At 41.9% G+C, this 57,671-nt stretch carries 42 protein-coding genes and 3 pseudogenes (2 of these 45 running past the window's edge); 23 read left to right on the top strand and 22 right to left on the bottom strand.

The window, feature by feature from the left end; all coding sequences use genetic code 11:
• The 6 genes from AC5FX4_RS19245 to AC5FX4_RS19220 all read right to left on the bottom strand — a co-directional run.
• On the bottom strand, positions 1 to 538 hold the 5' end (the start) of the coding sequence (locus AC5FX4_RS19245; RefSeq protein WP_493608034.1) for a carbohydrate-binding protein. The gene continues 1,640 nt to the left of window position 1, outside the view; the window shows 538 of its 2,178 coding nt (coding positions 1-538); the start codon lies at positions 536 to 538; its stop codon lies beyond the left edge, outside the window.
• Between the two features lie 547 nt (positions 539 to 1,085).
• On the bottom strand, positions 1,086 to 3,662 hold the full coding sequence (locus AC5FX4_RS19240) for a TonB-dependent receptor (protein WP_493608033.1): 2,577 nt from the start codon (positions 3,660 to 3,662) through the stop codon (positions 1,086 to 1,088).
• Positions 3,663 to 3,799: 137 nt separating this feature from the next.
• Entirely contained in the window at positions 3,800 to 5,398 is a 1,599-nt protein-coding gene (locus AC5FX4_RS19235; protein ID WP_493608032.1) for a glycoside hydrolase family 3 protein, read from the bottom strand.
• Between the two features lie 76 nt (positions 5,399 to 5,474).
• Positions 5,475 to 6,248, bottom strand: coding sequence for an ATP-binding cassette domain-containing protein (locus tag AC5FX4_RS19230; protein WP_493608031.1), 774 nt, complete (start codon positions 6,246 to 6,248; stop codon positions 5,475 to 5,477).
• Positions 6,241 to 7,209 (bottom strand): ABC transporter permease, encoded by a 969-nt coding sequence (locus AC5FX4_RS19225; protein WP_493608030.1) that lies wholly within the window; start codon positions 7,207 to 7,209, stop codon positions 6,241 to 6,243. Before AC5FX4_RS19225 ends, AC5FX4_RS19230 begins: the two co-directional genes overlap by 8 nt.
• An 8-nt stretch (positions 7,210 to 7,217) precedes the next feature.
• A complete protein-coding gene (locus AC5FX4_RS19220; protein ID WP_493608029.1) occupies positions 7,218 to 8,354 on the bottom strand; it encodes a substrate-binding domain-containing protein in 1,137 nt (378 codons plus the stop codon).
• Positions 8,355 to 8,632: 278 nt separating this feature from the next.
• Between AC5FX4_RS19220 and AC5FX4_RS19215 the strand changes: the two genes are divergently transcribed.
• The 5 genes and pseudogenes from AC5FX4_RS19215 (at position 8,633) to AC5FX4_RS19195 (ending at position 18,574) form a co-directional block, all read left to right on the top strand.
• Positions 8,633 to 9,814, top strand: a complete 1,182-nt coding sequence (locus tag AC5FX4_RS19215) for an ROK family transcriptional regulator (RefSeq protein WP_493608028.1) — start codon at positions 8,633 to 8,635, stop codon at positions 9,812 to 9,814.
• Between the two features lie 417 nt (positions 9,815 to 10,231).
• Positions 10,232 to 11,971 carry an alpha/beta hydrolase gene (locus AC5FX4_RS19210; RefSeq protein ID WP_493608027.1) on the top strand — a complete coding sequence of 580 codons (1,740 nt, stop codon included), beginning with the start codon at positions 10,232 to 10,234 and terminating at the stop codon, positions 11,969 to 11,971.
• A 309-nt stretch (positions 11,972 to 12,280) separates the two neighbouring features.
• Positions 12,281 to 12,981: pseudogene (locus tag AC5FX4_RS19205) on the top strand (transposase); the annotation flags it as partial.
• A gap of 1,091 nt (positions 12,982 to 14,072) precedes the next feature.
• Positions 14,073 to 15,476 carry a YfcC family protein gene (locus AC5FX4_RS19200; protein WP_493608026.1) on the top strand — a complete coding sequence of 468 codons (1,404 nt, stop codon included), beginning with the start codon at positions 14,073 to 14,075 and terminating at the stop codon, positions 15,474 to 15,476.
• A gap of 182 nt (positions 15,477 to 15,658) precedes the next feature.
• On the top strand, positions 15,659 to 18,574 hold the full coding sequence (locus tag AC5FX4_RS19195) for an Ig-like domain-containing protein (RefSeq protein ID WP_493608025.1): 2,916 nt from the start codon (positions 15,659 to 15,661) through the stop codon (positions 18,572 to 18,574).
• Positions 18,575 to 18,793: 219 nt separating this feature from the next.
• Here the strand turns inward: AC5FX4_RS19195 and AC5FX4_RS19190 are convergent, their stop codons facing one another.
• Positions 18,794 to 19,270 (bottom strand): LabA-like NYN domain-containing protein, encoded by a 477-nt coding sequence (locus AC5FX4_RS19190; RefSeq protein ID WP_493608024.1) that lies wholly within the window; start codon positions 19,268 to 19,270, stop codon positions 18,794 to 18,796.
• 197 nt (positions 19,271 to 19,467) lie between these two features.
• Between AC5FX4_RS19190 and AC5FX4_RS19185 the strand changes: the two genes are divergently transcribed.
• Entirely contained in the window at positions 19,468 to 21,162 is a 1,695-nt protein-coding gene (locus tag AC5FX4_RS19185) for a collagenase (RefSeq protein ID WP_493608023.1), read from the top strand.
• A gap of 60 nt (positions 21,163 to 21,222) precedes the next feature.
• Here the strand turns inward: AC5FX4_RS19185 and AC5FX4_RS19180 are convergent, their stop codons facing one another.
• The 4 genes from AC5FX4_RS19180 to zapE form a co-directional block, all read right to left on the bottom strand.
• Entirely contained in the window at positions 21,223 to 21,960 is a 738-nt protein-coding gene (locus AC5FX4_RS19180) for a polysaccharide deacetylase family protein (protein WP_493608022.1), read from the bottom strand.
• Entirely contained in the window at positions 21,957 to 22,862 is a 906-nt protein-coding gene (locus tag AC5FX4_RS19175; protein WP_493608021.1) for a hypothetical protein, read from the bottom strand. The genes AC5FX4_RS19180 and AC5FX4_RS19175 overlap by 4 nt, the downstream gene beginning before the upstream one ends.
• A 319-nt stretch (positions 22,863 to 23,181) precedes the next feature.
• A complete protein-coding gene (locus tag AC5FX4_RS19170) occupies positions 23,182 to 25,116 on the bottom strand; it encodes a S41 family peptidase (protein WP_493608020.1) in 1,935 nt (644 codons plus the stop codon).
• Between the two features lie 331 nt (positions 25,117 to 25,447).
• The gene (zapE, locus tag AC5FX4_RS19165) at positions 25,448 to 26,509 is read right to left on the bottom strand and encodes a cell division protein ZapE (protein WP_493608019.1); all 1,062 of its coding nucleotides are present in this window, start codon (positions 26,507 to 26,509) and stop codon (positions 25,448 to 25,450) included.
• Positions 26,510 to 26,598: 89 nt separating this feature from the next.
• Between zapE and AC5FX4_RS19160 the strand changes: the two genes are divergently transcribed.
• From AC5FX4_RS19160 to AC5FX4_RS19150, 3 genes are all read left to right on the top strand, one after another.
• The gene (locus AC5FX4_RS19160; RefSeq protein WP_493608018.1) at positions 26,599 to 27,189 is read left to right on the top strand and encodes a Crp/Fnr family transcriptional regulator; all 591 of its coding nucleotides are present in this window, start codon (positions 26,599 to 26,601) and stop codon (positions 27,187 to 27,189) included.
• Positions 27,190 to 27,268: 79 nt separating this feature from the next.
• Positions 27,269 to 27,910: an NAD(P)H-dependent oxidoreductase gene (locus tag AC5FX4_RS19155; protein ID WP_493608017.1), complete on the top strand. Its 642-nt coding sequence runs from the start codon at positions 27,269 to 27,271 to the stop codon at positions 27,908 to 27,910.
• A gap of 1 nt (position 27,911) precedes the next feature.
• Positions 27,912 to 28,370 carry a DMT family transporter gene (locus AC5FX4_RS19150; RefSeq protein WP_493608016.1) on the top strand — a complete coding sequence of 153 codons (459 nt, stop codon included), beginning with the start codon at positions 27,912 to 27,914 and terminating at the stop codon, positions 28,368 to 28,370.
• Positions 28,371 to 28,425: 55 nt separating this feature from the next.
• Here the strand turns inward: AC5FX4_RS19150 and AC5FX4_RS19145 are convergent, their stop codons facing one another.
• The 5 genes from AC5FX4_RS19145 to AC5FX4_RS19125 all read right to left on the bottom strand — a co-directional run bounded on the left by AC5FX4_RS19145 (position 28,426) and on the right by AC5FX4_RS19125 (position 33,189).
• A complete protein-coding gene (locus tag AC5FX4_RS19145; RefSeq protein ID WP_493608015.1) occupies positions 28,426 to 29,061 on the bottom strand; it encodes a glutathione S-transferase family protein in 636 nt (211 codons plus the stop codon).
• Between the two features lie 200 nt (positions 29,062 to 29,261).
• Positions 29,262 to 30,866, bottom strand: a complete 1,605-nt coding sequence (locus AC5FX4_RS19140) for an AbgT family transporter (protein ID WP_493608014.1) — start codon at positions 30,864 to 30,866, stop codon at positions 29,262 to 29,264.
• A gap of 274 nt (positions 30,867 to 31,140) precedes the next feature.
• The gene (locus AC5FX4_RS19135; protein WP_493608013.1) at positions 31,141 to 32,607 is read right to left on the bottom strand and encodes an FAD-binding domain-containing protein; all 1,467 of its coding nucleotides are present in this window, start codon (positions 32,605 to 32,607) and stop codon (positions 31,141 to 31,143) included.
• Positions 32,600 to 32,908: a hypothetical protein gene (locus AC5FX4_RS19130; protein WP_493608012.1), complete on the bottom strand. Its 309-nt coding sequence runs from the start codon at positions 32,906 to 32,908 to the stop codon at positions 32,600 to 32,602. Before AC5FX4_RS19130 ends, AC5FX4_RS19135 begins: the two co-directional genes overlap by 8 nt.
• Before the next feature lie 14 nt (positions 32,909 to 32,922).
• Positions 32,923 to 33,189 carry a DUF3081 family protein gene (locus AC5FX4_RS19125; protein ID WP_493608011.1) on the bottom strand — a complete coding sequence of 89 codons (267 nt, stop codon included), beginning with the start codon at positions 33,187 to 33,189 and terminating at the stop codon, positions 32,923 to 32,925.
• A gap of 82 nt (positions 33,190 to 33,271) precedes the next feature.
• Between AC5FX4_RS19125 and AC5FX4_RS19120 the strand changes: the two genes are divergently transcribed.
• A complete protein-coding gene (locus tag AC5FX4_RS19120; RefSeq protein WP_493608010.1) occupies positions 33,272 to 34,210 on the top strand; it encodes a ribonuclease Z in 939 nt (312 codons plus the stop codon).
• Here the strand turns inward: AC5FX4_RS19120 and AC5FX4_RS19115 are convergent.
• Positions 34,181 to 35,497 (bottom strand): DUF2252 family protein, encoded by a 1,317-nt coding sequence (locus tag AC5FX4_RS19115; RefSeq protein WP_493608009.1) that lies wholly within the window; start codon positions 35,495 to 35,497, stop codon positions 34,181 to 34,183. The two genes, AC5FX4_RS19120 and AC5FX4_RS19115, sit on opposite strands and share 30 nt — an antisense overlap.
• A 604-nt stretch (positions 35,498 to 36,101) precedes the next feature.
• Here AC5FX4_RS19115 and AC5FX4_RS19110 point away from each other — a divergent pair.
• Entirely contained in the window at positions 36,102 to 38,960 is a 2,859-nt protein-coding gene (locus AC5FX4_RS19110) for a TonB-dependent receptor plug domain-containing protein (protein ID WP_493608008.1), read from the top strand.
• Between the two features lie 81 nt (positions 38,961 to 39,041).
• Here the strand turns inward: AC5FX4_RS19110 and AC5FX4_RS19105 are convergent, their stop codons facing one another.
• From AC5FX4_RS19105 to AC5FX4_RS19095, 3 genes are all read right to left on the bottom strand, one after another.
• Positions 39,042 to 39,845, bottom strand: coding sequence for a DUF1338 domain-containing protein (locus tag AC5FX4_RS19105; RefSeq protein WP_493608007.1), 804 nt, complete (start codon positions 39,843 to 39,845; stop codon positions 39,042 to 39,044).
• A 66-nt stretch (positions 39,846 to 39,911) separates the two neighbouring features.
• Positions 39,912 to 40,931, bottom strand: coding sequence for an arginine N-succinyltransferase (gene astA, locus AC5FX4_RS19100; RefSeq protein WP_493608006.1), 1,020 nt, complete (start codon positions 40,929 to 40,931; stop codon positions 39,912 to 39,914).
• A gap of 41 nt (positions 40,932 to 40,972) precedes the next feature.
• The gene (locus AC5FX4_RS19095; RefSeq protein ID WP_493608005.1) at positions 40,973 to 42,178 is read right to left on the bottom strand and encodes an aspartate aminotransferase family protein; all 1,206 of its coding nucleotides are present in this window, start codon (positions 42,176 to 42,178) and stop codon (positions 40,973 to 40,975) included.
• A 164-nt stretch (positions 42,179 to 42,342) separates the two neighbouring features.
• On the opposite strand from AC5FX4_RS19095, the gene AC5FX4_RS19090 reads away from it, so the two are divergent.
• The 4 genes and pseudogenes from AC5FX4_RS19090 to AC5FX4_RS19075 all read left to right on the top strand — a co-directional run bounded on the left by AC5FX4_RS19090 (position 42,343) and on the right by AC5FX4_RS19075 (position 46,947).
• Positions 42,343 to 42,771 (top strand): Lrp/AsnC family transcriptional regulator, encoded by a 429-nt coding sequence (locus AC5FX4_RS19090; RefSeq protein WP_493608004.1) that lies wholly within the window; start codon positions 42,343 to 42,345, stop codon positions 42,769 to 42,771.
• Between the two features lie 549 nt (positions 42,772 to 43,320).
• Complete coding sequence (locus tag AC5FX4_RS19085; RefSeq protein ID WP_493608003.1) at positions 43,321 to 44,181, top strand: tyrosine-type recombinase/integrase; 861 nt, start codon at positions 43,321 to 43,323, stop codon at positions 44,179 to 44,181.
• Positions 44,139 to 45,239: pseudogene (locus AC5FX4_RS19080) on the top strand (IS91 family transposase). Before AC5FX4_RS19085 ends, AC5FX4_RS19080 begins: the two are co-directional and overlap by 43 nt.
• 334 nt (positions 45,240 to 45,573) lie before the next feature.
• Positions 45,574 to 46,947, top strand: a complete 1,374-nt coding sequence (locus tag AC5FX4_RS19075; RefSeq protein WP_493608002.1) for a Shedu anti-phage system protein SduA domain-containing protein — start codon at positions 45,574 to 45,576, stop codon at positions 46,945 to 46,947.
• A gap of 317 nt (positions 46,948 to 47,264) precedes the next feature.
• Here AC5FX4_RS19075 and AC5FX4_RS19070 read toward each other — a convergent pair whose 3' ends face one another.
• On the bottom strand, positions 47,265 to 48,236 hold the full coding sequence (locus AC5FX4_RS19070; protein WP_493608001.1) for a transposase: 972 nt from the start codon (positions 48,234 to 48,236) through the stop codon (positions 47,265 to 47,267).
• Between the two features lie 121 nt (positions 48,237 to 48,357).
• On the opposite strand from AC5FX4_RS19070, the pseudogene AC5FX4_RS19065 reads away from it, so the two are divergent.
• The 3 genes and pseudogenes from AC5FX4_RS19065 to AC5FX4_RS19055 form a co-directional block, all read left to right on the top strand.
• Positions 48,358 to 48,540, top strand: a pseudogene (locus AC5FX4_RS19065) (IS3 family transposase); the annotation flags it as partial.
• Positions 48,541 to 48,844: 304 nt separating this feature from the next.
• The gene (locus AC5FX4_RS19060; RefSeq protein WP_493608000.1) at positions 48,845 to 49,222 is read left to right on the top strand and encodes a nuclear transport factor 2 family protein; all 378 of its coding nucleotides are present in this window, start codon (positions 48,845 to 48,847) and stop codon (positions 49,220 to 49,222) included.
• A gap of 203 nt (positions 49,223 to 49,425) precedes the next feature.
• Positions 49,426 to 50,655 (top strand): aspartyl protease family protein, encoded by a 1,230-nt coding sequence (locus AC5FX4_RS19055; protein WP_493607999.1) that lies wholly within the window; start codon positions 49,426 to 49,428, stop codon positions 50,653 to 50,655.
• A gap of 120 nt (positions 50,656 to 50,775) precedes the next feature.
• Here the strand turns inward: AC5FX4_RS19055 and AC5FX4_RS19050 are convergent, their stop codons facing one another.
• On the bottom strand, positions 50,776 to 51,195 hold the full coding sequence (locus tag AC5FX4_RS19050) for a hypothetical protein (RefSeq protein ID WP_493607998.1): 420 nt from the start codon (positions 51,193 to 51,195) through the stop codon (positions 50,776 to 50,778).
• Between the two features lie 102 nt (positions 51,196 to 51,297).
• On the opposite strand from AC5FX4_RS19050, the gene AC5FX4_RS19045 reads away from it, so the two are divergent.
• The 5 genes from AC5FX4_RS19045 to glgX form a co-directional block, all read left to right on the top strand.
• Positions 51,298 to 51,876, top strand: a complete 579-nt coding sequence (locus tag AC5FX4_RS19045; RefSeq protein ID WP_493607997.1) for a TetR/AcrR family transcriptional regulator — start codon at positions 51,298 to 51,300, stop codon at positions 51,874 to 51,876.
• A 674-nt stretch (positions 51,877 to 52,550) separates the two neighbouring features.
• Positions 52,551 to 52,853 (top strand): isoamylase early set domain-containing protein, encoded by a 303-nt coding sequence (locus AC5FX4_RS19040; protein ID WP_493607996.1) that lies wholly within the window; start codon positions 52,551 to 52,553, stop codon positions 52,851 to 52,853.
• Positions 52,854 to 52,862: 9 nt separating this feature from the next.
• Positions 52,863 to 54,854 (top strand): 4-alpha-glucanotransferase, encoded by a 1,992-nt coding sequence (gene malQ, locus AC5FX4_RS19035; RefSeq protein WP_493607995.1) that lies wholly within the window; start codon positions 52,863 to 52,865, stop codon positions 54,852 to 54,854.
• Positions 54,851 to 57,079, top strand: a complete 2,229-nt coding sequence (gene glgB, locus AC5FX4_RS19030; protein ID WP_493607994.1) for a 1,4-alpha-glucan branching protein GlgB — start codon at positions 54,851 to 54,853, stop codon at positions 57,077 to 57,079. Before malQ ends, glgB begins: the two co-directional genes overlap by 4 nt.
• A 3-nt stretch (positions 57,080 to 57,082) precedes the next feature.
• On the top strand, positions 57,083 to 57,671 hold the beginning of the coding sequence (glgX, locus tag AC5FX4_RS19025; RefSeq protein WP_493607993.1) for a glycogen debranching protein GlgX. It continues 1,469 nt past the right edge of the window; 589 of the gene's 2,058 nt are visible here — the first part of the coding sequence; it begins with the start codon at positions 57,083 to 57,085; the stop codon falls past the right edge of the window.

Raw genomic sequence — 57,671 nt, 5'->3', positions numbered from 1 at the left:
CGAGAATTTTGTTGCCACCTGAGCCCACTATTTCTGTTAAAGCTTCTGTCTTACAGCCTATCCAAGTTGAATCTTCAACAAACACGTAAAAACTGTCATATTCTACACCGTCAATTTCAACAACTTTTGGGCTGTAGTAACCAGAGTCAATCAGTACTGCTTCTCCTAGTTGATAACCAACAAAGCCCCATGCGTTCATTGAGTTGTACTGCATTTTCTTGAACATTTCTGGGGCATTTGGCGTTTGTGCATTGTAAAACTTGTCTACGCCTAGCTTGCTAAAAAACTGATTAATAGTGGTGGGTTCTGGGATCATACTCCCGGTTGAGCAATCACGGATCATGCGACCTGGTGACGATACCTTAGCGTAGGTGTATACAGGGTTGTTTAAGTTTTCAAGGTAAAAGTCGGCGAGATTTGGGTTAATGCCAGATTCAAAATCTCTCAAGCTATTGAGAAAATCTTGCACACCTGTACCTGCGTTCGCAGTAAAACTGAACATTACCGCGATAGCACATCCTGTCATTTTTGTTTTCATGTCATATCTTCCTAATTGTTGTTTTATATTAAATAGATACGTACTGGTATTTGTGCTCTTCACGCTATGTAAAACATTCAACTCATTAAGCGTTGGAGCCTTGTAATAATTATTTTGATTAAAAACAATTAGTTATGGAGTTGCTTTTAACCGTGTCATCCGAGTACGCATTCATTGAACAAACTCACCCTCAAAAAACTCCCAATTGAGAATTTTATTTTGTTCAATGAATAATCAAGTTGGCGAGGAAAAAATATTAAGTCAATTAATTTTACTAAATAATTTATTTGTTAATTTTAGGAGATTTTGACAACAGAGATATAAGGCAGGGCGGGCTGCCTGCCTTATGGAGTAGGAGGGGAATGCTCCGTGTTAGCACAGATGGAACTTTGTGCTGTCTTCAAATTAGCAGGCTCAAAGCCTATTAATTGTGAACTAGCAGGGCTGCGAATTACGCCCGTTTTACACAGAATTTGATGAGGCCTAAATTCCTTGGCCATACACCAAAAACCGTTTTAAAAAAGCTAACTAATTAATTACCTTACTTTTAAAAGCGTATGCTTGCTCCTACGAAGTAACGAGTACCGAACTCGTCTACACTGTGAACAATGTTGCCAGCTTTAGGTTGTCGAAGTACCAGTGCTTCATTAAGTAAGTTTACAGCTTCAAAAGAGACATCAATGTTATCGGTGGCATGCCAGACTACAGACGCGTCAAGCTGATCGTAAGCATCATTCATGCTGTCGAGACTACTGCCGTTGTATTGACGAACCCAATCGTCGCGATAGTTATATGCGAGGCGTACGCTAAATGTATCATTTTCATAGTAACCAGATAGGTTATACGAGTTTTTAGATACCTCTTCGATCGGGACTTCTTCACCCGCCGAATTAGTACGGCTACTGTCTGTATAGGTGTAGTTTGCTTGAATACCAAAACCGTTTTCAAAGTCATGTTGATACTGCAGCTCTAGTCCTCTAACATCTGCCGTGCCTACGTTTCTTGAGCGAGTCACTAAGCAGTCGACACCACAGCCTGCGTACGCTTCTTTTGCCGTTGTTTGCTCTATGTAATCGCTGATGTTTTTAACGAAGAAGGTTGCACCAAGTAGTGATGAAGGACTGAAATACCACTCAACGCCCATGTCATATTGATCTGATTTATACGGGTCGAGATCTGGACTACCTACGTTGGCTGTTTTAAAGCTATTTGAAATAATATCAGCGACTTTCATATCATCATAATCAGGACGAGATACTGTTGAACCTGATGCAAAACGGAAGATCATGTCTTCAGTTAGGTCTACTGCTAAGTTAAAACTTGGTAAGTAGTTACTGTAACTTTTTTTGATCTCACCGGGCACGTCATTGATACTGCCTTTGGACAAGATATCGGTATCTACAATACGTAATCCCACGTTACCTCTGTAGCCTTCACCCGAAAAGTTTGCTTTTACATAAGCGGATGTAATGTCTTCCTCTATTGAAAAAGCGTCTTTTACGGTAATTGTGGTGGCCTTATGTTGGTGTGCGTAATTCCACAAAGCGCGACTGCCCACGGGGAAACCAGACATACTGCCTGCACGGCCCTCAGCGCTGTGTAATCCACTGACAAAACCACCATTGAAGTCGGCAAGTGTCAGTCCATCCGCTTGTGCGCCTGCTAAATCTAAATCTTGATAGTCACCACGAGATGAGAACATTTGTTCTTGCAACTTTATCCCCGCCTGAATTGAGGTCACAATACCGAGGTCTACATCAAAGCTAAAGTCAGCTTGCGCATACTCAATTTCATTATCGCGAGCATAGTTCACGTATGTAAATTCTTGAAATAATGCAAAGTTATTATGGCTCTTTAAATAGTCAGGGTTTGTAGGTATTAGTTCAAGTGCACCTGCAACGTCAAAACTAAAGCTTGAATTAGCGCGTTCTGTGATATCACCCCACCAGGTACTTGATTGTAATGTACGTCCTTCTGCTTCAGATTTACCTATCACGACATCAACAGACCAGCCATCAGCCTGATATTCAGCACTGAAATTAAGCGCATCAGTCTGCATTTTGGGTGTACGCATAACTGTATTATTGAATAGTGGCGCAGCACCTGGGCCTGATGCTAAAGAGGTTGCTGCGGTGACAATGCCTTTATCGTTTACCGCCACTGAATCACCTTGCATTTCACCAAAGCCAACGATGGCAAATAGCGCCGAATTCACATGGTCATTGTCTAGTTCAAATAAGTTGTAGTTAAGGTTGAGCGTTAGGTTTTCGCTTGGGGCATATTGCACAGTAAATTGTGAACTACTTCTGTCTCTATCTTCGTCGAATAAGATTGAAGACATCGCGCCATAGGATTGGCGGTCAACGCCATTAGTATCAGTAAATGTAGCATTACCAGCTGGGCCAAAGTTTGATAGTGTCTCACGATAAACTTTTGATTCTTCGTTTGAATAGGCCACTAAGATACCGAAGTTTTCTGCGTCATTTTTCCAGCTAGCTAAGCCTGAATAAGCAGGGGACCAGTCTTCAGCATTTTTGTGATAACCATTCTCAACGGAAGCGAATATGGTGCCAGATTCAAGCTCAAGAGGTTTACGGGTTTTCAAGTTTACGGTACCACCCATTGCCCCTTCATTGATGTCAGCTTCAACTGATTTATACAGGTCCATGCCAGAAATTTGTTCAGCGGCAAGCATCTCAAAGTTAAAGCTACGATTCATACCACCCAGGTCAAACCAACCTACACTTGCCACGTTTTGGCCATTCAGTAACACCATACTATGTTCCGGCGCAGTGCCTCGTATGGTTACACCGGCTACTTCACCAAAGGTACGTACAACCGTTACACCAGGAATACGCTGCATGGCGTCGCCGATGTTTTTGTCTGGAAACTTACCTATGTCTTCTGCAGAAATCGAGTCGACCACGGAATCGGCAAAACGTTTAGTATTCAGTGCTTCTGTCAAACTACGGCGTATGCCGCGAACCTCGATTGTTTCAATCTTACTTTTTGCACCGTCAGTATTTTGCTCATCGGCGTTGGCTGAAAATGCGGTGCCAGCAAGTGCTGCTGTCACACATACAGCCAAATAGCTACTTTTTAAAGCTGAGTTGTGGTTTTTCATGTGGCCTGTCCTTTATTTTCGTTATCTGTGTAGGTAAACAATCATCACAATTTAATAAGTCAAACTGTTGGTCTTTTATTTATTCAATCATTTTGACTTATTGTCAAGCGTTCAAAGTTAATAATTTAAAACAATTTTTAAAGTAAGTTTGCGATGCATTTTGCGCTGACGGCTCGACTCGAATATGCACAAATATAAGTATATAAATCAGTATATTGATGCATTTCATAGTCGGAGCGCATGGCGATGACAATGACTTGTTCTGACCATCTATCTAGTGCTTTTTGAACAAGATTTTGTTGTGCTATTACATCAAAGCGTTCACCGGGGAGAGGGTAGTCCTCGGTGATTAAAACGAGTGGGTTAACGAGCTCAAAGAGTGGGTCTTCAATGGCATTGACTAATTCATTGTATTCAATAAAACGGTGCGCCCGTTCACTTTGTTGTAATTGCTTTAAGATCACATCTTTGGCGGAATTAGGATCGTTTGGGCCGATCCCTCTGCTATTCACGATACTGTCGTAGCCTTTTGAGTTTGCAGCAAAAGCTAGGTTAAATGCACGATTGTGCAACGGCCATAGCAGGCGCTCGTTTTTCAGAACCGTAATGGCTTGTTTGGCTGCTAATGTAGCGATAGCCGTCGCATTACTGGAGATATGGCTTTGGGTTTTATATTCATTCGCAAAATATTGATATTTGAATACAAGTACGTCTTGTAATCGAGCGTTAATTATCGCTTCATCAAGCTTTTTGTCTCGTACCGCATCGATAACACCCTTGATGGTTTGTGCCTGAATTTCTTTATACGGTGTCGTGCTATTTTCATAGTGCTCTTCACTGAGCATAACAATGTGAGCACCGGCTTTTAACGCTTTTATGGCTGCTTCTTCAGGCAGATAGTTTTTGCGCATCGACCACATATTCATGCTATCAGTGATGATTAACCCTTTAAAACCTAACTTTTCTTTCAAAATATCATGGAGAATAATTTTTGATAGCGTTGCAGGGTTTTCACTGTCAATTTGTGGATAGCAAATGTGACTGGTCATGATCAATGGCACGCCCTGTGAGATTGCCGCTTGAAATGGTTTTAAATCTTGCGACATCAGTTCATCTAGTGACTTATCCACCACGGGTAGAGTTTGGTGAGAGTCATCATGGGTGTCACCGTGACCTGGAAAGTGTTTTGCACAGCTTAAATTGCCCGACTTTCTCACTCCTTGAACAGCGGCTGCGACGTGACGAGAAACGAGAGTTGGCGTTTCACCAAATGATCTTAGGCCAATAATGGGGTTATTTGGATCAGCGTTTACATCAGCACACGGAGACAACAAGGTGTTGTAACCTATTTGCTTCATTTGCTCGCCAAACACTTGATACATATCACTGGTAAGCGCAATCTGATCGACTTTACCCAGTGCTAAGTTGCCTGGGCCCAAATCGGTATATTTCGTTAAAATACCCCATGCACCTTCTTGATCGACGGCCAAGAGTAGGGGCACATCGCAGGCTCGAAGTGCGGCTTGTTGTTGCAGTTCTTGCGCCATTTTAGCAGCGGAGTCTGGGTTGGCAGCGTTGTCATCGGTTATATAAAAACCACCAATATGGAAGTTCTTAACTAAAGACTTAGCGTAGTCGTGGTCTTCACCCGCAAAGGCTAATAAAAACAATTGGCCAACCTTTTCGTCAATAGAAAGTGTACTTACAAGCTGCGCCACCTTTCTTTCGATATCCATGAGCTATCCTTTACCTTTTACTTTGTTGTATTTTGCAGTTCTCAAAAGCACATAGCTTGTGCTTTTGGTATGTTGGCTAAGCGGCCGTTTTCGCACCGGTGATCAATGCAACTAGGTCTTCTTTGGTCACATCTTCAACCGCAACATCTGCAACCGACTGGCCTTGATAAAGCACCACTGCGCGATCACATGTTTCTACCACATGTTGCATATTGTGGCTGATCAACAGCACCGCGACGCCTTGAGAACTAATGACATTGATCAGTTCGTTTACTTGGGCACTTTGTTCTACCCCTAACGCTGCGGTTGGCTCATCCATGATCACAATATCGGCACCCCAATTGACTGCACGGGCGATAGCCACTGCTTGACGCTGGCCTCCTGAAAGTCGATGAATTTGTTCCTGATAACTGGGAATACGGCTATTCAATCGGTTTAGCGCTTTCTTCGCGCGCTTTTCCATCGCCTTTTTATCAAGCCAGCCAAGGCGGCGAAGTAGGGGATTTTTATGGTAAATCTCACGGTTTAAAAATAGGTTTTCGGTAATGTCGAATTCAGGCACCATGGCCAAATCTTGAAATACGGTTTCTATACCAGCATCACGAGCATCAAGTGGACTATTGATGCTTACTTGTTTTCCATTCACTAAAATTTGGCCTTCATCCGGTGCATGAATGCCAGAAATACAGCGTACTAGCGTTGATTTGCCAGCGCCATTATCGCCAAGCAGGCCGACTACTTCACCTTTGTTTATGGTAAAATCCACGCCTCTTAGCGCGTGAACGCCGCCAAAGCGTTTGTGAATGTCTCTTACTTCAAGAGCAAGTTGATCCAGCGCAGTTCTAACCATTTTTAAGCTCCTTAACACCAATCGCTACGGCAACGACTAAAATGGCTCCGCGTGCAATCATTTGTTCATTGGTTGAAAACCCAGAAAGAATAAGTCCGTTGTTGATCATGCCCATGAGCCAAGACCCTAAGATAGCGCCAATAATACAGGCTCTACCACCAAATAAACTCGTGCCACCAATAGCGACGGCGGCTATCACGGTCAACAAATCTGCTTCCCCTAGGGTATACCGAGCACCGTGTAAGCGACCGGCATATAACAGGCCTGCAAGTGCTGCTGCCATTGATGAAATGACCAGCGCATAAATACGAATTTTTGTTACTTTAATACCCATAGCTAAAGCCGCTTTTGGACTGCCGCCCACGGCCAATAAATGTCGCCCAAATGCCAGTTTTGTCAGCACCACATAAGCAATCAGGGCAGTGACAAGTGTCCAGATAAATAAAGAAGGCACGCCAAACAATTCACCGGCTCCGAAAAACGCAGTGAACGATTGGTCGATGATAGGGACGGATTCAAGATTCGTAATTTGACGTGCAACACCCGTGATCACACCCATAGTACCCAACGTGATCAGTAAGGATGACACTTGCAGGCGTTCAATCAATAAGCCATTAATCACACCAACAATAAGCCCCACACTGAGTGCACCTAATACGGCCAATGGAATACCGACATGTTGTAGTAATATTGCGCCAACCAGAGCCGACAACGCCACAACGGAGCCTATCGACAAGTCAATATGTCCAACAGCTAATGCGAATGTTAAGCCCACCGCCATAACGGTAATTGGTGCTGTTTGACGTACAATGTTCATAAAATTGGTCAAACTTAAAAAGCCAGTATCGTGAAGCGTAACGGCAAACAGTGCTAAAACGATTAAGAAAATGTAATAGATAAAGTACTCTCGCTTTAGCGCCAAGACTTTTATCTGATCGAGTGATAATTGATTTACGCTCATGATGAACCCTATTGTTTTAATGCTAAATTAAGTAATTTCGGTAATGGCGTGTTGAACGCTTTTTGCCATATGTCGGCAATATTGCTTTTAGTGACAGCGTCGTATTGAACTAGCGTGAAATGTGGGGCTGGTAAACCAAGTGTTGCGCCCGCTCCTAAGCGTGCCATTGTTTGTCCGATATCGAATGGCCTATCCGAAATCGTGCCATAGACGTTACCTTGCATTGCCATATCAAGCAGGTTGTTTACCCCTAAGTCGTGGGTGACCACTTTGATATCTTGGCGCCCTAGTGAACGAAGCGTTTCAACCACACCTTCGGCGGCGGCATCCCATGACACATATAAAGCTTGTATATCTGGGTGTTGTAAGATCATGGCGGCGGCGATATTGCTGGTTTCATGCTCCTTGATAAAACCCTTTTCACTGATCACCGACATACCCGAATGTGCTTTGAGGGCCTTTCTAAATGCGTTGTCTCGATTGTTAGTAATAAAATAGTTCGCATCGTGGTAGATAATGCCAACCTTACCTTTATGATTTAAAGCTTGTGCGACCAAGTTGGCCGCCTCTTCACCCATGCCAAACATGTCATCAGTCACAATACCAACATAGTCTTTGCCCTGTTCAAAATCTGGGATAGGGTTGCTTAGTAGTACGAGCTTTGCACCTTTATCTACCACTTTTTTATAGCTTTGTTTGGTGCTAATCCCATCAACACTAAGCGACAAGACAATATCGGGGTTAAGTGCATTGATATTTTCTAAGTCAGCAACTTGTTTGGCGGGATCAAACTGCGCATCGGTACTTGCGACGACTTTGATACCTAGTTTTTCAAACTCTTGCTCTGCGCCACGCGATACAGCACTTATCCAAGGGCTGGCGCCATGCCAAACTAACGCTGCAGTCAGATTTTTACTGCGGATCTGCGCGACCTGAGCTTGTGATAGGTGAATATCTTGCGCTTTGGCTGCATTGGCCCAGTCAATTTGCTGCTCTGCTAATGCATAAGGCGTCAATAGTAAGGAAAGCAGCAGCCCCCCAACTTTGAATTGATTAAAAGAATTGACTAATAGGGAGTTCACTTTCTCTTTGGCGATTGCTTTTAGCTTGAAAAGCGGGATAAAAAAATGTGTAAGTACTGGCATTATTCACTGTCCTGGTTTGCAATTCCGTAGATTTCGCCAACGCGCCAAGCACAACTTATTGTTATTTAACGTATATGCTTTTCGTCTTTGCAGGTTTATCAAGCGAAAGCGTGGCGGTTACCTGTTGTATTTATATCCATATTTATGCAACTCATTATTTATGTCAAATACTTTTACTAATTATTTTTTGTTCGGTTTTTTGTCTTAATGACATAAGATAGTCAGGTTTTTATGTATAAAGCTTGCCCACAACGGCTGGCAATAAAGGTGAATGAGCATTGAAAGGATCTAACGCAAAACAAAATAAAGCGATAAATTTGCGTCTTGTACTGTCCCAAATTGTAACTTTAGGCCCAATCTCTCGTGTTGAAATTGCGCGTAACACGCAACTCACTAAACAAACCATTACTAACATGGTTGAAGAGTTACTCGAAGCACAACTCGTGGAAGAGATTGGAATTAGAAAGGCGGGCGGTGCTGGAAAGCCTTCTAAAATGCTCAAGCTAAACAAAAAAGCAGCTTATACATTAGCAATTAGGGTGACAGATAGTGAATTAGAAGTTGGCTTGTTTTACTTAAACGGCGAACTACTTAATCGATTACACACTCAAGTTGAGGCCACCGACGCGTTGGAGCGCGCAATATATCTTGTTGATACACTTTTAACGGTTGCGAATTTACCTAAAGCATCTGTACTCGGTGTGGGTTTGTCACTTAACTTGACCGATTCAGGGCAAATGGACAATTATGCTATGAACCAACGGTGGCAGCAGAGCCTAGCTCAACAATTACAGCTACCCGTCGCGATGGAAACAACTGCCTCTGCTTGTGCCGCTTATCAAATGTTGTTTGGTGAAGCACAACAATTACACAGCTTTATCTATGTACATATCGGTAATAAAGTTGAATCAACCGCAGTTTATGATCGACAAATACTACTTGGGCAAAACGGTTTAACCGGAGCGCTCGGGGACACTTTTGTGACGCCGGAAACCGATAAAGATACAGGCGAGCTAGGACGCTTGGATGATTTTGCGTCACTTACTTCGCTGAAAACACAATTAAATATTCAATCCTGCTCTCAAGAAGAGCTTCTATCTCGTTTAGATAGTGGTGAGCATGTGAACGATTGGTTGGAGCAAGCAGCTGAGCCACTGAGAATTGCAATCCATACCCTTGAGTCCATTCTAAACACGCAAACTATTATTTTAGGTGGAGACATCAATGATTGGTTGTTAGACAAATTAATTACGCAGTTACGACCATTCATCCCATCAATAGCGCAATTTGGAGAGCGTCACGTTGTTCGTTTAGTTAAAACCCCTGATGTGAGCAATATTGCCATTAAAGGATTGGCAACGCTGCCGCTGCATGCTGCGTTGAATAGCAAAAATATGCAAACCCTAGAGCTGCCTGTCGAATATGAAAGTTCTCAGTTACAAGCATTGGTTTATAGCTAAGACGTGTTCGTATTTTCATGGAAGTGATAGCAGGGATTATCGGGGGCCTTTCGCGCAAATATGTTTTACTATGTCTCGAATCGCCAAAATGACTTTTTCAAGCTCTAACTCACTTTTGCACCAAAATCAGTTAATGTAAATGATCAAAAGGTCTGCTTTGAGCGAGAAGCGGAAGTTGTTAAAACTACCTCAGAAGCTAATTTAACTTGCGTTACTCGGCTAGTTGCTAGTCATAAGAGCAGAATGAATGTTTTACTTTAATGCAACCTTCAGGCTTTTATTCAACAACTGATTTAAACCTTTCTTGAGTTACTTGCGTCTCAAGGGGCGTAGTTATAAAAAATGGTATTTTTTTATAGCAAGATCGGTTTGCTATACAATACCACGTACTAAATTTTGACATTAGGGACAATTTTGATGCCTATTCGTTTTTCGTACTTTTGTGCCATTCTATCCATAGTTACCACCTCGTTTTCGACATTAGCTTCAGATGTTTTAGATTGTGTTATTGAGAGATATAGTCAGCCAAATAGCCCGTTTACGGGTTTACCTAATCCTGCCGAACAGGGCGAACATAAATACACAGTAATGAACTATGGCGAACGGCCATTTTTATTTGCTATATCAAAACCTGATGTAATTGCTCCAAATGTGAGCTTACCTAGCTTTCTTTCCGACTATTCACGCAACCAAGGATATGAGGGTAATGCTTACCACAAATTTAAAAGTAGTAATTTACCTTTGGAGGCTAAAGTTTGGCTTCCGTTGGGAGCCCAACCACTACCGTTAGTATTATTAGTCCATGGAAATTCTGCTCCAGGATTTGATTATCTAGGTGAATTACTCGCCAGCCGAGGGCACTTTGTTGTGCAAGTAAATCAAACTTATTTGAATGATTTAAGGGGAGAAAATGGTGCCCGTGGTTGGATACTGCTTGAACATATTAAGCTGCTGCAAAAATGGAATGCTGAGCAAGGTCATACTTTTTATAACAAACTAGATTTAGAGAATATCGCTTTAATAGGGATGTCTAGAGGAGGGGAGGCTGTTGCTTTAGCTGCATCATTTAATCAATGGCAGACCTTACCAAATAGTAGCGAATCAACAGAGTTTGGTTTTAACATTAAATCCATTGTCGCATTAGCCCCAATGGACGGGCAATATCAACATGCTGATGGTAGAAACATCCTGAAAAATGTTAACTATTTAGTGTTACAAGGAGGTCATGATGCGGATGTTTATCAGTTTCTTGGTAGCCAACAATGGCATCGAACTCACTTCGATGATGATAAAAACTACTTAAAGCAGTCGATTTATATTTATCGTACTAACCACATAAACTTTAATCAAGATATGTCTGATGATTTCCATTGGGGGCGCAGCAAAGATTTTTATTCTAAGCTATTAACACCCAAACAACAGGAGAATTTAACTAAAGTGTATGTTTCTGCTTTTTTGGAAGCTACATTAGCGAACAAAAAAGAGTATCGAAAAATTTTTAGACAACCTGTGGCTGGTGAGTTTGGTCTTCCTGACGATATTTATGTCAGTCGCCATATGACATCTGATTTCAAAGTTATAGAAGATTTTGAAAATGTAGCCAAGAAGGAAAGTACCGTTAAAGCCCTATCCGATAAAACATTAACAGCAGTGCCAATCAGTATAGACTCAGAGCGTCTAAGAAACGGAACTAAAACTTCTAATAATGTATTAAAGGTTCAGCTTAAGAAACAAGTTGAAACACGGTTGAGCATTAAGCTTTCGGAAGCTGGGCTGTTACATCAAAATCGCAAAGGAAAATCCTACCTAAGTTTCTCACTGGCTCGAGCTGATTCAGGAGAAAGCGAAGGATGTGGATCATACAATTTGTTATCTGATACCAGTGTAGAGCTACTTGATAAGTCTGGTGTAGTATATAAAAAAAGTTTGGGCGCATCTGGTAGTGTCTCCCCTTTATTAATTTCTGACTTCTCTGAATTGGAAAAAGGTGATATGAAATATGCGCCGACAGAACCAGTATTGCAAACCTTTACGCTCCCTATTGAATTGAATAAGCCAATCAGTGCCGAAAGCGAATTAGAGCTTGTCTTGATTTTTGCACCGAAGCGAGATGTATCTATCATCATGGATGATATAGGGATAACTAGTTCTATATAGCTCGTCAGCTTTTTTTAAAGCAGCTAGTCATTAACGCATAAGGAAAGTTAACGCATTAAGTCAGGTTTTCTTACCATTATTGTTGGATGGCGTGGCTTCGCCACTTACCCGACCTACATCAACGTGATAGGTTGGGTAAACCGAAGGTGACACCCAACATGGTTTCAAATGCAGCATTGAAGATCCGCTTTTGGGAGAAGCATGCAAAGGACAGGCACTCGAATTTTTCTCGAATTTGAAACTTTAAGTGACTTTTCTTTACTTTGAGTACTTTAAAACGTAATAAATTCTTAATTCAAGGAGTGAACGATGGGATTAGCAAGGAAGTGTCAAACCAGCCTATCCGATACTAAGTATTATCACTGTGTTTCGCGTTGTGTTTGCCGCGCATTTTTGGGCGCAGAAGATAAATTGATAGGCAGGTCTGATGAGCATTTGTTGTTTTTAGCGCAGGTGTTTTGTATTGATGTCTGTGCTTATGCGGTGATGAGTAATCATACCCATATTGTGCTGTATGTAGATGATAAAAAAAAGTACAAAGACTCAGTGATAGAGCCATTTTACTGCGTTGGCATAAATTGTTTAAAGGTACACTGCTTAGACATAAATACCTCAATGGTGAAGCGTTAGATGAAGGTCAGCGGTTCTTTTTAAGTAAAGATATCAAGGAATACCGAAACAGCTTATCGAGCATAAGTTGGTTTATGCGTATGCTAAACGAGCACATAGCCCACCGTGCCAAAAAAGAAGATAAATGCACAGGCCATTTTTGGGAAGGGCGCTTTAAAAGCCAAGCGCTGTTAGACGAGGCAGCACTGATGGCCTGCATGGCATACGTAGATTTAAACCCAATACGCGCCAAAATGGCACGGACCCCGGAACAATCAGAACATACCAGCATCAAAAAGTGCTGTGAAGCTGCGACATCAGGCAAATAACCTAAACAGCTCGCTCGCTTTGCAGGCAGTCCCAGACAACACATGCTCAAACCCAAAGGAGTGCCCTTTGAATGAAAGCCGTACTTAGAGCTAGTTGAACTCATCGGTCGATGCATGCGAGAAGACAAACGCTGACACATAGAATCAAACCGAGATCTTTTTTAAGTGTCTTTTTCTATTAAGTGTGTGTCCTTTTTAATATGTGCATTTCTTTTGATATAATAACTAACCAAAAGTGCGGGAGTTATTATTATCGCAGAATTTAAAGCATCTTTTTATAGTGCCTGTCCAGTTTTGGTTTTAATTAAAGACATATGGACTCTCCTCGTTTTGGTTTAACTACCACTATGGCACATTGTGGCTAAGTGGTCGGGGAGTCCATATCATACGTTAGAGGTTGCTCATGAAACGGATTTTCTTTTTACTATTTTTAACCATGTTACTTGAAGGTTGTACTAGCCTGTATGATTCAATGTACCCCAGTGCGGCAGCAGTTCGATATGGGTGTAGTTATAACGATGGACATTTTACTAAAAGTGGGCAATACATTTCAGGAAGTTACAGCTGCCCGAGCACTACGCCTAAGTCATTTCTTTCGAGTAACGGTTGCACATGGGTAAATAGTTATTATCGGAAAGATGGTACATTTGTAACAGGACATACTCGTTGTAATATACCTAAATATATTGTAACTCAACCCTCAGGCTCAAATTGTCACTATGTAAGTGGATATTATCGTAAAAATGGTACTTATGTAAAAGGGTATACTAGGTGTAGGTAACCTCTAACAAGGCAATTATGGGAATCAATGGGGTCGAATCAATGGGGTCGAATCAATGGGGTCAGAGTTGTTGATTTAGAGTTGTTGATTTTAATAATACTATTTAACGGCTGCTTCTGGCACGAAGCTGTCCTTAGTCTCTTACGCGTTTCTGTCCAAAAACGTGTTTGAAAGAACTTTTGCTAATCGCTCTAAGTTATCTGTTAGATGAGATATGAACCTATTCATCAACACTATAAGATCAGATATGAGCTAATCATACCAAAGTGTCTAACCAGTTGGCTTACAGGTTATGCAGATCAAAGCAAAGAGGGTGAACTTTGCGCCGAATATCGGTAAGATGCGACAAATTTAACTTTTTATTAAACGGAGCTGTACTTTCATGGCAAAGACATTGAAAGTTCCTCATACCTTAATCTTGCTGTTAGGGATGATGGTCGTCGCTTTGGTGGCGACTTGGATTGTACCGCAAGGGTTCTTTGATACTGCAACCACAGAATCTGGTCGCCAAATGGTACTGGCCGGCACGTATCATGTTGCCCAAAACACTGTTATGTTGACGCCGTGGGATTTGCTTAAAGCGATACCGCGTGCATTTGCCGCCGCACAGGATGTGATCTTTTTTGTCCTCATTGTGGGTGGTGTACTCTCTATTGCTCGAGCAACCGGGACGGTAGATGCGTTAATTGGTCGATTGCTCGAGAAGCATGGCGATAAACCACAAAAGCTTATTTTTATGGTGGTGTTTTGTTTTGCAATGGCATCAAGCTCTATTGGTACCGCTGGCGAGTACATTCCATTTGTACTTATTTTGGTGGCGCTTTGTAAAGCAATGAAACTTGATGCAATGACGGCCGTGGGGATGATCATCGCGGGCTATGGCATTGGCTATGGGGTTTCTGCGTTTAATCCATTCACTGTATTAATCGCACAACAAATCGCTGAAATTCCAGTTTATTCGGGCATTTGGCTGAGATTGGCTATTTTCATACCGTTTGTGTTAATTGGTTTTCATCACGTATGGAGTTACACCAAACGCGTGCAAGCGAACCCTGAACTTTCGGTCATGAAAGGGGTGCCTTGCCCATTATCAGGGCAAGCACAGCCGAGTTACCCGGCATTGAACAAACGCCATCAAACAATTTTGTTTTCATTTCTAGTTACCCTAGTGGTTGCCGTTTGGGGTATCGCCACACAGCATTGGTATCTTTACGAGCTGGGTGGTTTGTTTGTTGCTTGGGGTATTTTGATTTCGATTTTGGGCAAGCTCAGTGCGGATGAAGCTTCTCATAAATTTATAGATGGTGTTGCAGAGCTAGTAACTACGGCCATCTTGATTGGTGTAGCCCGAGGTATTGCTTTGATCTTAGAAGATGGTCAAATTCTTCATACCATAGTGAATGGCCTTTCAACGCCGCTGTCTTATGTTGCCGCTGAAGTATCGGCAATTGGTATGTTGTTCATCCAAACGTTTTTAAACTTATTTATTCCGTCAGGTTCAGGTCAAGCCTATGTGACAATGCCGCTCATGGTGCCGGTTGGTGATTTAGTAGGCGTGCCTCGTCAAGTCGCTGTTTTAGCTTATCAATTTGGTGATGGATTCTCTAATATGATAGTGCCCACAAACGCAGTACTGATGGGGATCATCGGCATGGCGGGGGTGCCTTATACCCATTGGTTTAAGTTTTGTATGCCGTTAATGGCGAAACTCATGGCTGCGGCGAGTGTTGTACTGGTGTTGGCCGTCATGTTTGGTTATGGGCTGGATGTGCAACCAAGTTTATAAAAATTTGCTCTTAGCGTTGATTGGTAGGCGGCTATAGAACGTAGCTGCCTTTTTTATTTTTAAACAAAGCCTTAGTAAGGCTTTCATTTCCCATACAACTTCAGTGAAAAGCTTCATGACATTGATTAATTCAGATACAATGCGCGAGTTAAAGCTTTGTAACAAAAAGGAAGATGAAAAATATGAAGCATATTCACACTTTAATGACAGTTGCTCTTTGCACTGCCATTTCTATTGGCTCGCTTTTATTCCCTGCCCAAAGTCAAGAAAATACGCCGATAACCATTGTAAAAGCTGCCAGTGATATTGGCGCAATAACAGAGGTTATTTATGCTGATGATAAGCAAATGGCTGTGATAGACATGTGGGATGAGCGCCATTTTTTAAGCATTATCGAAAGAGAAAATGATAGCTTTACGGTAAAAAAGCGTTTTTATTTATCTGATCAAGTCACCGCATTTAGTTATTTTACGCAAGCAAACACGGGGCATCTCATTACTGTGCTAGGTATGAATACGGGCCTTGTAAAGCTATTCGATTTAACCACATTCACGCATCTCAAAGACGTTGATATTTCTGAAACTAAAATTGATACCGCACAATTACAAGTGCAAGAAAGCACGATTAATGACAAGTTGTTAGTTTCTTCAAATGACACGTTAAGCATCATTGATTTATCTGATAACTATGACGTTACAAGCTACCCTGTGGGCACAGGCGGTATGGTGCAAGGTAGTTTTACGCAAGCCAATATACCAGAACTACTTTTTGGTGATGGTTCTGTCTATCGCTTTACTGCGTCTGCTGCTTTAAGCAAAGTGGCACAACTTAGCTCAGAGCAATTTAAAGGCGAGCCAATTTACGCTCAAGATTTTGATGAAGATGGTGTTGATGAAGTACTGTTGAAAACAACTCAATCGGATTATGACGGTCATTATGAAGAGAATGGCCTTGCTTTGTTCAGTGTGAAGCATAACCGCAATATTTGGGATGGAAATAATACTGCTTATCCATTTATAAGAGAAAACTTCCGAAGTTTTTTGATGGGAGACATACCTCAGGTCGTTATTACACCAAACAGTATAGGCTCTCTTGAAACGAGGTATATGTCATACTCTTACTGCATAGTCACGATTGAGTTAGAGCTACAAGCGCCTAATTGCTATACACATCCAGAAGCTGGTTATCGCTACGATGAAGTGGTATTTGTACACGATTTCAATCAGGATGGTAAATTAGATATTTTTGAATCTGGCATTTCTCCGCACAATGTTGCCCATAATCTGTATACAAATGTTGAAGGCGAAGGTAGTTGGCTGACAGCTGAGTTTCCAGAGCCAGATGCCCGCTGCGCCAATTCACGTGAAAATAAACTGGTTGATTTTGAGGGGCGGCCAGCTTTGGAATGTACCAGTGAGAATGAATTCCCTTCAGCTATGAGTGGTAATTTTAAAGATACAATTTACACCCGCACGATCGATTTAAAAACAAACAAACAGCTGAAAGAGTCATATCTTGCTGACGTTACTTCATCGTATTTTTGTAGCCGAACGCTTTTTTATGATGATGTTAATTTAGACGGGCTAGACGATGAATTTAATTATTACTATTGCGGTCGTGGCGATCCAAGTGACTATTCGGATTATAACCAAATTAGTGTTTATGATGGCGCATCCGACTACAAAACATTCAATCACGTTGAGCTAAAAGATATTGATAAGCGCAAAGCAAATAAACTTGTGTACAGCAGCAAAGAAGGGGCAGTGTACTTACTTTACCCACCAGCGACTTGGATTGTCGGGGCTGAGGAAGGCCCTAAGCAAATCGATAACGGTGTTCAATTTGTTGATATTGCAAGCGCGTCTTATAAGGGGTTTACATCCGTTTTTGGACTATCTCAAGATGGCGCTTTGTATGTATTGGATGAACCCGGACTTCATAAAAAAATAAACCAGTTATGCGGGGCTAACAATCCCATTTCATTAAATGATGTTGCGGTCAATAAACTGGTGTTTAGCTGCGAGAATGGCTTTGGTGTATATAACACCATTAATGAATCACAAGAATTTTGGTTTGATACACCGCTCAATTATCAGCATGTGTTCTTTCAGTCTTTGGGTGAGCAAGGATACTTTTATACCGATGGGTCTGATCCAGTCGTATTTCAGTATTTAGAGCAAGCACAGGCGAGTGAGGAAGTTGTAGGAAAGTCTCTGTCAGTGCATGTTAGATCTGCTCTTGATATTGATTTGGCCCAGTGGTTTTCTGGCGAGCATTATGTATTTGACCATCAATCGAATAAAGCACAGTTGGCTGCTAAAGATTTAAATCATGGCGTTTATCAATATACACCCAGTCAGATCGGTAAAGATTACTTAAGTTATAAGGTGCTCAGTAATAATAAGCAGGTCGCTCATGGTAGTGTTCGTATCGAAATTTACAATACAGCTCCTGTAGCCAAAGCGATTGAACAGCAAGTCCATTGGCGCGGCGTATCTGAATTACAATTGCTTGGCGAAGATGAAGATCAAGACACTATTTCGTATGAAATTATAGAGCAGCCACAAGAAGGAAGTCTTTTCGACTTAGACTCGAGCACGGGAGTTGTGCATTTTAATCCCGAAGCAAGTATGAGTGAAAGCCTCTCTTTTTCATATCGAGTTGCTGATGCGAATGATACTTCAGAGCCTGCTGTTGTAAAGCTCCAGTTAACTAATTCGGCCCCTGTAGCCCAAGACATGCAATTGTCAGCCAAGCCTTCACAAACGCTAAGCTTTAGTTTGAAAGTATCAGAAACCGATGGTGACCCACTAACCTATCACTTAGCTCAAAATGTCTCGAGCAAACGTATAGTGTTGAATGAGGCTACAGGTAAAGTCACCGTTAGCATCCCATCTGGCGCCAGTGAAGATATGTCCTTTGGTTTTTATGTCAGTGATGGTAGAGACGAATCTGAGGTAAAAACGGTGAATATTAAAATCGCTCCCAGTAACAATAGCCAAAGTGGTTCATCGGGTAGTTTCGACCCAAGGTTAATCGGCATATTATTAGTATTATTTGCGATAGTGAGAAGAGTTAACGCAGTGACTAAAAACTAGTTTATGCTTGAATTTTGGGGATATTTTAAAGTGTAGTTGGATAGCAATAGGGCATACTTGCCTTATTGCTATCTGTAACTTATGACCTGCTTTTGCTGTGTTGTGCTTTAGGCCAATTCCACGGGCTGATTTCAAAAACACGGTCTGAATTAGTGCTTCCATTCTTACATACGTCACCTTTGCTAATAAAGCTAACAGTTTGAGTGTTGGTTTTTCTTGCTATGGAAGCAATAAATTGTCGTTAATGGCGATAAACTTGTCACTACTTTCAATAAGTTGTTGCGATGTGAGTTTTTCTGCGCCGTAGACTCGACTGGATACGCCATAGCGGTTACGCAAATGTGCGAGTAATAGCGCAAAGTCTCCATCTCCGGAAAGCAACACCACTTCATCAACCGTTTTAGCGGTTTCCATCATGTCGATGGTAATGCCCACATCCCAATCGCCTTTTTTTGAGCCATCTTGTCTTTGAATGTAAGGCTTTAATTTGACTTCAAAACCAATCGCACGAAGAATGTTTTGAAACTGAGTTTGTTTATCATCGCCACGGTAAGTTGCGTAAGCGTACGCTTTTTCGATATGACCGAGTTGTTGAATTTCTCGCCAGAACGCATTGTAGTCAAAGTTACGACCAAGTGAATGCCTACAGGTGTAATAAATGTTTTGAACATCAACAAAGATCGCTATTTTTTTCACATTCTTCCCCAACAAAATCAAAGGCGTTACCTTAACTTAGTCAGTATGGTTTAACCATACATTTTGCTTCTCTTACTTTAATAATGAGTGGCTGACGACGAATGTTGATTATAAAGTCATGTTTGTATATTGTATTCAAAAACCAAGTTGAGGATGTGCCTTTTGGCTGAGAGACTATGATAAAAAAAACAATACTAATGCCAATTTTCGTTTTAGGACTTGTTGCCTGCCAGAGCAGTACTGTACACGACAACACGATAACTATGCCCAAGGTAAACAGCTGGTGGCAGCACGGAATCTCACTTGATAACTACAAGGAGGCAGTCGAATACATTGCACATCAAGCTCAAGGCAAAAATACCAACTGGACGCACGTGAATGAATTACTGTACGGGCTGAGAGGCTTTAGTTACTTTGGTGATACATCTGACTTTGCACAAGATGAGTATCAGTCGCTCTCGTCCACTTTGTTAACCTTGGTGGATAAACCTCGACCAGCAGACAAGAATGCGAGATTTATCGAAAACTATTCGGTACTTGTTTATCGCTTTTTGAGTAAAGAGAAGCAGTTAGCCGACTGGCCTGCACACCTTGATCGCATTGCAAGTTTGCTGGCTGAGTTAAAGAACAAACAAGGTGTTGAAAACGACTATGCCCGATGGGAGCTATTTAGAGCGATTGGCTTTGTCGCATTTGCTGCGCGTTCTAATGAGCAATTGCAGTCGGATTTTGTGTTACAAACCAAGCTTATGAATGCGCTAATGAATGAGTTAGATGATATGAGTTGGCGACGAGATCATGCACTTTGGGCACTTGGTTACATTAGTCAGCTTTTAGATGAGAAACAACAATCTAAGCTTGATGACGAGATTTGGCAAAAACTAGAGAGCCTACAAGCAAGCTCTGATCTACAGGCAAAACAGGGGTATTCAAATTTATATTTAGTGAATAGCTTTCGTGGTAAAAGCGAATGCGAGCAGAATACGCCGGAACGCTGTGTGAGTCATGATCTCGACAAGGTATTACCGATTAAGCATGTGTGTTCTGACAGACTTTGGATCCGAGCAACATCGCTCGATAATGAGCAGCTAGCATATAGTTGTAAGCGTTTGATCTCACAAGAAAGTGACTTTCATGATTTGTTTAACACACAAATGAAAAGCGTAGCCAATGATAATAATAAAGCGTTACAGGTGGTTATTTTCGATAACTATAGTGATTACAACCGCTACGGCCAGCTGCTTTTTGATATTAATACAAACAACGGAGGTATGTATATTGAAGGGACGCCCAGCGATCCCAACAATCAGGCATCATTTTTTAGCTTTCAGGCATTTTGGACAGACGATAAGTTTAAGGTTTGGAACTTAAATCATGAATATGTACATTACCTTGATGGCCGTTTTAACAAGTATGGCGGATTTGGGCACTTTCCTGACAAACTTGTTTGGTGGAGTGAAGGCCTCGCTGAGTTGGTGGCCAAAGGTAAAGACAATGCCAAAGCCATGAAAGTACTCAATGAAACCGAGCGCTCGGCACGGCTAAGTTTAAAAGATATATTCGAGACTAAGTACGGACAAAGTTCAAAGCAGATATATCAGTGGTCGTATCTAGCGATACGATTTTTGTCAGAGCAAAAACTTGACGAGCTGCGTGAGTTGCAACATGCGCTGAAATCGGACTTTTTTCCGGGGTATGAGGCAAAGCTACAAGAAATTGCAAAAAACGACGAGCAACAATTTGCGCTGTTCCTAGATGAGTTAATGACGAAGGCTGACACACAAAGCGATACGACGGGACCTAAGATCCGTAAAGAGTACCGCTATTTGTATCGTAGCTATTTGAAACCGCCTCATTTGAAACTAACTGAATCACATCGCCACTATTTTTAGGTCAAGAAGGACTTGTGCTGCGCTGCTGGATTTGTACCAGCAGCGCGAGTTTGCTAATGATTAAGATTTATGCGCTCTTTTATCTTCATAAGCTGTGAAGCTTTTTTGATAAAAGCGCAAAGGCCAAGTGTGATAAGGAATAAAAACACGAGGTAAAGTCAATAAATCAGATTGAGAGTTGTAATTGGCTCGGCCTCTGATTGTGGTTGTTGCCGTTTCGAATCCCGCCATTTTCACCTGCTCAACATTGTTCTGAGTAAAATGACCATATGGGTAGCAAAAATCGTTAACTTGTGTTTGAAATTTGTTTTCAAGGTCTTGTTTGCACCCGACAATTTCTTCATTCGCTTGTTGTTCAGTTAACTCATTTAAATGCACATGGTTTTTCGTATGTGCCCCGATATCTTGGCCCAAACTAAGCCACTGTCTAATATGTGATTCATTCATTAATGGGTTGATGTCGATATTTTTATGCTCATCCCATTTATTATGTTGGCCAATGAGATCACTTACCACATAAAGCGTTGAACTAAAGCCCAGCTTTTGAAGTATGTTTGCGCCATAGGTCAGGTTATTTAAATAGCCATCGTCAAAAGTAAGCCCCACAACCTTGCCTTGTTTTTCCCTTTTTAAGTAAGGGGTCAGGTCTTTCATACTAAGCGCTTTATAACCAAGCAACTTGAGCATTTTCATGTGGTTTTCAAAACGTTTTGGTGGAACATGGATACTACGTAAAACAGTACCTTTCTGTTTTACAGCGAGACTGTGGTACATCAAAATTGGTATTGGTTGCATCATATCGTTTTTACGGTTGAGTTAGGGCGGCCTGGGTGTGTTATCTTGTAAAATTTTTCTTTAACAAAAGCACTGAGCGTTCTTCTTAGGCGCAGTTCAGGGTAACACTGTAATTGTGTATCAAAGCCGTAGTGCGCGTATTTGTTAAAAAAGGTATCAATGTTTATTTGCGCAAATGATTTTCTTCCTCTGTGCGAGTAGTGATGAACCCACTTTTTACCTTCAATTAGACTTCCATGTTTTTCAAGTACTTGAGCCATCGCAAATTGCTCGACAGTTCTTACTTCTGGCGCATGTAAATGCAGTGCAGTCAACAGGTCGTCAGCTTCATCTATGAGTGCGCGCTTGCCGGCAGTAATACCAACCATTAAAGATCCCCACATATGATACTCGTGAGAAAGCGTATAAGTTTGGCCGTCTCTCAATGCTAAAGGAGCATCATATGATTCGCGATATTCAGTGAAGTTTTTTTTTGTCAACGCGCCTTCATCCAAGAACATGAGCGATTGACTTGCGGTTATTTTGTCAAACAACACATTGATATCTTGAGTAAAGTAAGTGTCAGTGTCTAGAGCCAGTATTTTATCATTTGCCTCCAAGTTGAGTTGGTCTATTGCATGCGCCAACGCTCGATTTTTTATCCGGTAGTGGTACTTTCCTTGTAGACTCCACGCATGTTTTAACTCGGACGTGATGGTGATGTGCTGAATCGGGTATTGACTGAATAATTCGGGCTTTTCACTGACGACGACTATTTCAGGCTGATTGTCACCATGACAATGATGCAAGACAGATAAAATACTGGCTTTCACACCTAAGTAATAGAGTAGGTCATCGCCATATGCGACATAAAGTAAAACTTTACGCAGATGACATTGCCAATTTGTTTGTGTGAGATTTGTCATGCTACTTGCTCCTTTTTCCAAAAAATTAACTCATTTGTTTTTGGCAAATTAATGACCAAATTGAATGGATTAAACTTTGACTTCCAATAAAGTGAGAGGATTGTAGAGTAGAGATTTGTATAAAACTATTTGGAATAAGTAAGAAAGTGTAGGCTATTTTTAAAATTGCTTTTTATATCTAACGTGTTGAAATAAATAATTTTAATATTAGAAGCTTAACAGTGTGAGTGAATGATGTATGTGGTAGCAATAATTGGTTTTTTCGAATACAGGTAGCGAGCTAAGAGTCGCTCGCTACCTTCATTAAAAAGTGCTCGGATTAGTAGAAATAGCGCTTGCTATTCCACAGTGGTGTTTTGCCACTATCCAAACCGACAAACTTGATTGAGCCAGAAGTCAAACCTTCAGGAATAACAAAGTCGAGAGTGGTTGCTGTTGGGCCATATGCGTAAACTGCAACTCTATCAACTTTCTGGTCATTAACGTATACATCGACTAACTCGGTATTTTTAACTTTAACCGTGATAGTGTTGTTTACATCAGCAAGTGCCACGTGGCGTGGTTGCTCAAAGCTTACGCTTGCAGGCTTGGTTCTTTGGCTAAGTAATACTTTTGAAATGGTCGCAAAATCTTCACCATCACCATTTAAGATATCTTGCAAGTCGTAGCTAACAACTTGGTCAGCAACACAGCCATAGTCTTCAACAATGCTATTTACGTTATGACCATGACGAACCATTTGACGCCAAGAAACGCGCATGCCTTGTCCATGAGGTAACTTTTCGAATGGCGCACCCACATAAGTTGCAAATACATCTTGCTCTAGCACGTTTGCACCACCTGCACCTGTGCGTTTGTGTTGACCGAAGATGGTTGCAAAACCATTATCTTGCATACCACATGTGAAAACATCACCCGAAGAGTAGGTTTTCGCGTTTGACCAAACACCGACGGGTTTATAGTAAGCTTGGCCAACAAGGTTATTCTCGTCTTTAGTCACAAATGTACTGGTTGCTGTGTATTGAGCATCTGTTCCCGCTGCATCGCTTACGATCTCTCTCCAACGGTCTTCAAAGTACATACCAAATTGGTTTTCAAGCATCATATAATGATTTAACGGCGTATTTGTCAGTCTAAAACGTGTCGGAGTTGCTTTTTGTGGTGCAAATAGCTGCATCAATGCATCTGCATATAGAATATTGCCGCCTGGATTATCACGCACGTCAATCACTAATGCGTCGGTGTCGCTTAGTTGATTGTCTAATACTTGTACTACTGCGTTGATTGCGCCTTCCATTCCTGTTTGAGGCACGAACGATGCAATGCGAATATAACCAACAGATTTGCCATCAACGTCCACTTTGTTCCAAGTAATTGTTGGTTCAAAAGTTGGGTTTTGTGCTAAAGCAAAGTTGTCGTCAATATCAGCTTCTGCTTCAAGCGCTTGAATTTGCGCAAAAACATCGTTGGTACTTTGTGCGAATGCATTTGCTTGATTTTGTTCATCAACTGCACTTGGCGCGCTGTTGTATACCAGCCAAGGCAAGGTGACATTGTACACTTCTCCAGTTTCATGAGATTCTAAAGACAGTGTTAAATCGTTGCTTTGAGGCACTAATGATGATGAATGCGACTTTAAGCTTAATACTTCTAGTGCTCGTACATAACCACCATCAGGGTTAGCGCCTGCGCCGTTTTCAAAGTTTTCTTTGACAACTTCATTGATGTCTCTGCCATTGTAAGAGACTACTTTATCACCTAGTGCAATCATATCGCCTTGCGGTACAAGTGCTAGGAAGCGAGTCCAGATATCGTTCACTCGCACTTCAACTGAGCCATCCGCAGCAATAGTTTGCGCAAATTTAAACGGTACAAACGATAGGTAGTTTGATAAAGGTGCTGGGTAGTTATAATTTAAGTGAAGATCACGTTGTGAAAGAAAGATTTTTTGAATCTTCTTATGAAACTCTTCTGACGAGAGAGAACCCAATTCATCAATTACTGAATTAATTGCTGCTACAGGGTCTAAATGGCCTGTTGGGGAAATCCCGTAGTAGAGATTCTTTGCGTATTTGTGAACATAAAGGCCATCAAGCAGTAATTTTGCCTGCTCGGCTACGACAACCTTCTCATCGTATGTGTAATCAGGAAACACAAGCGCGTCTCTTGTATCTTGTAAGTATGAAATTTGAGCTTGTACTGCTGATGAACATCCAAGTGCTAGCATTACTGTCAGCGCTGTCTTTTTAAACATGTTTTTGCCCTTTTTTTTGTAGTCGCTATTATTTTTAATCACATTTTTACCTAAAAGCAATACAGGTTAAACATAAATGTGATAACAATGTTTTAAAAGAGGGTTTTGTGTAACTTTTTTGGTTTGCCAGGTTTTGATTTTGGGTTTTAATTAAAGTTGAATAAAAACAATGTTTTACCGTTTACTTTCTTGGGTTTATTGCGTCTTGTTAATCCTTTGAGTCGCTACCGATATCGAGTTGGATATGAACTGTAAATAAATGTAAACTAATGGTTCTGGGCTTGGTGTTTTATGTTTATTTTGTAACAGAGGGCTTGGTACTTGAAGATGACTACCAATTCTGCATTTCTACAAGGCGACTTTTTGTTCGCTCAAACTCAAATGCGAGCTTTTTTCCAACATAAAGTGCAGTCAGGCCAACTCGTGCATGTATGACAATCAAGCACTTTCTTTCGTAACACTCATCAACGAGAGCAATAAAACGTCGGGCAGGGTCATCTAGCTCATAACTAACATCGTTAGTTTTTGTTCGCTGATAACCATCTTCAATGCCTTGCGCTGTGTTGTCGTGCAAAGCGTGTTTTCCCATTTGCGGAATGTTGGCAACGAATAAAGTCTTAAATTTGCCTGCCAGCTCTATATAGTCTGCGGTTGCCCGTGGTGCTGAGCATAAAGTCATAAAATCAAACATGGCGATATGCCCTCCCAAACCCATGAGCGGAATTTCGCGCTGACAAATGGTGATGAGTGAAGCGCATCGCGTTCCTCCAGCGTTGGCAAATGCTTTATTGAAGGCAACTTCGTTGCTTTCATAATAATGGGTGGTGCTCAGTCCGTTGGCAAATCTATGGTCATAGTCACCTGCCACATTGATAATTGTGCATTGCTTTTCTAACAGCGCGATCGTTGGCACAAAGCGGTCTCGTTGTAATCCATTACGGTATAGGGTTTGTGGGTGACAATTGGAGGTTGCAACTAACACAACGCCTTCGCTAAATAGCTGTTCAAATAAGCGTGCCATGATCATCGCATCGCCAATGTCCGTGACAAAAAACTCATCAAAACAAAGCACTTTTACCTTTTTTGCCCAGTTTTTAGCGATGTGACTCAATGGGTTAGTTGCTCCTTGAATGTGATTCATTTCTTGATGCACTTGTTGCATAAAATGATGAAAATGGAGGCGTTGTTTTGAATTTAAATTAAGCGTGTTGAAAAACATATCCATCAGCATGGTTTTGCCACGCCCAACAGGGCCATATAGATAGATGCTTTGTGGCGTACCGCCCAATTGGATGGCCTGTTGAAGTGCATCTAGCATTAAAACGGCTTCTTGCTGTGCTGGGTCGAAAGTAAGTTGTTGAGAGTTCAGTTTTTGCTGATAGTATTGGCGCATTACAGAGGCTTTGCTAAATGAATGCATTACAGCATAAAGCGCAGACACATGCGACTATTTTGCCGGTCATATAAAGGAATGAGGAAATTATGAATACGCCACTTCAGCAGCTCAAAGAGGTTATTCAAAGCTATAGCGAAATATCGGATAGTACGTGGGAGCAATTGGTACCATTGTTTCAAATCGCGCATTTTAAAAAAGACGAATTTTTGTATCCATTTTCGCAATTACCGAGCACATTTGCATTTATTCACTCAGGGTTAGTACGGCTTTTTGCCTGCGATCACAATGGTCAGGAATATAACAAGCGATTTTTCAAAGCGGGTGAATTTCCCGGCATAATGAGTGCTTTACACCAACAGCAAAGTGTTGAGCAGGGCGTACAATGTCTTCAAGATACCGTTGCGGTCTTAGTCAACTTTAAGCAGTTCAGAAGCGTATTATTTGATAATGTTGAGCTAATGCGATTTCAAATTAAGTATTTGGAAAAAAATTGGTTATTAGAAAAAGACCATCGTGAGATATGCTTGATACAGCAAGACGCAACACAAAGATACTTGCTGTTTCTTGAGCAACATCAAGAACTTGCCAAAGTAATACCGCAATATCACCTAGCATCACATCTTGGCGTAAGCGCTACCCAGTTAAGTCGAATACGACACACATTAAAAAATCAGTGATTATTTACATAGGTAAATGAATCTCAATATCGAGTCGCGTAATCTCTTCAACAAATGGAAACGTCGTTGGAGAGATAAAATGCAAAATGCGACAAATATAGAAAAGCTACTTAATTGGCGTTACGCGGTGCGCCGATTTTCAAGTGAAAAAGTACAAAACGATGTATTAGAACAGCTGTTAAATGCAACACGACTGAGTGCGTCGTCTTTTGGCATTCAACCATATAAGATACTGGTGATAAGCCAAGAAAGCGTTAAGGAGCAGCTGGTGGCAGCCAGCTACAATCAACGAAAAATAGCCGACAATAGTCATCTTTTGATAATTGCCGCGAATATGGCGGATATTGGTTTGCAAATCGACAGCTATATTCAACGTGTACGGCTTGCCAACAATTTAGAAGCGTCCAAGCTTGATGCTATGGACCAGACCATCCGTTCTTCATTGATGCACTTAAATGAAGCTGAGCGCTTTCAATGGGCGAGTCAACAAGCGTATATCGCGCTTGGGACGTTATTGATAAGTGCCGCAAGTTATAAAGTGGATACGTGTCCTGTGGGTGGTTTCGAGCATCAAAAATACGATGAAATACTCGGTTTGAAGGCTCAGCAGCTCAAAACCGTCATCGCTTGCCCGATTGGTTACAGACACGTTCATGATGTTGTCGCAAAAAATCACAAAGTTCGCTACGCATTGGATGAACTCGTTATGGAGGTGAATTAATATGTTATTTGCCTTATTATCTGTCGGTGCTGGCGCGGCAATCGCGTTACAAGCCAGTATGAATGCACAACTTGGTAGTTTGCTGAATAACCCACTGCTTGCCACTGTGTGTGCATTTTTCTTCAGTGCCAGTTACTCACTTATTGCGCTAAGTACGATGGGCAAGTCGTTGCCAACGAGTCAAATGATAGCGTCTGTGCCTTGGTATTTATGGGGTCTTGGTGGTGTGCTCAGCGCAGTGGGTGTTGGTCTGTGTTATTTTCTTATTCCCAAAATGGGGGTAGGGAGTTTGATGTCTTTTGTTTTAAGCGGACAAATTTTGATGGCCATGCTCATTGCCCATTTTGGTTGGTTTAATGTCCCGCAAGTTAGTATTTCAACCCAAAAAGTGTTTGGTATATTGGCGCTGATCGTGGGTATTATTTTGATTAACAAAGATTTTCAAAATTTTTTCAAGTGAACGTGTATCTATCCATGGGGTACTTCATACCACGCCCCATGGAGCTGTCATAGTCCTATTTATATGGACTTAAATCTGTTTCTTCAACTTCGCACACCGCTTTAATAGCAGGATGCCTAGCAAGTTCTGACAAATAACGTCGCAAGTTAGCAAAGCTAAGAGGCGGCTTTTTAAGTTCATCAGCCCAGATACACAACATGAACATATAACAATCCACTACAGAGAACTGGTCGTTTACCATATAGGTTTTATCGCCGATGTGACGATTAAGGATCTCTAAACACTCGCTGATACGAGATTGCTGCGTATTCACGATGTCGTCATACATAATGGCGCTTTGAGTATGGCGCTCTGGGTAAAAATAAACCATCAACTCATTCTGCACCGTCGTGGTTAGATACATAAGCCATTGATAGAATTCGGCCTTAGCTTTTTGCTCTGTCGGGATTAAATTGCCTTGTGGATGCTTTTCACTTAAATAGAGGCATATCGCGGCACTCTCAAACAGTACAAAGTCATCATCAACCAGGGTGGGTATTCGGCCTGTAGGGTTAATTCTGAGATATTGTGCTGATTTGTGGGCAACCTTGGTACGGTCTACAAGTTCGAGTTGGAAGGGGACGTTAAGTGCTTTCAATACAAAATGCGGCGCAAGGCTCGCATTACGTGGGTAATAAAACAGCGTGTACATAAAATACCTTAATGATAAAAATAATGTTTCGTGAGAAACCTAAGCTCCTTTTTTGGCGAGTTCTACTGAACTGTAGGTGAGCATTCGCCTTTTAACAAATCAAAATTTGGTTTTTTATGTCAATATCTTACTGGAATCAGTACCTTTATTAAACACTTTAAATAAAAACGCCAGCATGCGCTGGCGTTTTTATTGCTTCATTAAGGCGTATAGTAAATTGGCGAGTTAGGCCCCACTGGTAAGCCAAATCCAAACACCCAAATATAAAATAGGGCGACCCAACCGATGAAGAAGAACATGCTGTAAGGCAACATAGTTGCTACCAAAGTCCCAATACCCATGTCTTTTTTATACTTAGTGGCAACCGCGAGGATCAAACCAAAATAACTCATCATTGGCGTGATCAAGTTAGTGACGGAATCACCAATTCTATACGCTGCTTGGATGGTTTCTGGTGCATAGCCAACTAACATGAGCATAGGCACAAAGATAGGTGCGGTTACTGCCCACTGCGCAGAAGATGAGCCAAGGCTTAAGTTCACAATGGCGCACATAAATATGAACAGCACAAATACTTCAGGGCCTGTTAGGTTAAGTGCTTGCAGTAATGCAGCTCCATTGATAGCTAAAATAGTACCGAGGTTGGTCCATTTGAAGAAAGCAACAAATTGAGCAGCGAAAAATACAAGTACAATATACATGCCCATAGAGCTCATTGACTTACTCATTGCATCAATAACGTCTTTATCATTTTTCATTGTGCCAACAACGCGCCCGTACACAAACCCAGGAATTGCAAAAGTCACAAAAATGAATACCACAATACCTTTTAAAAATGGAGAACCAGCGACTAAGCCCGTTTCAGGGTGACGCAAAATACCGTGCTCTGGCACTATGGTTAATGCCAGCAGCGCAGACACAATCAGTAATGCTACGCCCGCCCATTTTAAACCTGACTTTTCTTTGTCAGATAAATGTTCGATGTTGTTCTCACCTAGGTCGATGCTGGCCTCTTTCGGATCATACTTGCCAAGGCGGGGTTCAACGATTTTTTCTGTGACCCAAGTACCAACGATAGCGATAAGGAATACAGAAACCATCATGAAGTACCAGTTAGCTTCTGGACCAACTTGATAACTAGGATCAATCATTTGTGCAGCTGGCGTTGTAATACCCGCAAGCAGTGGATCTATGGTGCCTAATAGTAGGTTTGCACTGTATCCACCTGATACACCGGCAAATGCCGCTGCAAGGCCTGCCAGAGGGTGGCGACCCAAGCTGTGAAATATCATTGCGGCGAGCGGAATCAAAACAACGTAGCCGAGTTCTGACGCGGTATTTGATAAAATAGCGGCAAATACAACCATAAAAGTAACCAGTCGTTTTGACGCGCCCATCACCATGCCACGCATTGCGGCTGACAACATGCCTGAATGTTCTGCAACACTTACACCCAATAGGGCGACTAATACGGTTCCTAGAGGTGCGAAGCCTGTGAAGTTGGTCACTAAACCAGTCACAATTTTTTGCAAACCTTCGGCGCTGAGTAAGCTTACAACTTCAATAACGCCATCTGGCGCACGTCCTTTAGCACCTTCAGGTCTGGGATCAATCGCACTTAATCCCATCCAGTCGGCAATACCGCTGAAAATGACGATGGCAACACAAAACATCGCAAATAAAGTTATTGGGTGTGGAAGCATGTTACCCAAGAATTCGATGGTAGCTAAAAAGCGATTAAACCAACCTTTTTGCTGAGAATTCTGGGGCTGCTCATTGGTGCTAGTCTCTACAGCATTTGACATCACGAACAATCTCTAAATCACAAAATTCCCGTAATCTATCATTTTATGACGTTATTTTCACAATGAATCGGCGATTGAACGTATTAATAAGACGAAACTTATAGATATTCGACATTTTCGAGCTTTTTCGTCATGGCAGGACGTTTCAACAGTGTCTCTGTTTTTCTAAAATAATAAGGTTATTTTTCATGTGATTAGAATAACACCTAAATTAGGTTCATGGGTTTAGTACAATGCCAGCGCATAGAGTTGTTTACAGTATCATTTCGTGTTTTTAGAACAGGCTTAGCTGATTGTTTGAAGCAGGCTTTGTTCGCTTGAGTTGACGCTTTCTCGAGGCGTGTGTGGTGATCACCCGAAGTGTTTCATCTTTGTCGATATGTTGATTGTAAAAGCGTTTAATTTTACTTTTCGCCGCACTTGCTGCTGATTCAGGCTGTTGACTGGGTTTATCATATAAATCGGTTTTTAACCCTGAGTACAACCAAGGTCGGTGAATGAAGCTGTCTGGCACGTGGGCCAATTCTGGAATGTAATAACGTATAAAACCACCTTTGGGGTCGTATTTTTCGCCCTGTGTGACCGGATTGTATATCCTAAATGGGTTGATCCCTGTTGTTCCTGATTGCATTTGAACCTGTGGATAGTGGATCCCTGGTTCGTAATCGATGAATGTACTTGCAAGAAATGCTGCTGTTTTTGGCCAGTCTAGCCATAGATGGTAGCTTGCAAACGACATTAGCATGGCGCGCATTCTGAAATTGAGCCAACCGGTTTTTAACAGCATTCTCATACATGCGTCCACAAAGGGAACGCCGGTTTGGCCATGCTGCCAACGCATATAACTTTGCTCATTAAATTCACTTGCTCGCATATGGAGTAGCGATTTATGGACGGACTCATAGGCATATCTTGGCTCTGACTCGAGTTTTTGCACAAAATGACTATGCCAATGCAGGCGAGCAATAAAACCCGATAAACTTTTTCCATCTACCTTAAGCTCGTAGGCCTGATTTATAACTTCTCGAAGACTCAGTACGCCATAGCACAGATAGGGACTAAGGCGAGAGCTTGTAGTTACAGATTTCACAGGACTTGAGATCCCATACATATATTGATTGATGCGATCAGTAAAAAAGCTCTGCAGGGTTGAGTTGGCGTGCGTTAATCCCCCTTGTTGTGGCTCGTCAGCCGTCAAATTATCGTTGCCGGGATACATATCAAGTAACGATAAGCCACTATGGCGAGGGAGTAATGAATTGACACGGCTGGGAATAGCGTGGGTGGGTGAATCTAGCCATTCGGATGCTTTTTTTTGCCAATGGTCGCGATTCAGCTTAGTGCGAAATACGGCTTGCTGTTGGTATTCGAAGACTGAGATTTGCTGCACTTTACACCAAGCGAATACATTTGTATCTCGTTTGTACGTCCAATCGTTCCCCGTTTCCTGATGGCAATAAAGCGAATGGATAGGGTACTTTTGGTGTATTTTTTCCAGTATGTCGACAACGGCACCACTGCGAATACACAAAAAACCGTCGTGCCTCGCCAGCTCTTTGGCAAGGCTGTGTAAACTCTGGGCGACAAATTGATACTGGCGTTTGCTTGTATCTGCTAGACGCCAATATTCAGGCTCTATCACATACAAAAATAAAGTTGGGCGATCATTTTGTTGGCTGTAAAAAAGAGCCGAATGGTCATTGAGCCTAAAATCTCGCTTTAGCCAAACAAGGTTAATCACCTATTACTCCTTTAAAAAGTAACGGATAGCGTCTGATCCTATTCCCAATGTAATCATTTGCTAAAACTTGAGTGCAGATCCGCTCGATATTGTCATCAATCGCAAATACCCATTCGAATCGTTCGACAGCGATGAGTAAGCCTCTTTTGAGATGTGCTTGTTGTTTGAACTGAGCGCAATTGCTTTTAACAATGGCTAATTTGTGAGGGTGCTTTTTTAGCTCTTCAAGCGCCGAGATAATAAACGCTCGATGGCGGTTATCATCTTGGCGAGTTTTTCGTTTAGGTCTATGTGAATACATTGCTCATAAATCGGTTAATCACCTTCAAGGTGCTTGCCGATTGACTCCACTTTTTTAATAAAGTCTTCTTTGTTTTTTTCGACCGCATAATCCAAATGGTAGGTATTATGAAAGCCAAAGCGCATTAGCACGCCGCTTCCTTTGAGGTAAATGGTATATCCATCTACATCGGAAAACGCCAGTATGCCTTCATAAAGCTTACCTTCTTCTGTTACTTCACCATGTTTTTGAATCGTTTCATAAACTTTTAAAATGGTTTTACTGTCTAGTTCATTTTTCATGATTATTCCCTGTACGTTTTGGTTATACGATATAGAGTTAGGGTAAGATCATACAAAATCAAGTTATTAAGTTAGTTTATCTATGCATATTCAATTTTTAGGCACATCTTCGGGTAGTCCAAGTCAAGTAAGAAACATGTCAGCTACCGCAGTGAGCTTTGATACGTCAAAACAATGGGTACTTGTGGACTGTGCTGAAGCGACTCAGCATCAATTGCTTAAAAGTAACTTGTCTGTGCATAAGCTCAGTGTGATCTGCATCACACATTGTCATGGTGATCATTGTTATGGCTTACCCGGATTACTGGCTGCGTTAAACATGAGTGGGCGAACAGAGCCCGTACATTTGATAGCACCACGAAAAGTGATTCACTTTGTTGCTGCAACCCGTGCGATGACGAGTTTGACTTTACCCTTTGATTTAGTGACGCATGCGATTGAGGAAGTGACAGATCAACTCGACTTTGCATTGTGTGCCATTGACATTGTCGCACTGAAGCATCGAGTGCCGAGTTATGCATTTAAAATAACGGAAAAGGGCATTCCGAATAAACTAAAAATAGCTGCTCTTCAGGCTCAAGGCATCGCCAGTGGGCCGCATTATAATCAATTGCAAAAAGGGCTCAACGCACAGTACCAAGGCCAAACATTAAAGGCGAGCGAATACACCTATCCCAGCTGGCGACCTAGGCGAGTGATCGTCAGTGGCGATAACGAAAAGCCAGCCTTGTTGAAAGCGCATTGCGAAGATATAGATATGTTGGTTCATGAAGCGACGTTTACCCATGCTGATTTACATCGTGTTGGGCTCCATACGGGGCATTCTGATGCAAAACGTGTTGCCGAATTCGCCGAAAGATGCGCTATACCAAGGCTTGTATTAACTCACTTTAGTGTGCGTTATCACGGCCCAAATATGTTAGACAAGTTAGAACAAGAGGCTAGAGCGCACTTCAATGGAGAATTACATCTAGCCCAAGATTTTGATACGTTAACTATCTGCAAGCATTTGAGCGAGTAGACCACAGTCTGTTTGTACTTGCTCGGCATATTGACGGCCAGTTGCAATAATCGTGTCGATATAGCTTGGCAAGGTGTCTAAACATGCCTGTTGGAACAATAAGGAACGGCGGTCACCGCGCATATGTGTTAACGCTAAAGCAAAGCCACAGCTATCTGTAAACTGGGTAAAGCCATTTTTCTGCGCGGCACGTTTACCCAGTAATACATCCTCGGGCGCGATACCGACTCGGGCATGATGTCGTGAGCGAATAAGCCAATGCTTGTCGAGCCAAAATGCATCATCTAAAACTAGATCTGGGCGACGTTGCATTTTGCGCTGACAATTTACTGTTAAGTGCGCCGCGTTTAATTGATTGATTGGGCTTAAATTTGGATAAAACGCCAGCGGTGCTGCCGTGCGTTGTTGTTTCACTTCAACGATATGGCAGAGGCTCAAATCAAGTTCTGCTTCACTGTTTACTTCTGGGCCCACAAGTAAATAGTAACGTTTCATATTATTAGAGCCAGTCCCTGCATTTAGGCGCTCCACGCAATCAAGGATTGTATCGTCAACATAAGGTGAAAACGTGCTGATAATATCTTCAAACACCGCAGGGGAAAGGGATTCAAACCGCTCTGGGTTTTGTTTGAAACGTAAAGGAAAAGTCTCTAAATCTAGTTCTTTTGCCAGCGTACTATTTGTCAAAAATGCCGCACCGCCTGCTTTACGTTGTAAAGCCTTTTGCCAGCGTTTATGGAGTATGTGCTCTTTATCGAAATGCGTTAACGCAGATTGACTATTAATTTCATGGCTAAGCGAGCGCTCACATGCAGATAGATAACTGGTTAACAGTTGTCTTGCTGCTATATCAAGCTGATCTTGCGCAACCAATGGCTTTTGTCGAACTTTGACATCATCACTTTTGGCTTGTTCACGTTTGGCATGATCGTGCGCGAGATATAGACTCGTCACTAATCGAAATATATCCCAAACCGCATGGCCTATACATGCATCATCAAAATCATTGGGGGCAAAAATTAGCGTATCCCCGTGTGAGCCTTCTTCGCTGATAAAGCCAAAGTTGCCGGTATGACAATCACCAACAATATTGGTCAGCGGTAGGGTAAAAAGCTGTTCAGGTAGCGCAATATGATTGCTTTTAAAATCATGATACATAAGAGCTGCACTGCCGCGAAAAAACAAATATGGACTACCGGCCATTTTTAAATGTTTGGGCAGCTTAGCTACAGCAAGCGCGCCATCGACGTTATCTAAAATAGATTCTATTTGATCTGCTCTGGTCATTGCATTTCCCTCTCAATAGAAACGTCTAGGAGTTTTCAAAGTTCTGGCGCCTAGCCGTCATAAACGGATGTTGATTAACGCTAACCGAATATTGTGACCCCTGTGTTACACTTTTTGGTCAAAAATAAACCCGAGGAACATATGTGTCGAAGTGGCTAATTAATCCGGCTGAGCTCGTAGTTATGTTTTTAATTGTGATTTTGTTATTGATTTAAAGAGACAAATTGTGATTTTGAGTATGGGTTACATGGCTAGCCAAATTAAATACCACTCATACTTTCGTTTAGCTTTCTATGAGTCTCTCGTACAGGTCAAACAATTAAAATTACGCTCAGTCAGCGTCGCTGTCAATGTGTATGAATTGGAAACACATTCGTACACAAAGTTAAATGTACCTAATTATTTACCGAAGATGTTAATTGTAAATTACGCAATACAAATTCTCACGTGAGACTTGTTTGTCCTTAAATTGACTACAACACTGAATTTTTCATATACCTAATACGTAACTACTTGAGCAATTTTAATGCTTACAAATAAGTGGTGCGAGTCGTACTTAGCAAAACGCTAAATAATAATAATTAGTGAGTCGATAGGACAAAATATGAATCATTTCAATCGTAGTAAGGTCGCCGTCAGTCTGGCATTGCTGTTCGCAAGTAGTGGTGGTTATGCCGCAGAGCAAGACGGGGTAGATGAAGTAGAAAAAATTCAAATTACGGGTTCACGTATTCAGCGCTCAACCGCTGGTACACCCACGCCAACAACCATCATCGATTCTGCACAAATTGCGTTGTCAGGTGTTACCAATGTTGGCGATATTTTGCGTGATTTACCAGCCTTCACTGGCGGTTCGGGTCGTTTAGGCACAGAAAGTAACGGTCAGTTAGTTGGGGTTGAGTTAGCGGATTTACGCGGACTTGGTACAAACCGTACTTTGGTTTTGGTCAATGGCCGCCGTCACATTGGTAATAGCCCTGGCGACTCATCCGTTGATTTGAATAGCATTCCGAGCAATTTGGTTGAGCGAGTTGAAGTTATCACGGGCGCTGCGTCCGCTGTTTATGGTGCAGATGCAGTATCGGGTGTAATTAACTTCATTATGAAAAAGGACTATGTTGGTACTCAGGTAAATGTGCAATATGGTGAGTCGGCAGAAGGGGATGATGAAAACGCTGTATTTAATATTTTGCACGGTATGGACTTTGCCGATGGAAAAGGTAATGCCGCCTTCACATTTGAATACAATGATCGCAAAGACGTACGCCAAATGGATAGGGACTTTGCGTCAAAAGGTCTATCTTGGGTTAACGCACGTGATCCAAGAGATCCAGAATTTGATCCGAATAACCCTCCTCCTTATGAACAAAAGATAGTGGAAGACCTTCGTTTCTTGCCTTTAAGTGCCGAAGGGATTGTCGCCGCAGATCCAGGTTTTGGCCCAATTGGTGAGCTAGGAGTTATCAACATTGATGAGAATGGTAATGTAACTCCCTTTGATACTGGCTTATGTTTTGGTATCAAGTGTGTTGGTGGTAAGGGCTTCTCAATTCATGAATACGGTATGATAAGCCAGCCGTCGGAGCGCGTTCTGGCTACGACTTCTATCAATTATGCAATTAATGACTCTCATAGTGTTTTCTTTGACGCTAAGTACTCTAAAACAAAAGCACAGACGACTTCCCAACCTGCTATCAGTGACGGATATTTTGGGCCGTTTGCAATTGCTAAGCTAGATAACCCGTACATTCCTCAGTCTGTTCATGATGTTATGGTTGAACAAGGCATTGAGCAGTTGTTTATTCGTAAAGCTCATGCTGATCTAGGAAAACTTCCTAATAACAACGTTTTAGAGCTTACTCAGTTCGTATTCGGTGGAAGTGGCGAAGTAAACGATGACATTAGCTATAATTTTTACGCACAGTATGGCAGTAGTGAGCAGGATGACCGTCGTTTGGATAGGGTAACCGACAAATATGTTCAAGCACTTGATGCCGTGCGTAATGAAAGCGGTGAGATTGTGTGTCGTGATACGAGTAATGGTTGTGCGCCGCTTAACCCGTTTGGTCTGAATGCGGCCTCTATGGAAGCGGTTGGCTTTGTTATGCAAGAAACGGGGACTAAGAGCAAAATTACGCAAACTGTTTTATCTGCATCAATTGACGGTAGCTTGTATAGTTTACCTTATGGTGACATGTTATTTGCAGTTGGTGCTGAATATCGTGAAGAAACAAGTGAAGCACACCCTGATGAGATCTTACGGACAGCTAGAGTGACAAATGCTGTTTGGAATGCCCCTCTGAACTCTGTTGAAGGTGAGTATGATGTGACAGAAGTTTATGGTGAACTCTATGTCCCATTACTGAGTGATGCTTATTTGGTTAAAGACTTAGTTTTAGAAACCGCTTTTCGCTTTTCAGATTATAGCAGTGTGGGCGAACATACCGCTTATAAATTAGGTTTAGACTGGACTGTTAACCCTTCACTTAGGATCAGAGCATCTCAAGGATTGGCAGTACGTGCACCTAATATCAATGAGCTATTTTCTCCAGAGTCAAGCAGCCCTGAACATGTGGAGGACCCATGTGATATTGATCGTATAAACAGCCCTAAGGATGTAGCTATTAGAGCAAACCGAGTTAAAAACTGTGCAGCACGAGGTGTACCAGAGAACTTCAACTCGCTTGCAGATGGTGCTTCACAGCCTGTATTTAAAGCGGGTAATAGAAACTTAAAACCAGAAGAGTCTACGACTTTCACCTACGGCTTTGTTTTTACACCGGAATCAATTGACAATTTATCTGTAGGTATAGACTACTGGAAAATAGAGATTGAAGACGCTATCGCAACCGTGTCTACCAATTCGATATTATCGCGCTGCGTTGATTCATCATCTATCGATAACCAATACTGCCAAGCGATCAGCCGTGGTGAAGATGGTAACTACACCAAAATTGTGGCTGAAACTTTGAATATTGCCCGTCTTGAAGCTGAAGGCTACGACCTAGAAGCCCATTATGGGCTGGATATGGCTGAAGCTGGTGAACTTAAGTTCAACCTAGTGGCATCTTTAATGGAAGAAAACAAAGACTATTATGATTCGGAAGATCTAAGCAAGTTTAACTCTCGCGTTGATACACGTAATCGTCCCAAAGTGAAAGGCAATTTGAATGTAACCTATGATATTGAAAATGTTCAATTACATTTAGACTTTAGATATCTTGGTAGCTCGAAGTACGATAATAAAGTGGCGGACAACTATTATGCGATAAACAAGGTTGACTCGGTGCTTTATACCAACATGCGTGCTGCTTACAGCTGGGGTGATAACCTTGAAATGTATTTTGGGGTCAATAACTTAACTGACAAAAAGCCACAAGCGATACCAGGGATAGACAATGGCAGCGTAATGTATGATGCCATTGGCCGCAGTTACTATGCCGGTGTAAATTATTCATTCTAATTAGTTAACTAAATACGCAAAAGGCCAAGTAGCATAGCAAACTTGGCCTTTTTATTTGGGATAAAGCGCGATTAAGCGTTGTTATCTCGCATTCGTACTTTCAAAAATTTTGTCAGCAGATGCTGCGACAAAGCCTGTGTATATTTCACCATCCGGCTTGTTGTAACGTAGTGCAAACTCATAGAAGCAACTAGGAATGCTAAATTCACCATCACTGAACTGTACGTTGAAGTGATCAGCAAGTGTAGAAGATTGCTCAAGCAGCACCTCTGGTGAACCTTTAATTTCGCCGCCGGATGTATTTAGCTCAAAGCCTGCATCTTTTAGCGCTTGGTTTACCGCTTCAATTGTAGTGAAGTTTTGTAAGTAGTTAATACTCACTGTAAAGTGGTTTGCACGGTAACCCCACGCCGACATCCAAGCAGCATATTCACTTTCTTTTAAAAGTGCTTGATATGCTTCATGGCTTACTTGCCAGTGCGTGCCTGAATACAGGAAGTTATCTGCCGTGATTGCGCTTTCATCAATTTGCGCAACCATGTCTTTAACGATTTCTTGAAGCTCTGGCGAGCATTTTTCTACCAATAATTCTGAGATGAATACTTTTGGTTTAGTTGGATCTGAATGCTCATAGTGCTTTGCATACAGCTTTTTAGCTTCAAAGTGGTACTCACCACACTCTTCGTAACCAACCGCTTTAAAGTGAGCAGCTAGCTTTTCTAGGCCTACTTTTTCAAGGTTGAAAGTACGCAGTGCGATGTGGTCATTGATCACGTCGTCTTGTTGTGTTGAACCAAGCAGCTCATGAACTTTAACTGCTGAAGGGGTTACCGAAAGGTAGTTATTCCAAAGTTCGTCAAATAGTTGATCAACATTGTTGTGCATAATGGATTCCTTAATAGTGCGGTTTATCCGCGTTAACTTGGTGCGATTAAGCTCGACGCAGCAAGTTTATAACGTAAACGTTCTTACTTTATCGCCTTCATTGAGCGCCAACGCTTTTGCAACTGTGCTATCAATTTGTAGAACATTGCTTTGAGCATCATAAGAACACTTATCGCTAAATGTAGCTCTAAAGTTTTCAAGTCCTTGATTTGAAATGGCGCGTGCTTTCCCGTTTACGCTGTCTTTAATTTGTACGTTTGCCACAACGGAGCGCTGTACCGTTCTGATGTTAGCCAATTTTGCTTCAACCGTTGGGCCTGCATCAAATAAGTCGATATAGCCTCTGTGCTCAAAACCTTCTTTTTGTAACAGTTTTAGCGCAGGTTTAGTCTTTTCGTGAACTTGGCCTATCACCGCTTGCGCATCGTTACTGAGTAAGTTTGCGTAAATTGGGTATTTCGGCATGAGTTCGCTAATGAATACCTTGTCGCCTAAACCCACTAAATGGTCGGCTTGTGGAAATTCAATACTGAAAAAGTGCTCTTGTAACCATTTCCAAAATGGCGAGTTGCCTTGGCTATCACTCACACCACGCATTTCAGCAATCACCGTTTCGCTAAAGCGTTTGGCATGGTCGGCCATAAATACAAAGCGCGAGCGGCTCAAAAAGCGCCCAGCTAAACCTTTTCTGAAAGGCTCACGCAAAAATAGCGTGCAGATCTCACTACAGCCCGTGTAATCATTACACATGCTTAAAATATCGACGGTGTTATACACGTTCAGCGTGCGAGAATGGTGAACGGTTTTGCCTAAGTGATAGTGGTACAGTGGCACTTGCATGCCTACAGCGGCTTCAATGGCGGTGGTGCCCATGATGTCGCCAGTTTCACTATCTTCAAGCACGAACACATAGCCCTCATCAAGCGGCTTGTTCACTTGTTTTGCAAAGCTTTGCTCTGAACGCTCGATTTTGGCTTTCAATAGCTCGTCATCCACAGGCAATGACGTAAAGCCATGGCCCGATTCAATGGCAATTTGCTTAAAGGCAGCAAAATCGTTGCTGGCAATTGGTCTAAGTATTTGCATAGATTCAACCTTTAGGAGGCACAATGTGCCCCCTAAACCAATTAACCGTTTACTACGTCAGCAACCGCTAGTTCAAAACGTGCTAAACCAGCTGCGATGTCTTCGTTAGGAATAACAAGTGAAGGCGTGAAACGGATCACGTTTGTACCTGCTACAAGCGTCATTAGGCCGTGCTTAGTGCTTGCTACTAAGAAGTCTCTTGCGCGATCTTTAAAGTTATCGTTCAGTACAGCACCCAGTAACAAACCTTTACCACGTACTTCTGAAAATACATTGTACTTTTCGTTGATTGCATTTAAGCCATCGCGGAATAGCTGTTCTTTCACTTTTACTTGCTCAAGAACTTCTGGTGTATTTACTGTGTCGAATGCTGCTTCTGCAACCGCACATGCCAGCGGGTTACCACCGTAGGTAGAACCGTGTGTACCAACTTTAAGATGTTTTGCAATGTCGTTTGTTGTGATCATGGCACCGATTGGGAAACCACCACCAAGTGCTTTAGCTGTGCTTAGAATATCAGGTGTTACACCTAAACCTTGATAAGCGTATAGCTCACCTGTACGACCAACACCTGATTGCACTTCATCAAAAATTAGTAATGCATTGTGCTTGTCACACAGTTCACGAACGCCTTGAACGAATTCTTGAGTTGGCGTGATGATCCCGCCTTCACCTTGTAGTGGCTCCATCATCACAGCACACGTTTTGTCGCTGATCAATGCTGCGAACGCTTCTAAATCGTTGTAATCGCAGTGTACGATGTCAGCAGGCTTAGGACCAAAGCCGTCAGAGTATGCAGCTTGGCCACCGACAGTTACTGTAAAGAATGTACGGCCATGGAAGCCTTTATTGAATGCGATGATCTGTGTTTTTTCTTCGCCGTAGTTATCAAGTGCAAAACGACGTGCTAGTTTAAGCGCCGCTTCGTTTGCTTCTGCGCCCGAGTTTGCAAAGTATACTTTGTCTGCGAAAGTTGCGTCGGTAATCTTTTTAGCTAGACGTAACGCTGGCTCGTTAGTCATTACGTTTGATAGGTGCCATAGCTTTTGGCCTTGCTCAGTTAATGCATTAACGAGCGCTGGGTGGCAGTGACCTAAACAGTTAACCGCGATGCCGCCAGCAAAATCAATGTACTCGTCGCCTTTTTGATCCCATACGCGTGATCCTTTGCCTTTTACAGGGATCACTTCTGATGGATTGTAGTTAGGTACCATAACCTCATCGAATAGTTCGCGGTTAGTTTGCATGACGACTTCCTCATAATTTACTTCAATTTGTAATGCATCCTTTTTATACAATTTTATTGGATGCGCATATGTTTCCATTATTACGATGATTAAAGTAAATTTGCAGTGCAAAATTGCGCAAAATGATTAAAATAAAAGTCAAATTAACGAATTGTTTTGGCAAAATGATAAATTCACACGATGAAAAACTCATTTCACTACTTAGAAGCAACGCACGTGCAAGCATCTCAGATCTTGCAAGAAGCCTAGATGTATCCCGCTCTACGGTGCAAAGCCGACTACAAAAATTAGAGCAATCAGGGGTTATTCAAGGTTACAGCGTTGAGTTTGGAGCCAGCTATTTATCCGAGCTGGTGGAGGCGCATGTTTCAATTAAAGTTAAACAAAAGCTCACCACCAAAACTAACATCGCACTCAAACATATTCCGAATATTAGTGCCTTATATGCCATAAGTGGTGAGTACGACTTAATAGCTGTGGTTGAAGCCCAAAGCTTGCAGCAACTCAGTACTATTTTGGATGATATTGGCAACTTGGAAGGGGTGGAGCGCACAAACTCGTCAGTGATTTTGGAAACTAAGTTTAAGCGTTAGGGCAGTCGTCTATAAAAATAAAACAGAAACGTCGAATGTCGTTTTGTTTATCTCGATCCACGTTTGTATTGAGTTGGTTGATTATGTGGTGCAGTTAAGTCATCCTGAATAGATTTCAAAAATAGGCTTGCTCTTGGAAAATTCGTTTACTGTGGTTCTGTACAGGTATAATTTAAGGCATTAAATTTTGCAGCGAGAGACCCCGTTAATTTTTGTACTAGTTGTTCGTTTGAGGTCTTTAATTTTTATTCTATCGTATTGATTATAAATAGGTTTTAATTCGTTAGATAAATTATCATATTCTCGTTTAAGTAGATTCTCGTTTTGTTTTAGGAAGGTTGTTGACTTTTTGAGGACAAATTAGAAGTTAACATGCTAATATTTAGGGTTATTAAATTTGATAATTGGTGTGCTGTAGGGCTAATGGGTAGAACATTAACGCGAATTCACGCTAATACACTGTTGAACTAAGCCGCTACGCGGAGATCGCCAACCTCACCATTTTCGCCACACTTATCTTTGGGTATTCCAACTTATCCGGAGGTAATCATGGACCCACTGATAGAGCAAGTAAGAATCGAAGTCGGTTATTTAGGGCTTTCAGAGTGCACAGCCAAAAGCTACTGTGAACACTTGCAAAAACTAAGTCGTTATATCAATAAACCGTTGGCTCAAGTCACCGATGAAGAACTGAATGCGTTTTTTAAGACGCCGGAGATACGCCGATTGTCACGGGCGAGCCAAAAAGTACAAATAAATAGTATCTGGTTTTTGTTTAAGCATATTTTACATCGACCGTTGAACTTAGACATCGTATTACCAAAAGCGAAGACTCGCGCACCAACCTATTTATCTCGAGATGATATTCGGCGGCTCATAGAAAGTTGTACGGACATGCGATTAAAAACGTTAATCGTGGTTTGCTATGGCTGTGGCTTACGCATTGGTGAGCTGGTACATATTAAAGTTCAAGACATTGATGGACAGCGAAAAACCATATTGATTGAACGAGGTAAAGGAGATAAGTCGCGTTATGCTGTGGCCTGCGCTAGCGTACTTAACCAATTACGCAGTTACTGGAAAATGTATCACCCAACAAAGTGGATGTTTTACTCGCGATGGTTAATGGATAAACCGATGTCAGCATCAAGCTTCAGGAAATCATTACGAGAACAGGCACAAAATTGCGGTTTAATGCACTGTAACCCACATGCACTGCGCCATGCTTATGCCACCCACCAACTTGAGTCAGGTATGCCACTGCATCAACTTCAACACCAACTTGGTCACAGTGACATTAAAACCACGCAAAGTTACTTACATTGGTTGCCTGAATTGGGGCATGGAGGTATTGATTTACTCGCAGGTTGGAGCAAAGCAAGAGCACCTTACACCTTGCTGATATTTTAAATTCAGGTCTTAGCAATTACCGCCAACATCATACGATGAGTTATCAGCAATTGCGTGTCTGTCAGCACCTTCAATCGTGTAGAACTGGTCAGCTTGGCTATCAAACATGGCAATGTGATAGCTGTGGTGAGCCACAGCAGATAGGATGTAGCTGCCGAGACCGTCATTGTCCACGGTGCCAAGGGATGGCAACGGCAAGATGGACACAAAAGCAGCAAGAAAACTTATTACCATGTCGCTATTTCCATCTTGTTTTTACGCTCCCTCATGAACTTAATACTATTGCTCACTATAATCCAAATGCCTTGTACCAGAGTTTATTCAAGGCAGCATGGCAAACCTTGAGTAAATTTGCTAACCGAAAAGGGCATGGTCAACTAGGAATGACAAGTGTCTTACATACTTGGGGGCAAAATTTAAGTCAGCATATTCACTTACACTGTTTAATACCCGCGGGCGGACTTAATAAAGCAAGCTGGTATGAAATAGAAAAAGGCTATTTATATCCAGTTAAAGCACTATCAACGGTCTTTAGGGGGAAAATGCAGGCAGCACTTAATGAGTGCAATAGTTCACTGGCGAAGATACACACGCCTGCAAAATGGTGCGTGTATAGCAAAGCTTGTTTAGCTTACAGCGAAAAGTTAGTGAGTTACCTAGCACGGTATACCCGAAAAGGCGTGATATCTGAATCACGTTTTGTATCAGCAAATGTACAGTCGGTGAGCTTTAAATACCGAGATTACGCCGATGATAATCGTGATAAAGTGATGACACTGAGTAATGACGAATTCTTACGGCGTTATTTGCAGCATGTACTACCGAAAGGATTTATGCGTATTCGCCATTATGGTTTTTTAGCCAATGCTTGTCGCAAGCGAAAGTTAGCGCAGATAAGGTCGCAGGTCTCATGCACATGCAAAACAAAGAGGACAAAGGCAGAAGATGTGACGTAGGTACCACATTGGCCTTGTCAGCATTGTAAGGTAGGTATCTTACGGTTAATGGGCGTATTCAAGTTAGAAGCAACAACGAACAAGGCAGAACGAACGAGTTAGCAGCTAGGTAGCTGCTTAAAATCAATTAGTTAACCTGCTTAATTGCTCAGGCTGGCGGTCTCTGTATGCGTAAAAAATATAATTGCTTATTAAGGCAAATTTAGGTGTAATGAATACATAATAAGCGCTGAGTGATGCAGGGAAAGCTTAATTGATAATAGATTAGCTGTTCAAACCAACTGATTTGGCTAATGTCTCTAAAAAGCAAATTCCCATAGCATAAATAACACCAACTCTGACACATCGAGCAGGTAGCGGCTCAGTCCAACAAGCGATTATGCAACACAAACTGCGTGTTGCATAAATACTAAATTGTTAAATGCCAAAGGAAAGTATGAGCATTGAAATTGAAAATTTAGGGAAATTTGTTTTCGAGTACATTTCTAGATATAGGGAAGGTTACGAAAGCTTTACCTCATTGCCCCCTAATGGCGCTGGCTATCCCAAATACACAATTTCACCATTTTTAAAGTCTGAAGCATTTGAAGTAATTCTTGCTGAAGATGGGGTTGTGATAAATGAAGTTGCAAGTGAGCCTGAACATCAATGGTATATCGCTGGTGGCCCTGCATTAAAGGTCGATCTTGAGCCTACAAAAACGCCAAGTGAAGTAACTCAATTTATCAAAGATAACGGACTAACCGGTAAACCTATCGGAATCTATCGGATTGTTGCCAAAGAACATATTCCATCTGCAGTTTGGAAAGGGAAGATAAAGAATATTTCTTTTCAAAAAACGGTCGTAAATGACGAGTTGAATGTTTCACTTCATTTAACAGAGGTGAAAACCACTTTAAAGAAGCTTGTATGTAATCTGACATTTGGTGCATACGGTATCGTTTTAGAACCCCACTTGCCTGATGCACGCTCTTCTTTTGGAGAACCCTATATAATTGAAAAAATGGGTTTTTTCCCCGCAGATCTGAATAATAGACGATTCTTTAATTACATTGAAATTTTTGGCCAGTCTAACATCAGGGCCTGGGATGAAAGAATTATTAGTCTTCGTGTTAAGCATGACTTAAGGCGAGACTTTGCCAAAACTTTGTCTAACCCTGAAGGGAACAATGGTGGCTCGATCTCGATGGGATCAACAAATCAGTGGGTGGAAAATTATACAAATCGTTTAGGCAGGTTAAAACAAGCAATAGATGATTTTAGAAATATTCTGCTATTTCAATCTCATGAAACTGAAGATATATTTCATAAGCTAATAGAAAAACATCCAATTTTATTAGATGTCTATGGTAGCTGTGAAAGTAAGCCTAAGCTACATTATCCAGGTGGAGAGCTATCGCCAATAGGGAAAACATATGTAGAGCCTGATTTTATAGTTTCCTACGCTGATCAATCTTATAAGTTAGTTGAATTAGAAAGAGCCTCTAAGAATGTTGCTACTAAGCAAGGCCAACCAAGAGCAGAAGTTGGTCAAGCAACGTTTCAAACTGCCGAATGGGTACACTACATTAGAGAGCACTATAATCAAATACGATCACGGTATCCTGGAATCCATACCAAGTGTAGAACAAGCCTTATTATGAGTCGTTCAACTCAATCTAGTTTTAATAACGTAGCAGATATAAGCAGATATAAGGAAATGATAGTTCAACAATACAAAGTGGATGAGTTTCTAACCTATGATGATCTATTTGATAGAGCGTGTACTGCATATACTGTGCTTACAGGGTTGTCGCCACATGGCATTTAATCGGGTAGCCGAGGGTATCTAGCCCTCAGCCCCCACAACACCCTGCATGCGGGTCCGCACAGGGCGAACTAACAAGGACATATATGGACGCTCAGCAGAAAATAGAAATAAGTGACACCCATCACAATTAATATCCAAACTGAGGAAGTGACGTAAAAACGTATAAAAATATTTCAATCACTGGGTACAAAAACGTTTTCCGATAGGCTAATTTTTAACGTCCAAGCGTATCTCTGCACCAAAACCGGGTTATCGCGTACGACAAAGTGCTGTAAATACAACAGTTATAGATTTTCGAGTTAATAGTGCTTGTCTGACTAAGACAACAAGCGCTCGCAGTTTGTTAGATTTGTGCGCCGTCGTTTTTGAAGTGTTTCGCAATAAGCGGTTATTGTCCGCTCTCGGCCAACCGCGCCGCGGAATACCCGAGAAAATTGAGTTGTGAGTTTTATCCAATTCTCAGCTTCTATATTTAATCGAGTAAGAATGGGCTGCGCTTCGTTGATATAACCTCGCTTGTCAGCGCGAACACATTGGCCTGTTAGTTCAACTAATTCAATATAGGATTTAAGCTCAAAAGGCAGGCCTTTAGCCATATGTTTTCGTGGGCTGCCAGCAAAGCGTAGTAGGCTTTTTGGTTGTATTCCCTGCTTAGCATGGTCGATGCGCTTTTTGATGCTGGTGTAGTCTGAGGTTTCAGGCGTTGCGGCAATTTTCGCTCTAATGGGGTTTAAGTCCACGTAAGCGAGACAAGCAGCCAATGCGGCTTCATCCAGTAATGCTTGGGATTTAAATCGTCCTTCCCAGAATCGGCCTGTACAATTATCTTCTTTATTTGCTCGGCGGGCGATGTCTTCGTTAAGTACCCGCATAAACCAGCTAATATCCGCGAGTCTTTCCCTGTACTTGGCTACATGCTCATCGAGTGCCAACTGCTCCGACTCTTTTAGTGGCTCTCCCTCAATGAGCTTATGGGTTACCCAATTACCTTTGAATAACTTGTGCCACCGTATCACAATTGCTTTATCCGACAGACGCTTAGCTTTTTTATCATCAACATATAAAACAATGTGAGTATGATTACTCATCACGGCATAAGCACAGATATCAATACAAAACACAGACCCCAACATCAGGAGCTTTTCTTCAACCCAATCCCGGCGGTGCTCGTATGATTTGCCCGTAAATTTATCTTCACCGCACAGAAACGCGCGCCTTACGCAACGGGAGATGCAGTGGTAGTATTTGGTGTCGGTTAAACTGATTTGTCTTTTACGGGCAGTTGCCATAGTTTGGTTTCCTCAATCCTTTGAGTGCAGGATTAAAGCTTAGGCGGCATCTTAGGAAGGCGCAAATTAGTGGTGGGTGTCCTTGGTTTCTGTTGTGGTGGGTGTCTTTGGTTTCTGTTACTTTTTTGGCAGTTTAAAGCACGATTGGCTATTCAAAGTTAACCAGCCAACAAGGGAATTTATGAAGCAAGATGTGGCCGCTTACATGAAGTATTACAACATAGAGCGGCTGCATTCAGCTAATGGTGATCTATCCCCAGTGGAGTTTGAAAATTATCAACTAAAAGTGTCCAGTTATGGTTGACCAGAACAGTTTCCTCAATCCTTTGAGTGCAGGATTAAAGCTTAGGCGGCATCTTAGGAAGGCGCAAATTAGTGGTGGGTGTCCTTGGTTTCTTCTTGGTTTCTGTTTTTTAAAAAGGCCTTAAAACCCCCACATAAACCGTAAGAAAACCCATCTAAAACCCCGATTTAAAATCTCACCTAAAAACAGCCTAAACGGTTGAATCAAAATAGGAACTCAGTTATGTTTCGTTGATTAATAAAAACAAATTAAAAACGAGTAAATCTACAGGCTCGTTATATGCCTTTGAAGTTTTGGAGATTAAATGGATATTCTCATTGAGCAAGAGATCGAGTTGCATCAGTATGAAATACGCCAGAGTAAAACGGATATTGAGCGCCTAATCCATCCTAGTTTTGTGGAAGTCGGTAAATCAGGTACGAGGTATGATTTTGACTCAATCATAGAAATGATGGAAGGTGAGGAATCCTCAAGCACTCGCATACATTCACAGAGGTATGAATGTATCCAGCTAGCACCTTCCGTCCAACTTCTGAGGTACGAGTCAGCTCTGGTAAGTGAATTTGGCGAAGTTAGTGATTTTGCTAAACGTTGTTCAATTTGGGCATTTACCGGTACTTGCTGGCAACTCAAGTATCACCAAGGCACACCGTGCTCGCCATTCGAGCTTAAACATAATTAAAGCCTGAGAAAACAGGCATATAAAAAACGACTATGGCGTTAACAGCTAATATTTAGCTTTTGGTGCTCCCACATAACATCTTCTCTGAGTATAGAATTTAAGATTGTTGTTAACTTACCCGTTTACTCTCTATCGTTTCACGTTTACTTCACACCGACACACTTAATCTAACTGCACTTAATGGTATCAGTTGGAAATTTAATATGTTCAAAAGCGTTATTATTACTATCGCGATTGCGTTGGTCGTTAGTTTGTCGGGGTGTGATCTCGTCAATGCTATTCGTATGAAGCAATCGAATTCAGATGTGGAGCCGGTATGGGCAAATAAGCAACGGTTAAAGTTAAAGTCGGTTTTTTTAGGTGAAAAACCTTACATTTACGCAAATGTAAACGGGGAAGAACTGTTATTTTTACTCGATACCGGTGCGAGCTTTTTTGTATTGCACGATACACCTAAAGTACAAAAACTAGGTCTAGAACACTTATTCGAGTTTTCTGTCGGTGGGTGGGGAGATGAAGCGCACAGCACCGGTTTTCAATCACAGATTGGCCGTGTTGACTTAGGTGGTGTGTATTTTAACGATGTAAAAGCGGCGGTTATTCCTACCTCCAAAACTCATTACTATTTGCGTGATGATGAAGCCATTGAAGATGGCATCATAGGGCATGACTTTATGCGCCACTTTACTTGGGAAATAGATGCCACCAACAATGAAATCTATATCTCTAACGCTCGGTACCAGCCAGAGGAAAATGCACAATACCTAAAACTGGGTGAGTTTTTTGGCAAAATTAATGTAAAAGGCGAATTGGCATTTAGCCAAAACCACGTTGCAAATGGTGAGTTTATTGTGGATACAGGGAGCCGCCACTACGTCAAGCTCAGCGCGTCGTATCTTGAACAAAATGATGTGGAAGTGGCATCTAGTCGTGTACGCGCCGCAGATTTTGGTTTAAGCGGTAAAGTTGAACATGACAGAGTAACCTTACCGTCGCTCACATTAGGCGACATTAAAATAAACAATGTAAAAGTGAACCTGATCCCCGGTGGTGATGAAGATGACTGGTGGATCATTGGTAATGCGCTAATGAACCAGTTCAAAACGGTCATCGATTATAAAAATGAGGCATTTTATTTAGTACCGCAAGCGCAGTTTGTCACTGACTATAATCTATTTGGGCTTGAACTTCGTAAAGTGCGAAGTGGTGAATTTGTGGTGCGCTATCTTTTCCCTGAGTTACCAGCAAGTGAATTAGCGCTAAAAGTAGGGGACTTGGTTACCAGCATAGATGGGCGACATGCGCGTAGTATTTCACTGAGTGATTACAATGATATCGCTTCTCAAGTTGGTGAGCATAAATTATGCATAGTGCGCAATAACTTGTGTTTTACACTAGAAGCTAAACATATAGCTGGTTATTCGGCTTTTTAGCTCGTTTTCAAATTGGTGCTTATCTTTAAACATAATCTCAATAATAGTTGATTGGTTTCGTCCCTCTCTCCATTTAAAAGCCCTTAAGCAACGACAAGCTAAAGGGCATACGATTATATATTAGCTCGCCAGTTGAATGGCTTGACCAAGCTCTTCATTGGTATAGGCCTTGCCTGCAATACCCCAAAGCCCGTCAACAGCATAAACAGCATTAACCCAAATAGACTCTTTTGAAATCTTGCCTTCTGTGTAAGTCAACACGATATCTGTGACCTCTTTTACAAAATTGTCTTTTTGCGTTTGCGTGCCAAAAGTAAATGAGGGAACTCGCAGTTCTACGATGGCCACGGGCGAAGGCTTGAGCCCAGAAAAGGTTAGCTCGCTATCAACGAATACAACTTCACCGACAATATTGGCTAGCATGAACCGATTATCACTGATCTGGTGGTGATCTAGTAGCGCTTGCCCAACGGCTTTATGCATCTTTTTTGCTGCTTCTTTTGAAGTTAAACCTTCGGTCATGATTATTTGAATTGGCATATCTAATTTCCTTACTTGATTGTGTGGATGTTTATAAATAGCGATCGCTATATATTTCAAGTAAAATATAATGATCGCTATATATAATTTTCGGGGTAGACCATGAGAGCATCAAAAGAGCATATGCATAAGATACGTACCCATATTTTGGAATCTTCCGAGCAAGGTTTTCGTGAAGAAGGGTATAGCGGTTTAGGGATCAATGGTTTGGCAAAGCGTGCAGGGATGACATCGGGCGCTTTTTATGGGCATTTTTCCTCAAAGAACCAAGCGTTTCATGAAGCAATTGAAAAGGGGATGCATGACTATTTGGAAACACTTGTTCAGTTAGAAGATGAACACAAGCAAGCGTGGCCACAACATTTTTTGGACTTTTATTTGAGTCAGGAACATGTGAATGATTTAGGACATAGCTGTGTTGTTCCGGCACTTTCAGCAGATGTTATGCGCTCAGATGACAATACTAAGGAGGTGTTCTCAACACTACTGGATAAAATAGTAAGCCAAATGAGTGGTGGTGTAGAAGAACAAGATAAATCTAGAGCTTTGGCCTTGGTATCGCTATTGGCAGGTAGCGTAATGATTGCGCGTTGCACCACATCAAAAGAGCAATCTGATGAAATACTAGCGTCAGCTCGCGCACTGGCAAATTCTCTTTTCTCAGCACAAGAAAGGGCTTAATAAACATGGAATGGTGCAAGCTAAAGTGAACCCCCCTCTGATTTGTTGTTTACAAATTAGTACTAAAAGGTAGCTGTTAGTTGCCTTTTTTGTATTTCATTTATTTGTTTAGTTGTCTGATTTATATGTGTAACAACTAGGTACAGCTCTAATCAATAGTGTCAATATTGGTAATCTAACGTTGATAGCTTTCTGATTTTATATAGATTTAAGAAAATTTGCCTGAATTTACAATTATCACTTGAAAAATTGAACGAGCATGAAATTTTCTAATTTGGTTAATAGTCGCGACGGGCAATAAGCGCCTTATGCAAATGATTTTTATTCATTGAAATGCATCAATCTTATTTTTTCTAGGTTTCAGATGTAACTTATTGAAGGAGATATTAATTATATTCACTTTACACAAAGTGAAGTTAATCATATTTTAATTAACGATTAGTTGGTCTGTGTTTTGCTCTTAAGTCTATAAGACCTGCCACATAGGCCTAAATTTTACTGTTATTGCACTACAAGAGTGCGCAGTAGCGATCAAAATGCACTGTCATAAAGCGTAAATACAATTTTGATTTACTGTCTAAATGACTACCACTGTTTCCGATTGTTAAGCAGTTAAAGGCACGGCACTGTGGCAAGGATTTATTTACCATCAAATGGTTTATTTGGAGCCTGCTATGTTAACCAAACGCTTTTTTAAAACAAAAGATGAAGCCGAAGTCACTTTTGAGTTTTCTCACCCTGATGCTAAAAAAGTAGAGCTTGTTGCTGAGTTTACTGATTGGCAACCTCTAACAATGAAGTTTGTGAAAAAAGACAATGCTTTCAAGCTCAAACAACGTCTTCCAGTAGACAAACAATATCACTTTAAATATTTAATTGATGGCGAACAATGGGATAACGACCATCACGCTGATGCGTACGTAGCAAATGGCTTTGGTACAGAAAACAGCGTTGTCGATACGCAACGTTTGGCGTAGCACTCGATTATGCAAGGTTTGTCTCAGCTGTTTTATTTGCACGGCATAGGTTACGACTACACAAAATACACCGGTGAGCACGTTATTTTTGATGATCAGGTGCGTGAACAAGCGCTGCGCTGTTGTGGCATTGAAACGCGTAACAATGATGAGGTTGATTATCTTAACTATGAGTTGGATATCGCGCCGTGGTTAAGAGTGATAGAAGAGGTTTGCACGGTAGAGCAGCACGATGCCCTATTTAAGCTAAAAGTGCCAGACTATCAACTACATTGCTGTGGACATTTGCAGATAAATGAGTTGGCCGGTTACAGGCAAGAATTGGATTTGTCTAACGGCAGGGTGGTCGGTGAGTATCTTCATCATGGTGTTCGCTATGTTGAAGTCGCTTTTAAAATTGCCCCGTTACCCGTGGGTTACTTTAACGCTCAACTGCATTTGCCATGGGGCGAATTTGAAACGCAAATATGGTCCGTACCCAGTGAATGTTATAACCCGATCACCGCAAAGACGACGGGGATTTCGGTCCAGTTGTACACCTTAAAGAGCGAGCGTAACCTTGGTATTGGTGATTTTGCTGATTTACAAGTATTGATCGAGCAAAGCGTTCAAGTTGGTTGTGATTATATCTTGCTCAACCCGTTGCATCTTCTTTTTGAAACCCAGCAACAACGTGTCAGCCCTTATAGCCCAAATCACCGAGCTTTGCTTAACCCCATGTATATCGCCATTGATAGAACCGCGCAATATGCAGACAGTACACAATTACAAGCCTTGTATACCCAATCGCAAGCTCAACTGGCGCATGAAAAATCGCAGCAATATATAGATTATCAGATAGTGAGTGAGTGCAAATATGCGCTGCTCAGGGCTTTGTATGCCGATTTCAAACTGCGAGATGAGAGTAGTGAAATAGTCATTCAATTTAGCCATTTTAAAGCACAGCATGCAGAGCAGCTAAGCGTGTTGGGTGACGATGAACACGGCATTTATTGGCAGTTTTTAGCTTTTCAACAATTAAGTGATTGCCAGCAGTTAAGTCAACGCCTTGGCATGCAGGTTGGCTTGATCAACGATTTAGCCGTGGGTTGCGCCGATGACAGCTTGGAGTTTAAAGCGAATCAGGATCTGTATGTTAACGAGGCGCATGTAGGCGCGCCACCCGATCCCTGGGCGGAGAACGGCCAAGACTGGGGCTTACCTGCGTTAAATCCACAAAAACTTAAAACTGACCGCTATGCATTTTTCAGGCAATTACTCAGAAGCAATATGTCTTGTGTTGGTGGCCTGCGCATAGACCATGTCATGGCGATTCGACGTTTGTGGTGGTGCTTTAGCGTGGCACAACAGCAACAAGGCTGTTATGTGTATTACCCGTTTGAGCATTTAATTGCTCTTTTAAAAATAGAGTCACAACTTAACAAAACCTTGATCATCGGTGAAGACCTAGGGGTCGTACCGCCGGAAATTAAATCAGTGATGCTCGACGCCAGCATGTTTGGTAATACACTATTTTATTTTGAAAAAAATCATGTTGGTGATTTCGTGCCACAACAGCAATTACGTCAACATGTATTACTGATGGTGGCTAATCATGACGTGCCACCGTTTATTGCGTGGTGGCAAGGTGATGACATTCAGTTGCGCATAGAATACGCATTACAAGAGCCAGGTTTACGCGAGCTAGAGTCAGAAAAACGTTTAGAAGAGAAAAGCAAGCTACTGAATTGGTTGCATTCGTGTGGCTTTGACGCGATTAATTTGCAAAGCCGAGCTTCAGAAGTTTATGAGCATTTAATGTTTGCACTTGCGCAATCACCGAGTGAGCTGCTTTGTATACAGTTAGACGATCTCGATGAGCAAACCCTACCGGTCAATATTCCAGGCACATATTTGGAATACCCTAATTGGCGTCGCCGACTTAACCATAGCGTTGAAGACACATTTAATAAAAAAGGTGACTTTGTAGCCACCTTAGCAAAAAGCAGGAAAGGACTATGAATAGCGTGGTATCAGCAAACCAACCAGTCGTAGATTACTCAGCACAACTCGAAGCATTACAAAACGGTTGCTTCTCAGACCCTTTTTCATTTTTAGGGTGCCATAAACTATCAGACAACACAGCTGAGCTTAGGGTATTTTTACCGGGCGCTAAATCGGTCAGTATTAAAATTGGTGGTAAACCTCAAGAACTGAAAAGATATTTGAAAAGTGATCTATTTTTGTTGCCGCTTGAAAAGACAGAGCTGTCACATAAAAACAAATTAACGGTGCAATACGATGACCATCAACTGACCAAGTACGATGTCTATCGCTTTGGCTGTCATTTAGATGAGCAAGCGTTGTATTTGTTTAATGAAGGTACGCTAGAACACGCATACAAGCATTTAGGTGCACATTTTGTATCGCACGAAGGGGTGAAAGGCGTTCGCTTTGCCGTTTGGGCGCCGAATGCGAAAAGTGTTTCGGTGATTGGTGATTTTAACTGCTGGCAACGCTCTGAGCACTTTATGCGTTTGCATCCGGCGAGTGGTATTTGGGAATTGTTTATCCCAGATCTAAAGCCGGACCATTGTTATAAATTCAGCATTGTTGATAATTACGGTCACGTCCAAGACAAAGCTGATCCGTTTGCATTTAAAATGCAACAAGCGCCGGGTACCGCTTCAATATTGCAACCTACCGCAAAGCGTAAGCCCTTGACCGCTCGTCAGCAAAAGCAAAAGGCTGCTCGCAATAGCATTGGTGCGCCAATTAGCATTTATGAAGTGCACTTGGGCTCTTGGAAACGCCGCATCGAAGAAGGCAATCGTTACCTCACATACCGTGAACTGGCTGATGACTTAATTGAATATGTTAAGGACATGGGCTTTACCCACATACAGCTTATGCCGGTGAGTGAGTATCCTTTTGATGGTTCATGGGGTTATCAACCCGTTGGTTTGTTCGCGCCAACCAGCCGGTTTGGCAGTTTTGAAGACTTTATGTATTTTGTCGAGTGCTGTCATGATGCGGATTTAGGCTTATTGATAGATTGGGTTCCCGGTCACTTTCCATCTGATCCGCACGGTTTACACAAGTTTGATGGTACACATCTTTTTGAGCATGCTGATGCACGCCAAGGTTTTCATCCCGATTGGAACACCTATATTTATAACTATGACCGCCCAGAAGTGAAAAGCTTCCTGCTAGCGAGTGCCATGTATTGGCTTGACGAGTTTAAAATTGATGGGCTCAGAGTTGATGCGGTCGCGTCAATGTTATACCTAGATTACAGCAGAAAGGATGGCGAGTGGGTTGCAAATGCCTTTGGTGGCAGAGAAAACCTTGGCGCAATAGACTGCCTACAGCAGGTTAACAAGCGCTGTTATGGTAATGACAATAGCATCATGATGGTTGCGGAAGAGTCGACCGCTTGGCCTGGTGTTACCAACAGCGTTGATAACAATGGGCTTGGGTTTGGCTTTAAATGGAACATGGGCTGGATGAATGACAGCTTAGGCTACATGAGTCGTGATCCAATACATCGCCAATACCATCACCATGAAATGACCTTTTCAATGGCGTATGCCTATTCTGAAAATTACATTTTGCCACTCAGTCATGATGAAGTGGTGCACGGCAAAGGCTCATTGCTCAGCAAAATGCCGGGCGACGATTGGCAGCAATTTGCCAACTTGCGCGCCTATTTTGCTTTCATGTTTGCACATCCGGGTAAAAAACTCCTGTTTATGGGGAGTGAGCTGGGTGGTAGAGATGAGTGGAACCACAACCTTAGTCTTGATTGGTCTTTATTGGAACACGAGTCTCATCAAGGCATTCAGAAAACCATTAAGCGTTTGAATAACATTTATCGCACAACACCAGCATTGTATGAGTGCGATAACACGCCTGCCGGTTTCCAATGGATAGATTGTAATAACGCTGAGCAGAGCTTGTTTAGCTTTGCGCGTTTTGGAAAAAGTGCCAAAGAGTTGCTGGTGGTCATTAGCCATTTAACGCCTCAAGTGTTTCATCAGTACCGCATTGGGGTGCCAAAAGCAGGCGTTTATGAAGTTGTGCTCAACACCGATGATGACACTTTGTATGGTTCAGGCGTGAAAGTCGTAGGGACTAAGCAGCAGCTGATTAAAACGCAAGATACAGCGGCACATGGGTTTGAACACAGCATCGTGATCAGTATTCCTGCATTGGCTACCTTATACCTGCGTTGGATAAACGGATAACCTATGTTGACTTCTAAGCGTGGGAGCTGTCGCCCGCTAGGCAGTAGTTTGGTTGATAACGGCGTAAACTTTGCGGTTTATGCACCTGATGCACGCAAGGTCAGTTTATGCCTTTTTGATGTGAGTGGGCATTCAGAAATTGCGCGTATAGAGATGTGTTTGCATGAAGGAGGGGTCTGGAGCACGTTTGTTGAGCCTCTCTCGATAGGGTGTTTATATGGCTATCGCGTCGATGGTGATTATAGCGCTGCTAAAGGCAGACTGTTTAATCCAAATAAGCTGCTTCTAGACCCATATGCAAAAGACTTTCAAGGTGAGTTCACTTGGAGTGAAAGACATTTTTGTCACATGCCCGTTGGCACGCTTAGTTCTTTAGATAATGCCATTGATATGCCCAAGTCTAGAGTCGTTGAAATTGATAAATATCAAGGGCAACGGCCAAAAATACCTTGGTCAAAAACGGTTATTTATGAGTGCCATGTTAAAGGGGCGACGTATCGTCACCCTGAGATCCGAGCGTCGCTCAGAGGCAAGTTTCTCGCGCTCGCAGAACCTGCGTTTGTGAATCATATTAAACGGTTAGGTGTAACTA

Source organism: Pseudoalteromonas sp. ATL1 (genome assembly GCF_058933015.1).
This window is presented reverse-complemented; position numbering and strand designations above follow the sequence as displayed.

Coding starts and splice junctions, on each gene's coding strand:
- astA (WP_493608006.1), bottom strand. CDS start 40,931: ATGCAAATACTTAGACCAATTGCCAGCAACGATTTTGCTGCCTTTAAG.
- AC5FX4_RS19180 (WP_493608022.1), bottom strand. CDS start 21,960: ATGATGCAACCAATACCAATTTTGATGTACCACAGTCTCGCTGTAAAA.
- AC5FX4_RS19170 (WP_493608020.1), bottom strand. CDS start 25,116: ATGTTTAAAAAGACAGCGCTGACAGTAATGCTAGCACTTGGATGTTCA.
- AC5FX4_RS19230 (WP_493608031.1), bottom strand. CDS start 6,248: ATGGTTAGAACTGCGCTGGATCAACTTGCTCTTGAAGTAAGAGACATT.
- AC5FX4_RS19235 (WP_493608032.1), bottom strand. CDS start 5,398: ATGGATATCGAAAGAAAGGTGGCGCAGCTTGTAAGTACACTTTCTATT.
- AC5FX4_RS19075 (WP_493608002.1), top strand. CDS start 45,574: ATGAGCATTGAAATTGAAAATTTAGGGAAATTTGTTTTCGAGTACATT.
- AC5FX4_RS19225 (WP_493608030.1), bottom strand. CDS start 7,209: ATGAGCGTAAATCAATTATCACTCGATCAGATAAAAGTCTTGGCGCTA.
- AC5FX4_RS19130 (WP_493608012.1), bottom strand. CDS start 32,908: ATGTATTCACATAGACCTAAACGAAAAACTCGCCAAGATGATAACCGC.
- AC5FX4_RS19175 (WP_493608021.1), bottom strand. CDS start 22,862: ATGACAAATCTCACACAAACAAATTGGCAATGTCATCTGCGTAAAGTT.
- AC5FX4_RS19220 (WP_493608029.1), bottom strand. CDS start 8,354: ATGCCAGTACTTACACATTTTTTTATCCCGCTTTTCAAGCTAAAAGCA.
- malQ (WP_493607995.1), top strand. CDS start 52,863: ATGCAAGGTTTGTCTCAGCTGTTTTATTTGCACGGCATAGGTTACGAC.
- AC5FX4_RS19085 (WP_493608003.1), top strand. CDS start 43,321: ATGGACCCACTGATAGAGCAAGTAAGAATCGAAGTCGGTTATTTAGGG.
- AC5FX4_RS19095 (WP_493608005.1), bottom strand. CDS start 42,178: ATGCAAACTAACCGCGAACTATTCGATGAGGTTATGGTACCTAACTAC.
- AC5FX4_RS19040 (WP_493607996.1), top strand. CDS start 52,551: ATGTTAACCAAACGCTTTTTTAAAACAAAAGATGAAGCCGAAGTCACT.
- AC5FX4_RS19110 (WP_493608008.1), top strand. CDS start 36,102: ATGAATCATTTCAATCGTAGTAAGGTCGCCGTCAGTCTGGCATTGCTG.
- glgB (WP_493607994.1), top strand. CDS start 54,851: ATGAATAGCGTGGTATCAGCAAACCAACCAGTCGTAGATTACTCAGCA.
- AC5FX4_RS19185 (WP_493608023.1), top strand. CDS start 19,468: ATGCCAATTTTCGTTTTAGGACTTGTTGCCTGCCAGAGCAGTACTGTA.
- AC5FX4_RS19060 (WP_493608000.1), top strand. CDS start 48,845: ATGGATATTCTCATTGAGCAAGAGATCGAGTTGCATCAGTATGAAATA.
- zapE (WP_493608019.1), bottom strand. CDS start 26,509: ATGCGCCAATACTATCAGCAAAAACTGAACTCTCAACAACTTACTTTC.
- AC5FX4_RS19150 (WP_493608016.1), top strand. CDS start 27,912: ATGTTATTTGCCTTATTATCTGTCGGTGCTGGCGCGGCAATCGCGTTA.
- AC5FX4_RS19055 (WP_493607999.1), top strand. CDS start 49,426: ATGTTCAAAAGCGTTATTATTACTATCGCGATTGCGTTGGTCGTTAGT.
- AC5FX4_RS19140 (WP_493608014.1), bottom strand. CDS start 30,866: ATGTCAAATGCTGTAGAGACTAGCACCAATGAGCAGCCCCAGAATTCT.
- AC5FX4_RS19070 (WP_493608001.1), bottom strand. CDS start 48,236: ATGGCAACTGCCCGTAAAAGACAAATCAGTTTAACCGACACCAAATAC.
- AC5FX4_RS19045 (WP_493607997.1), top strand. CDS start 51,298: ATGAGAGCATCAAAAGAGCATATGCATAAGATACGTACCCATATTTTG.
- AC5FX4_RS19050 (WP_493607998.1), bottom strand. CDS start 51,195: ATGCCAATTCAAATAATCATGACCGAAGGTTTAACTTCAAAAGAAGCA.
- AC5FX4_RS19105 (WP_493608007.1), bottom strand. CDS start 39,845: ATGCACAACAATGTTGATCAACTATTTGACGAACTTTGGAATAACTAC.
- AC5FX4_RS19195 (WP_493608025.1), top strand. CDS start 15,659: ATGAAGCATATTCACACTTTAATGACAGTTGCTCTTTGCACTGCCATT.
- AC5FX4_RS19240 (WP_493608033.1), bottom strand. CDS start 3,662: ATGAAAAACCACAACTCAGCTTTAAAAAGTAGCTATTTGGCTGTATGT.
- AC5FX4_RS19115 (WP_493608009.1), bottom strand. CDS start 35,497: ATGACCAGAGCAGATCAAATAGAATCTATTTTAGATAACGTCGATGGC.
- AC5FX4_RS19145 (WP_493608015.1), bottom strand. CDS start 29,061: ATGTACACGCTGTTTTATTACCCACGTAATGCGAGCCTTGCGCCGCAT.
- AC5FX4_RS19125 (WP_493608011.1), bottom strand. CDS start 33,189: ATGAAAAATGAACTAGACAGTAAAACCATTTTAAAAGTTTATGAAACG.
- AC5FX4_RS19155 (WP_493608017.1), top strand. CDS start 27,269: ATGCAAAATGCGACAAATATAGAAAAGCTACTTAATTGGCGTTACGCG.
- AC5FX4_RS19210 (WP_493608027.1), top strand. CDS start 10,232: ATGCCTATTCGTTTTTCGTACTTTTGTGCCATTCTATCCATAGTTACC.
- AC5FX4_RS19120 (WP_493608010.1), top strand. CDS start 33,272: ATGCATATTCAATTTTTAGGCACATCTTCGGGTAGTCCAAGTCAAGTA.
- AC5FX4_RS19200 (WP_493608026.1), top strand. CDS start 14,073: ATGGCAAAGACATTGAAAGTTCCTCATACCTTAATCTTGCTGTTAGGG.
- AC5FX4_RS19090 (WP_493608004.1), top strand. CDS start 42,343: ATGATAAATTCACACGATGAAAAACTCATTTCACTACTTAGAAGCAAC.
- AC5FX4_RS19160 (WP_493608018.1), top strand. CDS start 26,599: ATGAATACGCCACTTCAGCAGCTCAAAGAGGTTATTCAAAGCTATAGC.